The sequence below is a fragment of the Photobacterium angustum genome, from assembly GCF_003026365.1.
GTDB lineage: Bacteria > Pseudomonadota > Gammaproteobacteria > Enterobacterales > Vibrionaceae > Photobacterium > Photobacterium angustum.
Genome location: NZ_PYOM01000013.1, coordinates 115,343 through 163,864 on the forward strand (window position 1 = coordinate 115,343; position 48,522 = coordinate 163,864).

Consider the following 48,522-nt stretch of genomic DNA (forward strand, 5'->3'; position numbering starts at 1 on the left):
ATGGTTTTGATCATATTGCTGACTAGGTGCAAGAAGAAATCGACTTAAAATTTGCTGCTGTCCAACCATAAAACCTCATTAGTAAAATGAAAGTGCTTTCATCTTAAATACTTTTTATACTAAATATTTAAGATGCATTTATAAGTATCTATTGTAAGGTTGGCAGAATCTTACTCAACTTGTCGAGTGTTTCTTGATATTCGCTATCTGGATCACTATCAGCAACGATCCCGCCTCCAGCCCACGCATGAATTTTCTGTTCATTAGCCACCAATGTACGAATCGTAATACTGGTATCCATTGTGCCACAACGGCTGATATAACCTATGCTGCCACAATAAATACTACGGCGGTGCGGTTCTAACTCTTCAATAATTTCCATGGCTCGTACTTTAGGGGCACCTGTTATCGAACCTCCGGGAAAGCATGCTTTTAATAGGTCTGTCGCACTATGATCCTCAGGTAATCCCCCTGAAACGGTACTCACTAAGTGATGTACAGCGGGAAAACTTTCTATCTTAAAAAGGTGTGGTACTCGTACGGTACCGGGGGTGGCAACGCGACCAATATCGTTACGCAGTAAATCTACAATCATTAAGTTTTCTGCACGATCTTTTTCAGCACTTTGAAGAGCTACGGCATTGGCATTATCTTGAGCGGTATTTTTGCTGCGTGGCCGAGTCCCTTTAATCGGTTTAGTTTCAATTAGTCCATCACGAAGTTGTAAAAAACGCTCTGGAGATACCGATAAAATCGCACCTTGTTTTAAGCGAATAAAACCAGAGAATGGCGCTCCATTTTCTGCTTCAAGAGTTAGATATGCTTGCCATTCATCGCCTGTATAATTAGCAGAAAAACGCTGTGCCAAGTTGATTTGATAACAATCGCCAGACAACAAATAATCTTGGATTTTGTTAAATTTGTTACAGTAATCCTCTTTGGTCATATTGGATGACCAAGAAGATGTTAAAGAAAAGCTATCAGTAGGGTTTGTAACTGTTGCTGATTGTTGTTGTGAGAATGCCGTAAGGTGTTGTTCAAGCCATGTTTGACGCTCAGTCCCTTGTGGTTCTACAAGCGTTACCGTTTGTTCTTGATGATCAACAATTAATGCCCAGTCATAGATCCCTAATGCTAAGTCAGGTAGCGGAATGTCATGTTCAGCAATTGTTGAGATATTTTCAACCTGACGACCTAAATCGTAACTAAAGTAGCCTAATGCCCCACCAATAAATGGCAGTGCCATCATTGGGCTAACTGCAGGTAATAATTGCGTTTGTAATGATTGTACTAATGCAAATGGATCATCGGTATACGTTTCTTCTGTACCATTTACATAACACACTTTGCTTATCCCATTTTCTGATTCAATAGTGGCTAAAGGATCAGCAACGATAATGTCAAAACGGTTATCTGGATGATTTTCTGCCGCCGAGCGTAATAGCATTGCCCATGGCAAACCAGAGAGTGGTGCAAACCATGTTAATGCTGCATCTTTTGAGTAGGCGAGCGATGTAATGCTTAATTCTGGATGTGATTTACAAATCATTTTCTTTTTTGTGACAAAAGTTTGATTGGCGCGTAGCGCAATAATAAGTGCAAGAGTATCATATTCAGAGAACGACGCCCAAAGATGTACATGCACTTAACTTGAACATCTTCCCTACAAAAATTGAAAGTAAATTTCGGGCGCTATGGAATGATATAACTCAACGAGGGCAACTATGACTGTCATCCGCAAAGAAGACGTAATTAGTAGTGTGGCAGATGCATTACAATATATTTCTTATTACCACCCACTGGATTTTGTGCAAGCTTTAGAAAAAGCCTATAACAAAGAGCAAAGCCAAGCCGCAAAAGATGCGATTGCACAGATTTTAATAAACTCTCGTATGTCTGCCGAAGGGCATCGTCCAATCTGTCAAGACACAGGGATCGTTACCTGTTTCGTGAAGATTGGTATGAACGTACAGTGGGATAGCGATCTTACTGTACAGCAGATGATTGATGAAGGTGTGCGTCAAGGTTATACCAACCAAGATAACCCATTGCGTGCATCGGTTGTTGCGGACCCTGCTGGTCGTCGTATTAATACGAAAGATAATGCGCCTGCTGTTGTTCATATTGATATGGTGCCAGGTGATAAGGTTGAAATTCAGTTAGCAGCTAAAGGTGGCGGCTCTGAAAATAAAACTAAAATGGTGATGTTGAATCCATCTGATGATATTGCTGAGTGGGTTGAAAAAACAGTACCACTGATGGGAGCTGGCTGGTGTCCTCCTGGTATGTTGGGTATTGGTATAGGCGGAACAGCAGAGAAAGCGGCTGTGCTTGCGAAAGAATCATTAATGGAATCAATTGATATTCATGAATTGAAAGAGCGTGGAGCACAAACAACAGAAGAAGCATTACGTTTAGATATCTTCGATCGTGTCAACAAACTTGGTATTGGTGCGCAAGGCTTAGGTGGTTTAACAACAGTTCTTGATATAAAAATCAAATCTGCACCAACACATGCAGCATCGAAGCCTGTTTGTATGATCCCTAACTGTGCCGCAACACGTCACGTGCACTTTACTTTAGATGGTACTGGTCCTGCAGAATTAACACCACCTAAGTTAGAAGATTGGCCTGAAGTGACATGGGAAGTGGGCGATAGCGTTCGTCGCGTAAATTTAGATACGGTTACGAAAGCAGATGTTCAAGAGTGGAAATCAGGTGAGACTGTTTTAATGTCTGGTAAGATTTTAACTGGTCGTGATGCTGCGCATAAACGTATTCAAGAAATGTTAGCCAAAGGTGAAGGTTTACCTGAAGGCGTTGATTTCAATAATCGTTTCATTTACTACGTTGGTCCTGTTGATGCAGTGGGTGATGAAGTCGTGGGTCCTGCTGGTCCTACAACATCAACGCGTATGGATAAATTTACCGACATGATGTTAGGTGAAACGGGTCTAACGGGAATGATTGGTAAGGCTGAGCGTGGTCCCGCGGCGATCGAGTCAATCAAGCAGCATAAAGCTGTTTACTTAATGGCTGTGGGTGGCGCTGCTTATTTAGTTGCCAAAGCTATTAAAAAATCACGTGTAGTGGCGTTTGAAGATCTTGGTATGGAAGCGATTTATGAATTTGAAGTCGAAGATATGCCAGTAACAGTAGCTGTTGATTCTAATGGTACTAATGCTCATCAAACAGGCCCTGATACATGGCGTGTAAATATCGCTGAAATGGAAAAGTAAGCTATATAAGCATATGTAAGAAAAGGAGCCTTGTGCTCCTTTTTTTATTGTTTCTTTTAGCTTAAAAGGATTGTGATATTGACTCTATTTTCATATATGAAACAAGATTGTTAACTTAAAAGCCTCTACTATTCATAGATATATATTTTTTCATACATTTTTTAACAATAGTAAGATTTAGTATGAAACATCATGGAGAGTAGTATGAGATATCGCTTTTTTGCGGCATTGTTTACATGCTTAGCATTAATTGGCTGCAAGGATGATAAATCAGCGATTGCTGAGCCTGAGTCTCGACCGGTTAAATTACAATCAGTTTCAGTAGGTAATAATGAATCACAACGGGCGTTTCCTGCGATTGTTGAGGCTGGAGATAAAGCCGTTTTAGCTTTTCGCGTTTCAGGTCAACTTGCTAGTGTCGATGTTCACCCCGGCCAATTTGTGACGAAAGGACAGATACTTGCAACATTAAATAGCGATGAATTTTCACTGCTAGTGAAGCAGGCACAAGCGCAATATGATTTAGCGAATGTGCAATTTAAGCGTGATAAAGAATTACGGAAAAAAAATGTAGTATCAGAGTTAGATTACGATGCCTCTAAAGCTAACTTAAAACAGGCAAAAGCTTCATTAGATAAAGCAATATCGAATTTAAGTTATGCCAAGCTTATCGCACCTTATGACGGGCACCTTTCTTTATCCATGGTTGAAAACTATGAATATATCAGTGCTAAACAGCCTGTAATGCATATTCAAAGTGCTAAATTGATCAATATGACATTTCAGCTACCTGATTATCTTTTAGCGCGCTTTCAAGGTCATGCCGAAAATATTAATCCTACCGTAGCTTTCGATACCTTAACTAATCAAACCTTTCCAGCACAATTTAAAGAAATTGATACGGAGCCTGATAGCAAAACATCCAGTTATAAAGTAACACTCTCAATGGCACGTCCGGAAGGCAGCAATATCATGCCGGGAATGTCTGGTAGCGTGACAATTGTTCTGCCACAAGGAAATGCAGGCGCAATACCTATGCGTGCGATCATTACTGAAGACAGTAAAAACTATGTTTGGCGTGTTGATGATAATCAGCAAGTTGTAAGAACTGAAGTCAAATTAGATAACAATAATCGTGTGATATCAGGTTTAGAAGATGGTGATGTTATAGCAACTTCTGGTGTTTCTGAATTGCAATCAGGTCAGAAGGTCCGCTCATGGATCAAGGAGCGTGGATTATGATCAAACGTTATCGTTTATTGACATTGCTTATCTGTACAACATGGTTACTCCAAGGTTGTGAGAAACCAAGTGTTGAGCCGCGCGAAGCGCAACTACGAGTCAAGGTACAGCAGGTACAGTCAGGCAAACAATCACCGAAATTAACGTTTCCAGCAGTGGCATCGGCGGCTGATAAATCTATTTTATCGTTTCGTATTGCTGGAGAAATTACGCAAATATTAGTGCGTTCAGGAGACACCGTTAAAAAAGGGCAGGTATTAGCGCGATTAGATCCACGTGATTACACATTAGAGGTGGATGATGCTCAAGCTAAATACAATGTTATTGATAGCCAATACCGCCGTTCAGCAACATTATTAAAAAATGGCTATTTACCTCAGTCTCAATTTGATGAGTTAAAAGCGAAGCGAAGTATTGCGAAAGCAAATCTTGATTTAGCCAAATTAAAGTTAAGTTTTACAGTGCTAAAAGCCCCATTTAGTGGTGTGATTTCAACTATTCCCGTTGAGCAATTTGAAAATATCAAAGTAGGTCAGCAGATTATGAATATTCATAGCGCTGATTCTGTTGATATCGAGATCCAAGCGCCTGATATGATTTATTCCAAGCAAAGTATCTTGGATGTTAATAAAGCACAGGGTTCTTCCTCGAAAGTCATTTTACCCAATAATGAAAAATACGTGGTGACATTAAAAGAATTTACCACTGAACCAGATCCAGAATCGGGTTCATTTTTAGTGACCTTAACGATGCCGATGCCCAAAGATCAGTTCATTTTGGAAGGCATGCCCGTTGAAGTTGAGGCTGATGCTCAGAAGTTACAAGTTTATCAAGTTGGGCAGCAAATCGTGCCTCTTGAAGCCTTATTTAATTTAGACGGTGATGATATCGCCTCAGATCAGAAATATGTTTGGATACTGACACCAGACAATACGGTGTCGAAACGCCTTGTGGTAACAGATAAAGTTGTGCCTGAAGGGGTGCGATTAAAATCTGGTGTTAAACAAGGGGAACAGGTTGTTGTTACAGGCGTTAACCGCTTACGAGAGGGACAAAAAGTGGTGGTATTGGCTAAGGAGGGACAACAATAATGAAGCAAGATATCGCGACTTATTTCATTAAGAATAAAGTGATCAGCTGGATGCTGACGCTAATATTTCTTGTCGGTGGCACCTTTTCTTTCTTTGGTTTAGGCCAATTAGAAGATCCGGCATTTACTATTAAAGACGCTATGGTTGTTACCTCTTACCCAGGGGCGACACCACAGCAAGTTGAAGAAGAAGTGACCTATCCTATAGAAAAAGCGATTCAGCAGTTAACTTATGTTGATGAAGTGAATTCGATTTCGAGTCGAGGATTGTCACAAATCACAGTGACCATGAAAAACAATTATGGCCCTGACGATTTACCACAAATTTGGGATGAATTACGCCGTAAGGTCAATGATATATCCTCGAACTTACCTCCAGGTGTCGCAAAGCCTAAAGTCATTGATGATTTCGGTGATGTTTACGGTATTTTGTTAGCAATAACGGGGGATGGTTATAGCTATAAAGAGCTCAGTGACTATGTTGATTACTTGCGCCGAGAAATTGAACTTGTCGATGGCGTAGGAAAAGTGGGGGTTACCGGCAATCAGCAAGAGCAAGTATTCATTGAAATCTCAATGCAGCGACTCAGTAGCCTTGGCATTTCGTTAGATACAATTTACAACATTTTAGCGACACAAAATTTAGTCACGAGTGCAGGCGCAGTTCGTATTGGCGATGAATATGTTCGTGTTCATCCTACCGGTGAGTTTAAAAATGTTGATGAGTTGGGCGATTTAATCATTACCGATAAAGGCGCTAATGGGCTGATTTACCTTCGAGATGTGGCTGAGATCAAAAAAGGTTTTAAGGAAATTCCTGATAACTTAGTTAGCTTTAACGGTAAAGAAGCGCTGAACGTCGGCATTTCTTTTGTCGCTGGGGTTAATGTTGTAGACGTAGGTCAACGGGTTATGCAAAGACTGGCTGAACTGAAAGAGCAACAGCCAGTGGGTATCGATATTGATGCAGTATATAGTCAGCCGATTGAAGTTGATAAGTCAGTAAGTGGTTTCGTTGTTAGTTTAGGGCAGGCTGTTGCCATTGTTATTGTGGTGCTACTGTTCTTTATGGGGCTTCGCTCAGGCTTACTGATTGGTTTAATCTTGCTTCTGACTGTTTTAGGCACCTTTGTGTTTATGAAGTGGTTAGCGATCGATTTACAACGTATCTCGTTAGGTGCCCTAGTTATTGCACTGGGTATGCTGGTGGATAATGCCATTGTAGTGGTCGAAGGGATACTGATAGGCATGCAGAAGGGGCGAACGCGAATGCAAGCGGCTTCTGACATTGTGACTCAAACCAAGTGGCCACTGCTAGGGGCAACAGTCATTGCGGTAATGGCATTTGCGCCAATTGGTTTATCGCAAGATTCAACGGGTGAATATTGTCGAACACTGTTTACGGTGCTTCTGATCTCACTGATGTTGAGTTGGTTTACAGCGATATCGTTAACGCCCTTCTTTGCGGATCTTTTCTTTAAAAACGTCAAAGTGGATCAAGATAGTGATCAAAAAGATCCGTATGGCGGTATTTTCTTCACCGTATACCGTAAGTCATTAGAGTTTTGTATGCGTCGCGCCTGGCTAACAGTGATCACTTTGATCTTGATGTTAGGTGTTAGCTTATATGGCTTTACATTATTGAAACAATCGTTCTTTCCTGCATCTACAACGCCAATGTTCATGGTGGATGTATGGCTTCCTGAAGGTACCGATATCCGTGCAACCAATAATACGCTAAAACAGCTTGAGAAAGTGGTCGCAGCGGAAAAGGGCGTAGAATACGTTAGTTCAAGTGCGGGTAAAGGTTCGCAACGTTTTATGTTGACGTACGCACCAGAGAAAAGTTACGCCGCTTATGGTGAGTTAATTGTGCGTGTTGACTCATTTGATAGTGTTGTTCCTGTGATGAAAAATTTCCGTGAACAATTAGATAAACAATTTCCCGAAATTGAATACAAAGCCAAACTAGTCATGCTAGGGCCTTCATCCGGCGCTAAAATTGAAGCGAGAATTGTTGGATCAGATCCAACAGTACTACGTGGTATTGCGTCGCAAGTGGTGGATGTGATGAATGCAGATCCTGGTGCATTTAATATTCGCCATGACTGGCGAGAGCGTACCAAAGTTATTGAGCCTATATTTAATGAAAGCCAAGCAAGACGGTACGGTATCACTAAAAAAGATGTTGATGAATTACTGCAGATGGCATTTTCAGGGATCAATATTGGTCTCTATCGTGAGGGTACAAACCTCATGCCAATCGTGGCACGTTTGCCTGAAGATGAGCGAGTCGACATTAGTACCATAGAAGGCATGAAGATCTGGAGCCCTGCTATTCAAGGTTATATTCCACTGCAACAAGTGGTGCTAGGTGTCAATGTTCGTTGGGAAGATCCATTAGTGGTGCGTAAAAATCGTAAACGTGTGTTAACGGTAATGGCGGATCCAGATCCTATTGGTGAAGAAACGGCAGCGACAGTACAAAAACGTATTATGCCAGCAATCGCAGATATTGAACTGCCAGAGGGGTACGCCTTGGAATGGGGGGGCGAGTATGAATCATCAGCAGACGCGCAAGCCTCGTTATTTCAAACGATGCCGATGGGTTATTTGGCGATGTTCTTAATTACTATTTTGCTTTTCAATAAGGTAAAGGAAGCATTAATCGTTTGGGCAACCGTGCCATTGGCAATCATTGGTGTGACATTAGGTTTGTTGTTACTTAATACGCCATTTGGTTTCATGGCGTTACTTGGTTTCTTAAGTTTGTCCGGTATGTTAGTGAAAAACGGTATCGTATTGCTTGATCAAATCGAGATTGAGATAGCCAGTGGTAAAGAGAAATATTTAGCCGTGTTAGATGCGGCTGTCAGTCGTGTGCGTCCTGTGTGTATGGCAGCTATTACCACTGTTTTAGGTATGTTACCTCTATTACCAGATGTGTTCTTTAAGCCAATGGCAGTGACTATTATGTTTGGTTTAAGTTTCGCGACCGTATTAACCTTAATCGTTGTTCCGGTGCTATATCGTTTATTCCATAAGCTGAAAGTGCCGACAAAAGAAACTGCTTAATGCGGTATTAAATTAACAGCAATTAAAAAGGCTTCCGATTCGGAAGCCTTTATTTTTTATGAGACTATTTAGCGTTTGATTAACTGCAGTGATTAAGCATTCACTTTCCAGCTAATGGTTTCACCCGCTTTAATAGGTACTACCGTGTTGCTACCAAATTGCATTTCTTCTGCTACTGTCCACGACTCTTTTACAAGCGTAATCGTATCTGTATTGCGTGGCAGGCCGTAAAAATCAGGGCCATTGAAGCTAGCAAAACCTTCTAACTTATCTAGTGCGCCAGCTTGCTCAAAGACTTCTGCATATAGCTCGATTGCTGCGTGAGCAGTGTAAGAGCCAGCACAACCACACGCCGCTTCTTTCATGCCTTTTGCATGTGGTGCGGTATCGGTACCTAAGAAAAACTTCTTGCTACCACTGGTTGCTGCATCCACTAATGCTTGCTGGTGAGTGTTACGTTTTAAGATAGGCAAGCAGTAGAAGTGTGGGCGAATACCACCTGCTAGCATATGGTTACGGTTAAACATTAAGTGGTGAGCTGTAATGGTTGCAGCGACATTGTCACCGGCATTTTGAACAAACTTTACAGCATCTGCTGTCGTAATGTGTTCAAGTACAATTTTCATTGATGAAAATTCTTCAACAATAGGGCCTAGTACCGTATCAAGGAATGCTTTTTCACGATCGAAAATATCAACATGATTGTGTGTTACTTCACCATGAATAAGAAGTGGCATACCAACTTCTTGCATCGCTTGTAATGCGGGACGAATTTTATCAATTGAAGTGACGCCAGAATCTGAGTTAGTCGTTGCGCCTGCAGGATAGAGTTTAGCTGCATATACATGACCCGATGCTTTGGCTTTCTTAATTTCTTCAGGTGATGTGTTATCAGTTAGGTAGATAACCATAAGTGGTGAGAAAGTCGGGTTTGGTTGAGCGTCAAGAATACGTTCACGGTAAGCTAAAGCTGATTCTGTATCAGTAACAGGAGGGATTAAATTAGGCATGATGATCGCGCGCCCCATGTAACGGCTAATATCCCTTACTGTATCTTTTAATACATCGCCATCACGTAAATGTGTGTGCCAATCATCAGGACGAGTAATCGTTAATGTTGTCATTTTGTTTCCCTTCCAAAAAATTTGCCCGATTCTAAAAGTATCGTTGCGCTAAGTAAAGGTCATTAATTCAACAGTCGGTTTGATTGTTGAATTAAAAGGCAATCGTTTGCCAAAAGAGAATATGATCACAGCACTTTAGTTAGAATCTGTGTATCATTGTCCTTTTTTCTTCATGCTTATTACTGAATAAACCACGAAGAGCATGCCTATTGCATGATAAAAAGTAAAAGGTTCATTAAGTAATGTGATAGCAAAAACTGCGGTAATTGCAGGGCCAACATTACTGGTTAAACTTAGTAATGATGGATTTAATTTTTGCATCGCGGCAGCAACAAAAAACGATGGCAACACAGTACAAAAGATCCCTAGCGCGATCCCAAGCAGGATAAGCATTGGATCTAGGTCGATCACATTGACACCTTGCCACTGACTTTGAATTAAAATAATGATCCCCGCAGATCCCATTCCGATACAGGTAAATAATTGGCTGCCCATTTGGGTAATTAACTTTTTGCTCATAATTAAGTAACAAGCGAAAACGAATGCGGATGCAATGGCCAATCCACTACCTAGCAAGACATTATTTCCCATGCTCCCTAGATCATGAAAAACAATAAAAGCGACACCAATATAGCCAAGTGCAATAGCTTTAAATGTACCTTGTGCTGGTTTTTGTTTTAGGACAAGCCAACTAATTAAAACGACGAAGCTTGGAAATAGAAAAATTAGTAGTCGTTCTAGTTGTGCGCTTATGTGTGCCATGGCTGCAATATCAAGGTATGACGCAACATAGTAGCCTAAGACACCAATAGCGCTTGCCGTTAAACCATATCGTTTCAGGTTATCTCTGTGCTCTATTTTTCTTAATAGCCACATCATCATAACAATATAAATTGGCACAGAACTTATCGCTCGTAACGACATAATAGATACCGCATCTCCACCATATTGATAAGCTAGTTTGATAAAAACGGGCTTGATAGAAAATAAAGCAGTACCGATAAGGGCATAAACAATGCCTTTATTGAGTTCAGCATGAGGGGAACTGACGCTTTCGTTAACTGGGTTGTTGTTTGAGTTCGATGATGTCATGTGATTTCTCGCTTAAAGATGTAAATAAAGCTGCGAGAAATGCGGAGGTCACTGGCTGAGCATAACTCACAGCCAGATAGCAAAAACCTACCGGCCGGATGGCAGTAGTGAATTGAGGAGCCAAATGTAATAAGTGTAAATAGATGAATAAATCATAGTGTTGCCTATTTATTGAACGATAACTTCAAGTTACAAGAGATAAAAAATACTTACAAGCATTTAATTGCAATTGCTGAGTTTTTTTCTTAAATCAGATGAAAATCTTTCGGTAATAAAATCAATAAACACGCGTTGGCGATAAGGCATATTGATATTAGGCAAATATTGTAAGAACACAGTACCTTGGTAATTATCAAGTAGTGTCCAATCGCTAAGTACCTCAGTAAGGGCTTTTGATTGCAAAGCTTTTTGCGCGACGAATGCAGGCAATACCGCAATACCAAAGTGATTTAATGCTGCATCTAAACGCATCTCTGTATGATTAACAATATAACGGCCATTCACCGTCACTTTCAGCTCTTCATCTTCAGATTTAAATCGCCATTGGTTGTCGGTATTTGTTTCGCCTAGGTAGATACAATCATGCTGGGCTAATTGCTTTGGGTGCGTTGGCGTACCTTTCTTTTCGAGGTAATACGGGCTTGCGCATAATACTAGATCGTTAGTGGCTAACTGTTTGGCAACTAGGTTATTTTGAGGCTCGTTGGTTAACCTAAAGACGACATCTACGTCGTGATAGAGTGGATCGATCGGTTTGTCTGTAACTTGGATTTTAAGTTGTAGCTTTGGGTAAGTGTCAACAAATTCCAGTAATAGGGGTTGAAGCACCTGACGACAAAATGCTTTCGGTGAAGCAATGGTGAGTATCCCTTCAATATCTTGTTTTTGCTTACTGGCTATATTTACTACATCTTGGGCTTGCTGAAGGATATTTTTACCATATTGGTAAGCTTCTTGTCCTGCAATGGTGAGTGACTGGCTACGAGTACTGCGTTTGATTAGTTGTACTTGAAGCTCTTTTTCTAGGCGGCTTATTTGACGACTAACGCCAGATGGTGTCATTCCCAATTTTTTAGCGGCATGACTGAAGCTTTCTGACTCTACAACAGTGACAAAGGCTGCAATATCAGGAAGAAGTTGAATAATTTTATTTTTGTCCATCAGTCATAAATCCTTTGCTTATTGGCGGTATTATCAACATCAAGTCAAACATATACCATTCAATCTTACAAGAACAGTGACTAAAACCGTGTAAGAAAGGATGTGTGTGAATGGAACAGGTCGAGCAGAATAAAAGTGTATTTTTGAATACATCGTTAATAGCAACAATAGGCGTGCTAGCTGCCGCTGTATTTTGGGGAACTAGTTTTGGTGTGGCAAAAGAATCCATGCTTTATACTGGTGTATTGATGTTTTTGGTGATTCGTTTTTGTTGCACACTTTTAGTGATATTCCCCTTAGTCAGCAAGAAACTAAATAAACAGGTTTGGCTGCAATTAGCACCAACGGGAGGAATATTAAGTATTATTTATTTGGCCGAAACTTATGGTCTTAAACACACAACAGCTTCAAATGCTGCTTTTCTTATTAGCCTTTTTATTATCTTTACTCCTGCTGTTGATGCATTGTTTAATCGTCATAAACTTGCGGTTACAGATTTATTTGCCGGATGCATTGCGATTGCCGGTGTGTGGTTATTAGTAGGAGATAGCCTGAATACGGTAACGTTCAATATCGGTAATATTCTCATTTTGATCGCAGCACTGGGGCGTGCAGCTTTTGTGGTGACAACTAAAAAGAAAATGAATCAACAACATTGCGATCCTATGGTGGCAACATTTATCCAATTATCAGTAGTAACCGTTGTTTGTATTAGCCTATTGGTTTTCACTGTCCCTGTAGAACAATTCATCATCCCTAGCGCGCCAGAGTTTTGGTTGTATATTGGTTACCTAGTGATTTTTTGTACCTTGTTTGCTTTTTACTTTCAAAACTATGGGGTGAAGCATACAAGTCCAACCCAAGTCTCTTTTTTATTAGGATTAGAGCCTGTATTTGGTGGTTTGTTTGCACATTGGTGGTTAGGAGAACGATTTGAACAGCTTCAATGGGTGGGGGCGGGACTGATTGTACTGGCCGCCATGTTCATCTCAGTGAAACCTAAATTTTTCGCTAGAACAAAAAAGCCGATCTGATGATCGGCTTCATTTATTTGCTTAGCTTAAATTACAGTTTAAATTTATGAACCAGTTTATTTTGTTCAGTGGCTAAGCTATCTAACATTGTACTGGCTTCTGCCATTTCTTCCATTGCATTGTAGTTAGTATCAGCAATATGACTAATATCCTCTAAACTACGGGCAATGTCGGCAGTCGTCGTACGTTGCTCTTCCGCTGATTGTGCAATTTGACTACTCATTTGACTAATTTCAATGATAATCGCTTGGATCTCTTCCATTGCACTATTGGCATCTGATGCTTGATTAATACTGTTATCCATTTCTGTTACACAGCTTTGCATCATTTCCATCGCTTGACCTGAGCTACCTTGAAGGTTTTGGATCATCGCTTCAATCTCAGAGGTAGAGTCGGTGGTACGTTTAGCGAGAACACGTACTTCATCGGCAACAACGGCAAAGCCTCGTCCTTGATCGCCAGCACGAGCCGCTTCAATGGCAGCATTGAGTGCAAGTAGGTTAGTTTGGTCGGCAATATTACGAATAACATCCAAAATAGAGCCAATATTACTGCTCATTTGTTGAAGATCAGCAACGGCAGTTACAGAGTCATCTAAGCGAGTTGAAAGCTGATGCGCAATATTGATGTTTTTACTCATCACTTCACGACCTGTTGCTGATGCACGTTCTACCTCATGAACACGTTCCATTGTGTTCTGCGCACTTTGCGATACATCAGTCACTGAGTGCTCCATCTCTGTCATTGCTGTTGCTACAGAAACGGTTTGCTCTCGTTGTTCATTGAGTCGCTGTTTTGCCTGTGCTGTTGTACTTTGGTTTTCTGCTGCAACTTGAGTGAGATCTTCAGATGCTTTGCTTAATTGACTTAAAATTTGTTGAAGGTTACCAGCTAACGTATTGATGTGATGACTTAATTTATTAAACTCAATGAATTGACTGCTTTCTGTACGCTGTGTCATATCACCATCAGTTAATGATTCAAGCGTTTTAAGCATAGATACAAGTGGACGGCGTACACTTCGCGCTAAATACCAACCGATAGAAATGGCTAATAAAATAACCACAATCGCAATACCCACAGCTTTGGTGACGCCTTGATTGTAGGTGTTATCAGCTGTTGCAATCGCTTGATCCATTTGATTAGTCGCTTGCTGATTAAATTGCTCAAGGATTGATAGCGCTTGGTTAACTTCTTTAGTTAGCGTGGCAATGTTGTCGTAAAGGCGTGTTTTCGCTTCAATATATTCATAGTGTTGATCAAGCACGCCGCCTTTTTTACCGATATCTAACGTGTATTGAGTAACAGATTTACCGAATGTTTCTTTTAAGCCTGAAAGTAGGGTTGTTAAGCTACGAAATGCGTTGGCAAGATGGTTTACACTGCGTTTATTCGCCTTCATTGCAGCTTTAATCTTACTGATATCGTCAGTAGCAAGGGCGTCTGAAGTAATGGTTTCTGTTTCTTTTAACTTCACAAAGAAATTTTTAGCCATCATTTTAACAGCCATATTATCTTGCTCATTAATGTATTCTTTCATACCAATGCTGAGCTCAGCTTGCAAACGCTGGAAGCGTCGCGCTGATTGTTGGCGCTCATCACCGGCTAACATTTGCGCGCGATAGTTACCCATCGCGGTTTGAGCTTCGCTGAAGTAACGCTGTTCTAATTCGGTTAGTGCTTTAATGTAAGATGTTAATTCAGGGTTACTTTCAGCAATGGCTACAAGCTCTTTACGTGCAGAGGCGAAGTCTCTTGTTGCTTTACGAAAGTCTGCTTCATAGGTTTTCATTGCGGCTAGATCTTGACTAGTTAAGAAGTCTTTAAAAGTTTTGTCTGCGGCAAGAAGTTTAACACTGACTTTATTTGATATAGAGACTAAAGGAAGTGCGTCTGTTGTCACTGTTGTTAACTGATTATGGATGCGGTTTGTTCCATCAAGCATGAGCACAATGGTTAAAACAAACAATGCAACCATAACCACAAAACCGGAGTACATGCGACGTATGACCGAAGTTTGGCTAGATTTCTTCATAATATCCCTATATTTAGCAAAGGGTCAGTGTCATCATAATGCTGACCTATTAGTCATAAATGTAATTTGATAATGGGGTAATCCTTTATTTCGCAATCAATGCTAAATTTGCGAATCGAATTATCAAACTAACTCTAACCTATACTATCGTCAGTTTTGCTTGAGTCTTGATAGATAAATTTGTTTAGGGGTCAATTGTTTGATCGCTGCATCAAAAAAACACGAAAACGTGAAATTTTTTCTCTATTAAATCTTTAAAACAACGTTCAATATTGCGCAATAGAGTTGACTGACGCATACTCACTAGCTAAACAAATAACAATGAGTTGATGGAGTCAGAAATGGCGGAAGAAACTATCTTCAGTAAAATTATTCGTAAAGAAATTCCAACTGATATTTTGTATCAAGATGACTTAGTCACAGCATTTCGTGATATCAATCCTCGTGCGCCAAGCCATATCTTAATTATTCCAAATAAATTGATTCCAACAGTTAATGATGTGGAAGCCGATGATGAGTTGATGATGGGGCGTATGTTTACTGTTGCCCGTAAATTAGCAGAAAAGGAAGGCGTGGCAGAAGATGGTTACCGTTTGATCGTTAATTGTAACCCTTATGGTGGACAAGAAGTTTACCATATCCACATGCATCTATTAGGTGGGCGTCCTTTAGGACCAATGCTAGTTGGCTAGTCATAACGTACTAATAACGTTATGTAATGGATAATAATTATCCCCAGATAGACAGAAAGCTTGAGTATCTTTAATCTTCTCGTTGGGTATACGATAAGTGGTGTGATATTCAGGCTTTTTTATTGCGATAAATTGATTATATCAGCAGCTTTTATCTATCACTTTATTGGTAATCGTTGCTTACTAACATTAAAATCTAACGTATTGCTATGTAACGGTAAATTCCGATATTAGATTCGTTAGTAAGAACTTGTGGGTCATAGCAAAACGCACGATCATAAGTGAGTTTCTTATAATGTTACTTAGAAATTTGATTATCACTCTATTAAGAGGCATGTAATGAAGTATGTAATGGCATTATTTTTAGCATTAATTATCACTGGATGTAGCAGTGATCATGCTGGTATTAGTATCGAAAACAGTAATCAAAATGTCGTTATTGGTAACTCTGTTCTAGCACGTAGTTTAGTTTTTAAAGATGCCCATATAACGAAAGTTAATGGTTTAATGCAAGCCTCTGTTGAGGCAATAAACAAAGTTAACACAGATCTGAACTTGCAATACCGTTTTTATTGGTATGATGGCCAAGGTTTAGAGATCAGTGGTAGTGTATCACCATGGTATTCCGTTGCTTTGGCTGGCAACGGTAAAGTAATATTACAAGGTGTTGCTGATAAAGTTGAAGCTACCCAATATCGTATTTACGTTCGTCGAGCATTATACTGATTTAATACAAAATATTGTTAAGGTAAAACAATGAAAAAAAGCGTTCTTACATTATTAGCGGCATCTTTATTATTAGGTGGTTGTGCCCAAACTATCGATTCTGTGAATTCGCATTTACCTGAAACTCCATCGGTAAATTTTGGCTCTAATGATCTTGATAATACGGCATCGGACTTAACAACAAAGATGTTGTCATCACCGGCTGTATCTTCAATTACAGCAGGCGGTAAGCATCCGATTGTGATTGTTGATAATATTCAAAACAATGCCAGTGGACATGTTGATACTAAGTCGCTTACTAACACGATTAAGTCTAAAATTTCACGTTCGGGTAAATTCAACTTAGTCGATAAGTCTCGCGTTGATGCGGTGCGTAAACAAATGAACTTTAGTGAAAATGATCGTTTTGTTAATCAAGGGACTGCGATTCAATTTGCTAAAATGACAGGTGCGCAATACATGCTGTATGGTTATGTAAGCAATACTAGCAAGTCTGAAGATGGTAAAAATGTACCTTTTTATAAAATGACCATGCGTTTGATGGATACAAACTCAGGTTCAATTGAGTGGGCTGATTCAGGTTTAGCGCCTAAGAGTGAATCAGACTCTCAAGGTTGGTAATTTAGCCTAAATAATCTGGTAGCAATGTTGAAATTATAATGAAAGATAACGAGAGTTTTGATCCTACATTATTGTCTTTTTTACCAGATGCACAATTTCTAACAGCGAGCCCATTAGCGGGCGGTTTAACCAATCGCTGTTGGAAATTATTCCTGTATCATCCTTCAAATAATCAATCTTCCCATTACGTGTGGCGACCATTAACGGGCACGGCTCAAGCTTTTGGTATTAATCGAACGCATGAATATCAGTTATTACGTTTAATTGAACATTCTGAATTAGCGCCAAAACCCTATGCATTGTTAGACACTAATCTAAATAATAATGAACAAGTATTAATTGTTGATTGGCTTGAAGGTGAACAAGCAGATCAACGATTTACCAATCAGCAACTGTGCCAACTACAAGCGCGAATTCATGCTTTACCGCTTCCCATCCATCGATTAGATATTAAGCAACGTATTGATCATTACTGGCAAACAATTCCTGTTGATTTAAAATCAAAACAATTAATGTCTATTTATTATTATTTTGATAACCAGAAGATTCATCATTACTTTCCTGATACCTGCTGTCATTTTGATTTAGGGCGTTACAATATTATTGTCCCTAATGACTGTGACCAATTAGTTGTTGGGATGAGCGCTAAAGTTATCGATTGGGAATATGCCTGTGCAGGTGATCCTTCTCTTGATTTAACCATGACTATATTAGCTAATGCACTTAGCCCTGAAAAAGCAGTGAAAGATTATTGTTTGGCTAGAGAAGAGAAGACCACTTCGGAATCTACTGAGACATTAAAGTGGTTAGAGGCTGTTAATTACTGGCAGCCTTGGTGTGAGTACCTAGCATTACTGTGGTATTTAGTTGGTTACAAAGTTTGGCATGATGATGACTATTTACAGCAAGCCAAACAGCTAGAGATCAAGTTAAAAAGCATGGGTATATAGAGACGTTATATTAAGTGTGAAACGTTTGTACAAGGAGATGTACTGATGTTGAAAAGAACGATAAGCATAATCTTTATTTGTGTGATGTTATCTGGTTGCACATTTAAATTGGTATACAATTCATTAGATTTCTGGATTGATTATTACTTATCAGATTATCTTGATTTGGACTCTCAACAACAGGATGAGTTAGAGCAAGGTCTTGAAACTGCACTTGCACAACATCGACAGCAACAATTAGCTGTATTTCATAAGTTAATTTCTGCCTTACAAACGGATCTTAAAAAACCTTTAACAGCAGAACAAATTGCCAATTATCATCAGCGTTTTACGCAAGCAGGCGAAGCATCAGCTCTGGTTTTTGTATCACCGATCATTGATGTTATTAAAACAATGAGCCCTTCACAAATTACAGCCAGTATCCAAGCGATTGAAAAAGAGATGGCTGAGCGACGTGAAGAGCGTTTATCTAAAAGTCCACAGCAACGCCTTGAAAATCGCTATGATGAACTTGAAGATAAAGCTCAAGACTGGATTGGACGTCTAACTAAGCAACAAAAACAGCTCATATTAAGCTTAGCGAAACTGCAATTACAGCAATCCACAATGTTTCAAAACATAACAACAGATAACTTGTCACAATTAAAAACGATATTAAAACAACGTAATAATGAGAATTTTACATCGAGTATCGAACAACAAGTTAAAAATATTCTTTCTCTTAAAAATGCGCTTTATCAAACTCAACTCGATGAGTATTTAGCTCAGCGTTTTGCCATCATGAAACAGTTAAATGGGAGTTTAAGTCCACAGCAGTTACGCCACTTACAAGGTGAATTAACGTCACTTAGAAAAGATATCGCGACGTTAATACAAAAGAAGTAGCGCTGAACGGGTATTTTCAATGTGCGTAGTTTGCAAAGAAGATCATAGTTTTCATTATTACCCTGTTAAACCATAAAGAAAGTGGTAGATTTATAACGTCCAATTCAAGGGCACGGATGATTTTAAACTTTAGCGAGAGGGAATTGATATGATTATTTATTTACATGGCTTTGACTCAACAAGCCCTGGTAATCATGAAAAGGTATTACAGTTACAGTTTATCGATTCTGATATCCGCTTTGTAAATTACAGTACTCTACATCCAAAGCACGATATGCAGCATTTACTAAAAGAAGTTCATAAGTTAGTAGACGAGAATAAAGATACAAAGCCACTTATCTGTGGGGTTGGGTTAGGGGGCTATTGGGCTGAAAGGATTGGCTTCTTATGTGGTATTAAACAAGTCATTTTCAATCCAAATATTCATCCAGAAAATAACATGGAAGGACGCATTGATCGTCCAGAAGAATATACTGACATTATGACGAAATGCGTTAAAGATTTTCGTAAAAAAAATGCAGGTAATTGTCTTTGCATACTTTCAACTAATGACGAAGTATTAGATAATCAGACTACAAAAGATGAGCTAGATCAATTTTATGATATAGTGTGGGATGAAAATGAAACACATAAGTTTAAAAAGATCTCGCAACATCTACAAAAAATAAAAGCGTTTAAAGCGCAATAATAACGAAACATACTACCTCCTACACCATAGACGGGTCATAGATCCGTCTACCTACACATATGTTGCTTTACAGGCTTCAGATTTCTTTTTGCCTAGCGGTTTGCGTATAAAACAGACCATAACAAACAGCCTGCTATGCAATGAGGTATTTGTCGTTTTAAAAAAATTTATAAAATTAGTGAGGAAGTCATTTTGAATCGAATTATTGTTGTTGGCGGCGGTGCTGGTGGTTTAGAACTTGCGACAAAGCTTGGACGTACCCTAGGTCGTAAAGGCCGCGCAGAAGTTACTCTAGTGGATCGCCGTGCGAGTCACTTGTGGAAACCATTGCTACACGAAGTAGCAACAGGTTCATTAGATGCAGGCGTAGATGCTATTAGCTATCGCGCACATGCAAAAAACCACCACTTTGATTTTCAAATGGGCTCGTTAGAAACGATAGATCGTGAAAATAAAACGATCACACTTGCTGCATTATTTGATAAGCAAAACGAACTGTTATTACCTGAGCGTACATTGGAATACGATATTCTTGTGCTAGCGATTGGTTCTACATCGAATGACTTTAACACTCCAGGTGTACGTGACCACTGTATTTTCCTTGATAGCCCAGAGCAAGCTCACCGTTTCCGTACTGAAATGAACAACCAATTCATGAAGTTACATGGAAACAAAGATCAAAAGACAGTTGATATCGCAATTGTTGGTGCAGGTGCAACTGGTGTTGAATTATCAGCAGAGCTTCACAATGCAGTACAAGAATTACATAACTACGGTTTTGGTGACTTAGATAGCTCTCGTCTAAACGTAAACCTAGTTGAAGCTGGCGATCGTATTCTTCCTGCACTGCCTCCGCGTATTTCTCAAGCGGCGCATAACGAGTTAACTAAGCTTGGTGTAACCGTACGTACAGGTACTATGGTAACTAAGGCTGATGAAACAGGTTTAACCACAAAAGATGGTGATCATATTCCAGCACAAATCATGGTATGGGCTGCCGGTATCAAAGCACCTGATTTTATGAAAGATATTGCAGGGCTTGAAACGAACCGTATTAATCAGTTAGTAGTTAAACCAACGCTACAAACGACCCGTGATGATGATATTTATGTGATTGGTGATTTGGCATCTTGTGTGCAGGAAGATGGTTCATTTGTTCCACCTCGTGCGCAAGCGGCACACCAAATGGCAAGTCGTTGTTTCTCAAATATTGTTGCGAAAATCACAGATCGTGAACAGAAACCGTATGTGTATAGCGATCATGGCTCATTAGTATCACTAAGCCGTTTCTCAACTGTTGGCAGCCTAATGGGTAACTTATCAAAAGGTTCAATGATGGTAGAAGGGCGCATAGCACGTATGGTGTATATCTCACTATACCGTATGCACCAAATGGCGCTACATGGCATGTTTAAAACAGGACTTATTATGTTAGTAAGCCGTATTAACCGTGTACTTCGTCCAAGCTTAAAGCTGCACTAAGTTAGTGATAGTGGTTTAATTAGTGACATAAAAAACGCCAGCATTTTTGCTGGCGTTTTAGTTTATATCTGTTTTCTATTAGTTGATTTTAAATAACTCAACATCAAAAATGAGCACTGAGCCAGGTGGAATGCTACCTGCACCGTTATTACCATAAGCTAGATTAGCTGGAATGAAGAAACGCATTTTTTCACCAACAACCATATGTTGTAAGCCTTCCGTCCAACCTTTGATCACACGGTTAAGTGGAAATGAAATTTTTTCACCACGATCGACTGAGCTATCAAACACAGTGCCATTAATTAAAGTACCGTGGTAATGCACTGTTACGCTATCTGTCGCTTTAGGGTGTTCAGTCCCTGTTCCTTTTTGTAAAACAAGGTATTGCAGACCAGAAGGCGTCGTTTGTACGCCTTCTTTTAATTTATTTTCCGCAAGAAAAGCTTCACCTTGTTTGATGTTTTCAGCAGCAACTTGCTTATTGTTGTATGAACGATAAAGGAAGAAAGCGAGTAATACGGCAACAATAACGGCAATAACAATTTTGGACACAATAGTTTCCTTACAAATGAATTTCTTGCATCTTACCACTGTGTCGTTTTTCTAACAGCATGAAACTGTAAAGAATGTTGTGCTTAATCGTTTAATGGTGACACATATTGGCAATGTTAGTCGTAACGATGCCATCTGTAATTGTCACTTTGTTCTTAGTAACAAAAAATTCTAACAATTGTTCAATCGTTAAATCTTTTAACTTACAGGTGTAAAACGTCGCATCAGCGCCGTAGCTATTCGCAATTTTTTCTTTCAATGTTTCTATTGTGTACGGCTGTTGAGATTCGATCAGTAAATTAAGGATATCGTGAGCGTGATATGTATTCATCGGGGAGTTGTCCTTCAAGATTGTTTACGAATACAGCATAAGTGAAGGACATAAAGGAAATGTTGATGTGTGATAATAAAGTGTATCTTAAATGCAGCTTTTTAATTTAAGTGAATAAATCGCTTGGTACTAGCGAATAAACAAGACCATCAAGCGGTTTATTATGATAATAAATGCGATTACGCGCTTCACATTCAAATTTAGCATTGCACGCTTTTGCTGTTTTTTGGCTTGCATAATTATCGATATGCGTAATGATTTCTAAGCGCGTTAAACCCAACATTTGAAAAGCAAATTGTACGGCTGCAATATTCGCTTCAGTCGCAAACCCTTGTCGATGACAACCTGTTTTTATCCAATAGCCTAAGTTTGCACTATTGGTCATAGGAATAATCGCACTAAGAGAAACTGTCCCAATAAACGCATCATCAAAGCGACTAAAGATGGCAAATTCATAGCTAAAATCGGTTTGCCAGCTGAGTCGACTTGCACTTATCCATTCATGGGCATCATGTTGATCAAAGCTATTATCACACCATTCAAGCCATGGACTTAGTTCATTAACTGAGTCATGTACGGCTGCGAGAAAATCATTGAGATCAGCATTTTTAAATGGGCGGAGAATGAGCCGAGGAGTAGAGATTTCGAAATCAAGTTTCATAGCTATCCTGCCGAAATTGGGGAAGTATGTAAATATAAAGTACTGACCTTGCTCGGTCAGTACTTTAGAGGATGGTTTACTTACACCATGTGCTGACGAAATTGTTCAAGAAGATCTTCAAGGAACTTAATTCGCTTTTTACGATCACTTTGCTCAGCAATTATTTTCAGTTTTGTTGGGCCTTCCATTCTGAAAATATTTGGCTGGGTTTGCAGTAAACCAACAAGGAAGGTTGGATTGATTGCTGCATTTTGATCAAATTCGAAATAGCCGCCTTTTTCACCGTTCTCGATTTTCTTAATACCAAGCGTTGCTGCTTTAAGTTTGACACTGTTTACTGTCAGTAAGTTCGATGCCGCTTCTGGTAATAAGCCAAATCGGTCAATTAGCTCGACTTTAATTTCGTTTATCTCGTTGTCATCACTAGTACTTGCGATGCGCTTGTAAAGTGATAAACGCGTATTAATATCAGGGATGTAGTCATCAGGTAGTAGTGCTGGAATACGTAACTCAACTTCTGTTTGCTGTTTAAGTAGATCATCTAACGAAGGCTCTTTACCTTCTTTTAGGGCTTCAACGGCTTGTTCTAACATTTCCATAAAGAGGCTAAAGCCAACCGACTGAATTTGACCACTCTGTTCGTCACCAAGTAATTCACCAGCACCACGAATCTCTAAATCATGGGTTGCTAACGTAAAGCCTGCACCAAGATCTTCAAGAGAAGAAATGGCTTCAAGGCGTTTCACCGCATCTTTCGTCATACGCTTTGGATGTGGTGTTAATAGATAAGCATAAGCTTGGTGGTGAGAACGACCAACACGACCACGTAATTGGTGTAACTGAGCCAAGCCAAGATTATCTGCTCGATCCATAATAATGGTATTAGCGGTAGGGACATCGATACCAGTTTCAATAATTGTGGTACACACAAGTACATTAAAACGTTGGTGGTAAAAATCGCCCATGATCTTTTCTAGTTCACGCTCGCGCATTTGCCCGTGAGCAAAGGTGATACGGGCTTCAGGGATCAACTTTGCTAAATCTTCAGTGGTCTTTTCAATGCTATCGACTTCGTTATGCAGGAAGTAAACCTGACCACCACGGCTGATTTCACGTAGCACTGCTTCACGAATAACGGCATCATCGGATTGGCGAACAAATGTTTTGATTGCTAAACGACGAGCCGGTGGCGTGGCGATAATTGAAAGATCGCGCATCCCACTCATTGCCATGTTTAATGTACGAGGAATCGGTGTTGCCGTTAAGGTTAAGATATCGACATTGGCACGAATCGCTTTGATTTTCTCTTTCTGACGAACACCAAAACGGTGCTCTTCATCGACAATTAATAAGCCTAAATCATGGTAGTTCACACTGCTGTTTAGTAGCTTATGAGTACCAATTAAGATGTCGATTTTACCTTCTTCGACATCCGCTAAAATTTGTTTTTGCTCTTTTGCTGTTTTAAATCGAGATAATACCTCTACACGCACAGGAGTATTTGCAAAACGGTCACGGAAGTTTTCAAAGTGCTGTTGTGCCAATAGGGTAGTTGGCACTAACACAGTTACCTGTTTGTTATTATCAACGGCCACAAATGCAGCACGCATAGCGACTTCCGTTTTACCAAAGCCCACATCACCACAAACAAGGCGATCCATAACCTTGGTTTGGCACATATCAGACAGGACAGCGTTAATTGCTAAGGCTTGATCGTAGGTTTCTTCATAAGGAAAACCTGCGCTAAATTCAGCGTACGCCTCACGATCTAGGGTAAATTTAACGCCTGGTTTTAACTCGCGTTTAGCGTAAACATCCAGTAATTCAGCCGCGACATCACGTACTTTTTCTGCTGCTTTTCGGCGAGCCTTAGACCATGTTTCGCCACCTAATTTATGAATAGGTGCGGTATCTTCAGCACCACCTGAGTAGCTACTAATTAAATGCAGTGATGCAACAGGAACATAGAGTTTAGCGCCACCTTGATATTCCATTGTCACATACTCGGTTTTAATACCGCCCGCTTCAAGGGTTTGTAAACCTTGGTAACGTCCAATACCGTGATCAATATGAACGACAGGTTGCCCCACTTGCAGTTCAGCAAGGTTACGGATGATCGTATCGGCATTGACCGTGGTTTTTTTATCATCTCGACGGCGACGTTGAACAATACGTTCACCAAGTAAGTCACTTTCACACAAGAACGCAACAGCGGGATCATCAAGAATAAAGCCATTTTCAGCCGAGCCGATAACAAGGCTATGTTTGGTCGGGTTATCAAGGGCTTCATCTAAGGTTTTACAAACCAATGGACGGACTTTGATCCGTGCTAATAGATCTAGCAGTGCTTCTCGACGACCTTCAGAGGCAACAGAGAAAATGACTTTGCCTTGGAATTGCTCATCAAAGCGTCTTAGTTCAGCAAACGGTTCTTTAAGTTGATGATTAATCGTGATACTTGGGACGGGTTTTAATTCTGGATTAAAACGGCCAGCTTTTTGGCTATCGACAGGCTCAGACTGAATACGAACACGAGGCAGGTTTTTAAAGCCTGTGAACATTTCATCTTTTGTTAGCCATAGCTCTTTAGGTTCAAGTAAAGGACGTAATGGATCAACACGGCGTTGATCGTAACGGTATTCAGCATCGGCTAAAAAGCTATCAACGGCAGGCTCTAAATCACCTAACGTGATAAGTAAAGACGTGTCAGGTAAGTAATCAAATAAGGTTTCTGTTTTATCAAAGAACAGCGGTTGCCAATATTCAATACCTGCAGGCCATGTGCGTTTGCTGACTTGTTGATAAATAGATTCTGGTTCACGACGAGCTTCAAAACGTTCACGCCAGCGCATGCGGAAATTCTCAACTGCGATTTCATCAGTTGGGAACTCATGTGCAGGTAATAAATCGATACTATCAATTTCACCGGTAGAACGTTGGTTATCTGGATCAAATTGACGAATAGAGTCGACTTCATCGTCAAAAAAATCGATACGATAAGGAGATTGACTTCCCATTGGGAACAAATCGAGTAAAGAGCCTCGGCTGGCATACTCGCCATGCTCCATTACTTGATCGACATGACGATAACCTGATACTTCAAGTTGTAGGCGCAGTTTTTCAAGTGACATTCGATCGCCAGCTTTTACGATTAAAGCATGCTGGTGGATGAATTCTCTTGGGGTTTGACGCTGAAGCAAGGTACTGATCGGCACCAAAATAATGCCAGATTTTTGACTTGGCATTTTGTATAAACGCGCTAAACGTTCTGAAATAATATCTTGGTGTGGCGAGAAATTATCATAAGGCAGAGTTTCCCAATCAGGAAAAACGTTTACCTCAACATCACAAAATTGCGTGATTTCTGGCTGAAGTTTTAAGGCTGTTTGAGTATCAGGTACCACCGCAAGAACAGGGCCTTTGTGTGATGCTGCAACTTCTGCAAAAGACAGTGCAAGGGCTGCACCCTTGATATTACCGATATAACGGTTATCCCCAGCCTTACTAGGTAAGGGTATAGAAAGTAAGTGTTTATTATTCATCGTTATTATTTAATTGTCGTTGTTGAGCACGTTGGCGTAAAAGTTTTTGCTGGCTATATAAAGCGGCGCGGATCAGCAAATCTCGATCATCTTCAAGCAAACGGGTGTAACGCAATTTAATGATAAATTGCTCATCGCTAGCAATACTTTCGGTGACTTCAGCGTAGCAAAAAATAGCAGCGGCTGGGTAATCTAAAAACAGTTTCACTCTAACATTAGTGCCAACCTGATAGGAAGATGAACTGGTAAAACTAAGGTTACTTGCGCCAAAAGTTAAGGTAGTAAAACGATAGGTAGGATCATCTTGCTGCGATAAGACATAAGACAGTAATAGATTAATTTTACTGTTTTGTGCTGCAAGGTAATCCACTAATGCTTGGGTTTCATTTTTATTGAAACTGGCGAATAAACGATCGGCATTGTCTTCTAACGTCGAACACTCGCTGGCAATACGAAATAAAGGCGGGATTTCTGCATTGAAATCTTGTTCGTCAGGTACGCTTTCATTAGATGATAAACGTTCAACGTTAATAGTAAGCCCTAGCTGGACTGAAAAATACTCATCTTGTTGTGTCATAACGCACTCACTGTGAATAAATCCTATTTCAAACTAATAATAGGAGCGGATGTCATAACTTACAGCCACAGCATATAAAGCTTGATTTAATTGAAGTGATTATTACTTAGCAATCATGCTAGAGCAAGAAAAGCGGCGTAAGTGTTTATCATTTAGTCACTGAATTTACATTACATTTACCATGTCGGATGGTAATTGGTGATGTGAACGAGTATTCTTTACCAACCTAATAAAGGAGTGGTTTCTCAATCCTATGTTTCATCCAGTTTCTTTTTTTATTGGCTTACGTTATTTACGTGGTCGATCAGGCGATCGTTTTAGTCGCTTTGTCTCTTATATGTCTACAGCCGGTATTACTATTGGTGTAATGGCGTTAATTACCGTTATGTCTGTGATGAACGGCTTTGAAGATCAGCTAAAAGGTCGAATTTTAGGTGTTCTACCGCAAGCCGTAGTATCTAGTGCAGATGGACGAGTACCGTTATCAGAAAACGCACCAGAGGCGTTAAAACAATTACCACATGTGACAGATGTAACGGCGATCACACGTGGTGAAGCGATTATTCAAAGTGCAAACTCTATTGCCGCAGGCACGATGATTGGTATTGAACCTAATCAATATGATCCCATCTCACGTCATATGATGGTGGGGCGCTTAAGTGATCTTACTCCTGGAAGTTTTAAAATTGTTATTGGCCAAGCGTTGGCCGTTGAATTAGGTGTTCAACCTGGCGATAAAATTCGTTTAATGGTGACCAGTGCAAGTCAATTTACTCCAATTGGTCGTATGCCGAGCCAACGAAAGTTTGAAGTTTCAGGTATTTATGACACAGGATCTGATGTTGATAAACAATTGGTATACACCAATATTTCAGATGCAGGACGTTTGTTACGCTATAAACAGGATCAAATGACAGGTTGGCGTTTATACCTTGATGATCCATTCGTTGTTCCTGAATTAGCTAAATTGAAATTACCCAATGGTTGGACGTGGTCTGATTGGCGCGAGCAACGCGGTGAACTTTTCCAAGCTGTAAAAATGGAAAAGAATATGATGGGCTTGATGCTTGGTTTGATCATTGGTGTGGCGGCTTTTAACATTATTTCTGCTTTAGTGATGGTGGTGATGGAGAAACAATCTGAAGTCGCAATATTAAAAACCCAAGGTATGACTCATCGCCAAGTTTTGACGATTTTTATTGTTCAAGGTGCAAGTAGTGGTGTTATCGGTGCATTATTAGGTGGTTTGCTCGGCGCGTTAGTCGCGCATTATCTTAATACCATTATCTCTGTTTTAGGTGTTGATTTAGCATCGATCGGTGGCACATTACCAACCGTGATTGAACCGCTGCAAATTATGTTTGTTATTTTAGGCGCTATAAGCTTGAGTTTATTAGCGACTGTTTTTCCTTCTTATCGTGCGGCCGCTGTCCGTCCTGCTGAGGCTCTTCGTTATGAATAATGCGTTGTTATCTTGTCACCAACTTTGTAAAACCTATAAAGAAGGGCAGTTTGAGACAGAAGTTTTAAAGAAAGTTGATTTAGAGATTGCTGACAATGAGTTGGTCGCTATCGTGGGATCATCAGGCTCAGGGAAAAGTACACTGTTGCATATTTTAGGGGCATTAGATGCACCCACTGATGGAGAAGTGTTCTTTAAAGGGCAGCGCTTAGATATTTTAAGTGCGAACAAACAAGCTAAAATTCGTAATCAAGAAATTGGCTTTGTATACCAGTTTCACCACTTACTCGCGGACTTTACTGCCGTTGAAAATGTCGCTATGCCGTTGTTAATTGGCGGCAAAAGTGTTAGTCAAGCGCGGACATGTGCACAAGATATGCTGTCTTTAGTGGGGCTTAGTCATCGTTATGAGCACCGTCCTTCGGAATTGAGTGGTGGTGAACGTCAACGTGTCGCCATTGCGCGTGCTTTAGTTAACAATCCTTCTATTGTTTTAGCTGATGAACCTACGGGTAACCTTGATCATAAAACAGCATTAGAAATTTATGACTTAATGCGTAAATTAAATGCAGAATCAGGTACTGCATTTTTAGTCGTTACTCATGATAGTGAATTAGCGGCAAAGCTTGACCGTTGTATGCATATGCAAGATGGCGTGTTATCTCAAGTCGTTGTGGAGGCTTAATGTTTCGCCCTCTTTCTTTATATATAGGTAGTCGTTTTAATCGTTCGAAAAAACGTAACCGAATGGTGTCATTTATTTCAATGTCATCCATGTTAGGCATTGCCGTCGGTGTTGCGGTGATCATTGTTGGTTTGTCAGCAATGAATGGCTTTGAACGTGAGTTACAAACCCGTGTGTTATCTGTGATCCCACAAGGTGAATTACAGGCGGTTGAGCCTCCTTTAAATAATTGGCAACCGCTAGTTCAACAAATAGAAAAACATCCGGATGTGACAGCGGCTGCGCCTTATGTTGAATTCACAGCATTACTTGAAAAAGGCACAAAGCTAAAAGCTGTCGGTGTTCGAGGTGTTAATCCTCAAGAGCAACTTAAAGTAAGTGAATTACCGCGCTATGTTTTAAATGATGCATGGAGTAAATTTACCGCAGGTAAAAAAGAAGTCATTTTAGGTCAAGGCGTTGCTAAAAGTCTTAACGTGAAAGTGGGGGATTGGTTAACCGCAATGATCCCTAATGCTGATCCCGAAATGACCCAGCTTCGGGCTCCTCATCGTATTCGATTACAAGTGGCGGGTATTTTAGCGCTTGGAGGGGAAATCGATCATAAACTGGCGATAGTGCCATTGGCTGATGCACAAAAGTACATGGATATGGGACAAGGTGTCTCTGGTATTCAAATTAATGTGGATAAAGTACTAGAAGCGCAGCGTATTGTTAAAGAAGTGGGGAATACTCTTCCCGTCTATGTTTATCTGAAAAGTTGGACGCAACAATATGGCTACATGTACCGTGATATTCAGTTAGTTCGTACGATTATGTATTTAGTCATGGTATTGGTTATCGGTGTTGCGTGCTTCAACATCGTTTCAACTTTGATGATGGCTGTGAAAGATCGAGCTTCTGATATCGCTATATTAAGAACCATGGGGGCAAGTGATCGCTTAGTAAAATCCATCTTTATTTGGCATGGCGTATTATCTGGTGTGTTAGGTAGCGTGATGGGGTCAATATTTGGTTGTTTATTGGCTGTTAACTTAACTCATATTGTTCGAGTAATAGAAAAGATAATTGGTCACCGGTTCTTATCGGGGGATATTTATTTTATTGATTTCCTACCAACTCAGTTAGCCTATAAAGATGTGCTAATTGTATCTATAACAGCAATTATACTCAGCCTTGTAGCTACTTGGTATCCAGCTCGTCGAGCTAGTAGTTTACAACCCGCCCGAGTATTAAGCGCGAAATAGTCTTGTTACATTATCTTTATTAAACGGAGCCACATTGGCTCCGTTTTTCTATCTATAGATTAAGCTACACATATTCTTCTAGTGTTAACATTTCGCTTTTCAATGAAGTTTAATTGTGACTGTTAAATCATAATAACTGGAAGTACTGTTATTTTTGATATGTGTTTAAGCGATCTTGCTATCTTATGAATAGAGAGAAGTCGCTATTATCATATGATTAAAATCAACGTCATTATTTAATAAAAATAGTTGAAGTCTCTTACGTGATAAAAATAAAGAACAATAAATATTATAGATAAATAGCTCTCTTTTAAGTTTTATTGGTGATTATTTGGTCGATATATAAATAATATTCAAGAGATTGTGAATTTTATTTTCATTTTATTTTTCACAATGCTTTTTTATTTAGCATGTTGCTTGTTTTTTGCGCTCTCATGGGTGGGTTCAACTGAAAAATTGAACCTTTTTACTTATAAGTTGTGAATGGTGTTCATTTGAAAATTAATTAAGTTGTTTCATTTAACAGGCATGAAACTGCGTGCTAATTTTGTCGCCACTGATTTATGGATACAAGTTGTCGTATACGGATTGTTACTTCTCGATTTAAGTAACCTTACGCAGCAAAGGGATTGCACTTAAGTGGGCTACTTGTTTAAAAATTAAAAACATTTAGGAAAAATAATGAAAAAGAATGCACTAAGCCTTCTCGTGGCACTATCTGTATTAGCTCCTGTAGCAGCACAAGCAGCCGTTCAACTACCAGCTGGTACGCAAGAGATCGGTGTACAAGGTAACGCTAAACTAGGTAGTGGTTGGCATGCTGATCTTAACGGTACTTACGGTACTTTCGTTAAAGATAACTGGGAAGTAGGTGGTACTGCGACTGTTCGTGCTCAAGATGCAAATGATGAATTTAGCGGTCAGCTAGGTGTATTCACAGAGTACAACTTCGTGAACTCTACTAACTGGGTTCCTTACGTAGGTGCTGCTGCTGAAGTTGGTGGTTTATCTCTAAGCAACGAAGGTTCTGACAGCAACTGGGGCGCAAATGCTAAGTTCTCTGCTGGTGTTAAATACTTTATTAACCCTAACGTTGCTATCACTTCTGAAGTTAACTACAGCATCGCAACTGATAAGATCTTCTCTGGTGATTCTTACTCAAGCGAGCAAGCTAAGAACAGCCTAACTAATATCGTATTCGGTACTCGTTTCTACTTCTAAGCTTAAACAGCATTACGATGTAATAAAAAACCCGCTTTTAGCGGGTTTTTTTTGTATATAAAATTCGGAGTATAAGCCGTACAAAGTATCCATACTCCTATAGAGTGAAGTATGTAAGAAGAGAGGTGAGGTTGTCGCTAGCGAGGAGGAAAATTGGTATGTCACATTAAAAGAAAGTCTGCTTAACGTATTGCATTAAGCGTGAAGTATAAGCAGACTATTTTAATTCTCAAGGTAGTGCTTTAGACTTTTTAAATCGCTTTAAAAGCCAAGTACTTGATAAGCTAACAATAGCAATAGCGAGAGTAACAAATGGTGCTACCATCAATACCATTGTTGCTACTTTGGCGATTTTTTCTGGAAGCAGCGTTAATAAGTAACCTAACCCTGTTAATAGTAATACCCAAGCTGTAGCACTTAACCAAGCAAAACGGAAAAAGTGAGCCTGACTTTTAATCCTAAATCCCATCATTAAAGGTAATAAAGGGCGGACAACAGGAATAAATCGTGCGGTAAACAATGCAACAATACCATGACGAATAAGTAAATTATCCACCGTTTTCATTCGATGAGGTGGCACCATATTCACCCAACCTTTTACTTTTGGTAGATGATCCAGCCAGCGACCTTGCAAATAAGCCAACCAACTACCGATGGCAGACGCCACTATTAATAAGAATACTATCAATTTAAAATCAATGATCCCCATTGCACCTAATGTTCCAGCAAGAATAACGATGCTATCGCAAGGTAGGGGAGCTGCAGGTAAAAATGCACTTTCTAACCAAATGACAAATGTTACACAAACATAAATCATCACCATGCTTTCTGGGTTTTGTAATGCAACAAAATCTTGATGCCAGAGCGCAGAAAAAATAGATACAAATGAATCAAGCATCTATGTGTCCTTGTAATAAAAGTAGAAAATAAAATGTCGGTTGATGTTATTGAAACAGTGGCTCCCGACTATGTGTAAAACGAAATTGAAAATTGGCTAGAGGTAAAAGTTTTTTCCGTTTTAAACAAAGTTTTTCTATAGGTATCAGTATGTAAGAGAGTGAAACATTACTCTTTTGCCGTAACAAAGCAAGCAAATGATCACGTTGATGAGACAACGGAGAGATCGCCAGTTTAGGTAATGAGAGTAAAACGCGATAGCGCTGTGTTGAAGATATAAAAGTAGGGTCAACAGACGTTGTTGGTGTCGTTTGTTTAAGGTATTGGTTTGTATTAATTGCACTTGTTGTTGCAGACGCATAGTAATGAAAGAAAGCGCAACCAAGCAATAATGAGAAAACGTATAGTCGTTGAATACACGGCATTGCTATATCTTAGTTAAAGTAATCTGCAGCGTTATTAGTACTGAAATTACGATTAAATAGCAAACGTTTAGTTGTGTACAAATATTGCAAATACTTTTCGGTATCTGAATAAAAAAAGCCTCAATATCAAAAATATTGAGGCTTTATATATAGGCTCTATTTTTATGTTATTTATTTTGAATCACTTTTTTCATTTGGGTACCAATGAAAATGAAGCTGAAACCTTCAAATAGTAGTGATACACCAACAAAAATACCCAGTAATGACATAGAGAATTCTGGATTATTCATCAGAGTAAAGAAATAGACACCAATAGCGGTCGAAACCAAACCGCTAATTACAATCCAGCGCCAACCTGCAAGGTGTTTACGACTATTAAAGCCAAATAGCATACGAGTAACACCGTTGAAAATCATTGTGGCAATCATTAATACGGTAATAGTGACTAATCCAACAAAAGGCTGACTGAGAATAAATAAGCCGCCAATTAAATAGAATAGCGCACTAATAACGTACCAAATTTTAGTTTTCCAATCATGAATACTAAAGGTGTGATAGACCTGTACCAGACCGATTACAAGGAAAATAGTCCCAACTATTGTCGTGATAGTCATACCCGCAGCAATAGGTAAGCTAATTGCAAACATGCCCGCTAATGCGACAACAACACCAACAATAATAAACCATTTCCAGCCTTTGCTAAGCATTGAACTCACTGGGTTATCCATAATAAATACCTTAAAAGTAAAAATGTGTAATTTAAATGTTTTTCCTAATACTAGACGTAATTATTTGATTAGCTAGTAAAATTCTACAGATAAACAGCAATTTAAGTTTTTGAATACAACATGTGATGAAAAGAGATAGTGAGTATTAACAAAAATTGAATTGGCAGTGAAAATTGTGAGAAATGAAACAGGCGGTTAATTAAATGTGTTTTTTTGATCTAAAAAAAAGAGATAAAAGAAGAAAGCCTCTCGTAATGGAGGCTTTTGTTTCTTTATATTTGAAAGGTATTGAAATTAGTTAGCCTTACCAATTCGGAATTTACGTTTATTCCAGCTTCTAACAACAGAATATCGCCATAAACTACGGATGCCAAAATAGCCGATAAGCGCCGATACTACACTACAAATAAAGCAGCCAAGTAAAAATGGGGGACCAATTTGGCTCATTTGATTAAGTAAAAAATCCCATGAAAGCTCAAAATGAAACGCGACATGAGGACTATTCAATACCCAAGCACCTAACTTGTAAGCACCATAGAATAAAACAGGCATAGTCACAGGGTTACTTACCCAAACTAGAGCCACTGAAAGAGGCAGGTTTACACCAAATAATATAGCTAACCCAGCAGCCATAATCATTTGACTAGGAAGCGGGACGAAAGCCATGAATAAGCCAACGGCAAATGCACCTGACGCAGAACGACGGTTTAAGCACCATAAGTTCGGGTTATAAAGTACATTACCAAAGATCTTAAGTGCTTTTTGGCGCTTAATGACGTCATGGCTTGGTAAGAACTTTTTAATAAGATGTCTAGGCATAATTAATATTTATTAAAATGGCGATAACAGCATGTTACAAATAGCATTAGGTATCGCAATAGGTTTTCATTCACTGCATTGGTTATCATTTTTACCACCGTACTGGTGGTATATGACAGCAATAATAGTCAGTCTTGTTATTTTTTATTATTGTAAAAACCATTTTCTTTTCTGGTTTTCAATAAGTGCTTTTCTAGCGGTGTTATGTGCCGAACAATATCTTAAAAAAGTTGAAGACATTCCGCTAAATCGCACAAATCTTACCATAAATGTTCGTATTAGTGCTGTAATAAATAAAAATATACCAATTTCAAATATTGAAGTGGAAGTTGTTGATAACTATTTTCTACTGCGACAGGTTAGTGTAGAAAAAGCAACTTACACACATAAATAAATCTGGAAGAAACATTATCACTGACTATACTGTATGTATAGCCAGTGCTTTTCCATGAGGACTTTATGGCATTTTTAATCAATTCTAGTGATGCTTACAAAGAAACTAATCTCTCTATTAGTAATGGGCAATGCTCTGTTTCGCCTACCGCTGACAATATCGGCTCGCTGCCAACACTCTATTCTGAAAGTGGTGAATTTAATCACCAAGCAAACAGTTATCTCTTCTATCAAAAAGCCGTAAAGCAAGCGGTAGACCTGCAACCCTGCGCTCAAGCTTTAAAAGACTACTACCAATTTCTAGAGGATAAGAATCTTCAATGGAATGTATTCCCACCTGTAAAGCGTTTAAAGCCAACTTACTTATTTCGCTCTCATTTATTGAAGTTAATAAAGCAAGGAAAGTTGGCGCATTCTACCGCCAGTGTGCGTATGAATCAGGTAGTCAATTATTATAAGTGGTTGATGCATGATGGTTATCTGAAGATAAAGAACGAGAAAGAAGCGCCACTTCTGATGGAGTTCGTATCAATTAAGCGAACCGATATGCTGGCTCACACTGCTCCACGCTTCACGGTAGAAACCAGCGATTTAAGAATCAAAGTGCCAAGAGACAGTGATAGCAAAAACATTCGCCCTTTGAAACCATTAAGTCAGGACAGCTTATCGATTCTTACTAACTATCTGCCTGTTGCATCCGAAGAGCTAGGGCTTCAAATTTTGATTTCCATTGATACTGGACTTCGAATTCAAGAGGTCGCCACGCTAACACTCGATGCCCTCGATATCGCTAAACCACTTGCTGAATCTGAGCATCGTTATGAGATTACGGTTTCACCTCATCGAAATGGTGTGCAAACGAAATACGGTAAAGAGAGAACCATTGAAATATCGAAAGCTTTGCTTGATAAGCTAGGCACTTACCGCACATGTGATCGACGTTTAAAGCGAGTGAACAAACTAAATGCCAAGCTCAACAACCTAGAAAAGTCAGCAAAGGCGTTGAGCTACGAAGTGGTTGAGGCATTAGAGTTTTGTTTAAACCATGAACCCTTGTTTGTGAGTGAGCAAGGCAACCCTGTATCGCCCAAGTCCATTGAAGCCAGATGGTCGGAGTTAAGAAAGAAAATCAAACAAACTTATCCTGCCTTTGAGCATCGTTTCCATGATTTTCGTTCAACGTATGGCACGTATCGTCTTAATGACCTGCTCGAAGCTGGTTTGCCTGTTGTGGAGTCTATGGAATTACTAATGAGTTGGATGGGACATAAAAACGAATCTACTACTTGGAAGTACCTGCGTTACCTGAAACGTAAAGAAGCCTTCAAAGTTAAATTTGGCATACTTGATAGCATCATGCACGAAGTATTGGAGGCAGAGTGTGAGTGATATTACCTACCTTCACAATTGGAATCCTGACTTATGTATCCAGCTAAAAAGTCAACACAATGTTCGAGCTGACTTTAATCGATTTTTGGTTAAACACTTCCCATCCACAGAGGCGATACAACAAGGACAGGAATTTGAAGATGCCGATAGAGAAGGTTTTGTTTATCAGTTGAAATCTCGATTTGATGAAGCCATTAAAGAGAATGCAAGCCATCAAACCCTTTACGTCTTCTATAGAAGGATATCTCAATATCTTAGATGGTGCGATAAGGAAGGTGTTTGTTCTTTTACCCAATCTTCGATTGAAGACTACATGAATCACCAGAATGTGCGTGTAATGCGAGGGGAAATCAAAAGCGCATCTTATCAATCAATTCATTCCCAAACACTGACTGTTTTTACTCAATATTTAGATTTACCTCGCTCATATTTCAATAACGTTACCGTGCGTGATGTTAGTGATACAGAGTCTTATGAAGCTTACACACGAGACGATTTGAAGCAGATACTCCCTTTCTTACGGGCGTTATTTAAACAAACGCACCAACAGTTTATAGATGATCCTGAGAGGCATATCAAAGCGCCCCGTAATATACCTACCATGACTTTTCATTGGAAAGGCAGTGAGTATAAATTATGTGCTGCTATATCAAAAATGATGGCGGCTGCTACGTTTTTAATGGCGTATTACACCTACGCAAACACAAGTGAGTTATTCAAGTTAAAGCAGCCCGAGAACGCTTCAACTACGCTTGGCGAGGTATGGTATTCGATGCCAGCATTTAAGCGCAGAGCCTTTAAAACCATTCGTGTCGAAATGGGGGCGCATGAGCTAGAAATACCCAGATATTCGATGGATTTTTTCGATAAGTTACTTGAGGCTTCACGGTTGATTTCTGATGGTGAGAATGCCTTGTTGTTACAAGCCATCACCTCGAAAAAAGTACATCCGATTACACATAATAACCTACAAAATCTCCTTAAAAAATGGGTAGAAAAACACTTTACTTTCACTGACCAAACAGGTAGACGACTGCGCCCTGTCATTAGTCGCTTTCGAGAAACGGGCGCTCAATTAACCGCATACCATCAAGGTGAAATGGCGAATAACATTATGCTTGGAAATACGCCTAATGTTCGGAAGAAACATTACAGTGAGGGCAATAAGCAAAGCAATAATGGAATGCTACAAGACACTCTCGCCATTCGTGAAGAGCAAGCAAGAAGTGGTGTCAAAACGGAAGAAGCAAGAAAAAACAGCGGCATTGATGTACTTGTGATTGAAAAAGAAAATGCGATTAATTTACCCAATCTCAGTCGCACATCGAACGGTGGTAGTTGTGACGACCCTTTTGGTAGTAAGTCTCAAAAATACTCCAAAAAAGCGCATAAGCAAGGGTTAGCCAAAGAGGGAGAACGCCTCGCATGTGCTGATTTGTTGGGGTGTTTTGGCTGTCCTCATCAAGTGATTGTTCAATCCGTTGCAGATATATGGTGCTTGCTTTCGTTTAGAGCCTGTATTGAAGAGTCACTTTATCTTCATTTGGATGCTCACCATTACCGTAAGAATTTTGAGCAAGTTATGGTATTTATCGATTCTGAAATCCTTCCAAAGATTCATTCCAAAATAGTAAAACAAGCCCAAGAAAAACTGGATGACGATGGGCTTCACCCAGCATGGGATGAGCCTGAATCGATCCTTTATTTAATCCCTGAACGCCAACAGGAGAACGTGTGATGCCAATTGAGCACTTATATTTACATAACTTCCCTGAGAAGCACAAAGTAGAAGAGGTCGATGTTGTCACGCTCTATCATGAAGGGCGTTTTGATGCGTTGGATAAGGTGATTATCTGTAAAAACGATTTGGGTGAAGTGACGGCTACTTTTGGAGATAGCGATTGGTATTGCTATCCATTTTCTCGAAATAAAGTGAATAAAAGAAATTATCTACAATTTTCATCCCTTGATAACCATCCAGAGTTACAACGAGAGTTAAAGCTTTTTGTTTACGGTTGGCTTTTTAATAAAAACCCACAAGGTCGGAAGGCATCGAAATTTTCAACGGTGAATACAAAACTTACTAGCATAAATATAAGCTATCACTACCTTGCTGAGCATGGTTTTAGCTCTATCCGTGTCCTTTCAAACCCATCCGAATGGTCAACACTTGAATCCTATTTAGTCGAAAAAAACTACGCTAAAAGGACAATAGGAAATTGTTTTGCTGCTATCAACAAAGTCATTAAAGATGGCTCATGGCACAAGGTTAAGCATGGTTTTTCAGCGTTAATACAAAGCAATGTGTTATCAACAAAACTCAATTTGATAGAATCGCAACAAACACTGACTATTCCTGAGCGATTATGTGATGCCATTTATGGTAAAGCTATTGAGCTTATTGAAGGGGCGCACCCGTACAGAGATTTAATCGCTCAAATCGAAAATGATCTTCAAGAGAACTACCTTGAGGGAAAAAGAATTGTCGATGAGAAGGTTGCCAATGGTGAGACATATACTTATATGTTGGCTAATAGCAAGATAGATACCAATAAATATGGCATGGCCATTACGCGAAATCAGCCTCAAAGCGCAAGTGATATTATTGCGCGGCTTGCTAAAAAACTGCCAGATATACCACTTAACAACGGCAACGATTTTCAGCGGTATCTAGGGCAATTAATCACTTCAAGCTATATTGTCTGTGGTGGTTTTAGTGGTATGCGTGACTCAGAGCTAGATAAACTCACGCCAATAGTTATTACAAGGACACCTTTGAAGGGCGAGATTATCACATGCTCCAATCGCATACCTTTAAGCTTGGTGAAAAGCGAGAAACATGGGTGACAGCCAGTTCATCCAAGGTGGCTATTGAACTCATGATTATCCTCACTAATAGATGGCGACAAGAAGTTGATTATCCTGAGACAAAGTACGCTAACACGCTTTGGGTTAACCAGACTTATCGCTCGAAAGCACCTGTATTAATCACAGATTGGAATGCTCGCTTGAGACGATTCTGCAAGCAGTTTGGCTTTATTGTGACAGAGGAAGATTACCAAGATTGCCTTGACTCTAACCCTCAGTCACTTGAGAAAGTTAAAAATCAGGTAATAGTTGGTGAACCTTGGCCTATGACCCCACACCAATTTAGGCGCACTTTAGCATTCTATTGCATTAAGAACCGCTTTGGCACAATGGTGGCTCTCAAGCAGCAGTTTAAACACCTATATCTCGCTATGACAGAGTGGTATACCAACGGTGGTAAGCTGGCGAGTTACCGAAGCCTTGTCGTTGATGAAAAAATACAAGCCATGCTTGAAAACATAAACGCTGAGACTACGGCTAATAAGATATTCAAACAATGGCATTCGAATGAAAAACTATCAGGCTCTCATGGCAAAGCCATTGTAAAAATGCGTGGTGATGTACCAACCATTTACAGTTCTTGGGATGTGATTTACCAAGCGGTTAAAGATGGAAAACTCACACTGCATGGCTCTTTACATAGCTACTGTAAATCAGGCTATGATTGCGATATGGATGGTGTCGTTGCCCCTCAATTTTGCGTTGACTGTAGTTCTGGCAGTAGCATCATTGATGAACAACAGGCGAAATGGTGGCAGCGTAAACACAGTAGTTTAGTGGCTTATATGGGATCGGGCGAAGATATTTCTGTCAGTGAGAAAAGCCACTACATCACTCAAGTGAGAGCCGCAGAGAACGTAATGAGAGATTTTGATATGGACTTTGTGCCTTTCGAGGCTGAACTGAATATAGTTGAGGTCTAGGGTTATGGGTAAAAGTGAAAACACCTTAATTGTATTAGAAGCAGCTCTAGAGCGAATTGCTCAAGGAAAACCGAAGCGTATTCCCACCACACGAAAACTGAGCGTAAGAGCTGTGGAGGAAGAAGCTAATCTCGGTAACGGAAGTGGTTATTACTACCCTGATTTTGTTCAAAAGGTAAAGCAAACCAAAGCAGACATCGCAAAAGGTAACGGTGAGTACGTCAAGCCAGAAGTGGACGCTGTTCGTGAAAAGCTGAACGAACAAAAGCGAATCAAAGATAACTTTAAGCAAAAGTACCAAGAGGCTAATAATAAGTTGGCATTGATAGCTGCTTCTCAACACCACTTGAATGACCAATTAGTGAAAGCATTAGCTCGAATTGATGAATTGGAGCACGAAAATGCAGAGCTTAAAGAGGAACTGGTCACGTTAAAAAGAAGCCAAGTTGTGTCAATTAAGTAAGCTCAGTTTAGCCCACTAGATATTCGTCAAAGTGGGCTATTAATGCACAGCTACTAATGTTTAGTATGAGAAGCAGATAACAAGAGAAATTGATAACTTCGTAAATTGTTTCTGCCCCAAATCGAGTTAGATCAAATACTCATTTATATCGTGTTAACGTAATTTTGGATTAGTTTTTATAATGTTTTAATGTAATAGCTTGACGAATCATATAAAACTAAAACGCCTCACAGATTTCTGTGAGGCGATAGGCCAATATTAATGAAGCTGGTCAACAGTAAAATGTTTTGATGTATAAACCTTATTTACCTTGTCCCAAGGGATAGGGGTTAAGGTTGCGTTAGCATTTTCAGCTCTAATATTTAACTCGTCTTCATAGTCATGCTTGTAGGCAGTTGATGAATTTCCGTTATAGTCCGTTTCGGGTGTGCTCGTTGGTGACAGCTCTGTAATGTACGTATACTTTCCACATCCTTCTAGCCACACTTTCACTTGTCCATTTGGTAAGAAGCCAAAATCAAATGTCGTTTGGTAGCAAGCTCGTTTTATTCCATCTGGTCGAATGTAACTTTGCTTTTTATAGGCCAGCGCTTTCATTTTTGGGGTGACATCTAATTCAGTAATATAGAACTTCGCGTCAAAAAGGGACGTCCAATAAAGCACAACTTTATCGGGTAAATGATTTGTATATCTTATCTGGGAGTATTGAGCGATCCCAAAAGTTAACGATAATCCATATCCATCATAGTTCGATTGAGACTCTTTAATTCGTTCTAAATCGCTGATTGTCATAAATTGACTATGAGTGTGTAAAATAGAGGTCCAATCATCTTGGGTGTTAATACCATATGCTTTAGTGACTCTGACAGGGTAAAATGATGGCATAGCGTAACCAACCGTCCAATCAGGAACTTCATCAGGTACGCGTTCTCTATTTATCATGCTACAACCAGCCAGTAATAGGCAGAGCACCCCTGTTGATATAATATTTTTCATTTACAGTCTTTGTTTAAGGAACGCTTAATCTAGATTTTTAATTGAGCGCCTCACAGAAACCTGTGAGGCGGTAGGCCAATATTAATGAAGCTGATCTACAAAATAATTCTCTGATGTATAAACCTTATTTACCTTGTCCCAAGGGATAGGCGTTAAGGTTGCGTTAGCCTTTTTAGCTCTTTTAAGTACAGAGTTTCTTGTCTGGTTGTGATCAGAGTAAGTACTTCCGTTATAGTCCGTTTCGGGGGTGCTCGTTGGTGACAGCTCAGTAACGTACGTATACTTGCCACACCCTTCAAGCCACACTTTCACTTGCCCATTTGGTAGGAAACCAAAATCAAATTGACTTTGATAGCAAGTACGTTTTATTCCGTCAGATTCCACATGATGCTGTTGTGTATACATCAGCGCTTTCATTTTTGGGGTGACATCTAATTCAGTAATATAGAACTTCGCATTAAAAAGGGATGTCCAGTAAAGCACGACTTTATCGGGTAGATGATTGGTTTTCATAATCTGTTCATAGTAAGCAATTGTAGAATAACTTCTTAATGGCATACCATAACCATCATAATTAGGTAAAAAACCCTTTATACGCTTAAAATCACTAACCGTCATAAATTGACTATGAGTGTGTAAAATAGAGGTCCAATCTTCTTGCGTGTTAATACCATATGCTTTAGTGACTCTGACAGGGTAAAATGATGGCATAGCGTAACCAACCGTCCAATCAGGAACTTCATCAGGTACGCGTTCTCTATTTATCATGCTACAACCGGCCAGTAATAGGCAGAGCACCCCTGTTGATATAATATTTTTCATTTACTGTCCTTGTTTACATTCGAATATTTGACGACAGGCAATACTGCCATCGTTATTATAAAATGGATGATTAGCTATCCCCCCATCAGCAGAATGGTGAATCAGCTCGTTTTGCATAAAATCGTGTAAACGTTCATCGTTACACAACGATTTAATAATTTTATCTATTTCCCCATTTTTAGCGTCTTGTAAGATTGTTTCGCAATCTCGACCAAAAGGGATAGAGCCTACTGTTTGAGGAACGATATAGGTAGGAAAATCTTTGTTGTTCCATATAGTCATATCCTCGACCTTATCATCCAATGGCACCCCATAATGGCAGGCTAGGCCGTACATAAGGCGTAAATACAATCGAGAAAGGTCGCCCTGTACAACGCGGCGGTAATATAATTTGGTTGATATCTGCTTCTGATTTTTGCCCCAGTTTGTTACATAGGTGCGCATCATAAAATGACTATCTTTCCAGCCCATTGCGATTTCTTTTTCTTTGTGTTGTTGAAGATAATCTTCAAAACGTGTCTGGATTTTTCGTAATTCACTATTATCGAAACGACCTCTTTGAGTCAGCGTTTTCACACACTTATTTTCCAGTAGCGGTAATAGGTAACCTTTATCGAATGCTGTTGATGCATAATAACCACCGCCGATGTCTGAGTGACACCCCGGGACTTCAAGCTCAATAAAATTAGACGCCGAGTTAAATTTATTGAGACAGAAATTGTAACGGTATTCCGCTTTTCGATGGGCCGTTAAGTGAACGGCATGTTTAACACGAGCGGGGTCTAACCATAATTTCACGTTTCCCGTTTTGTCATTATGTGGTGAGAAATCACCTGTCATGAAGTTTGTGATTGCTGCGACAGTATCAAAAATACCCGCGAAGGTGATTTCACAATAGCGATTATCTTGCCAGTCAAAGTTAACAGCAAAGTTGATGTTATTATCTTGACAAGCTTGCGTTATTTGAGACGCAAAAATACCTTCAACGCCTTCTAACACAAGGTTGATGAAATGTCGTGCCGCCGCTGCGCCTCGACTAAATCCCCACACATCTAATTCGATTTTTTTTATACCATCATAGTTTGAAAAGTTATCGTTAATACTTGAACGAATAACTCTCAACTTTTCACATAATTGCTTAATGCCAGTTTCCGCTTTTTGAGTGACACCATAATCACCAATGCCGAACCCTTGACCAAAAAGTAAATATTCTTCAGCAGGAGCAATATCAGTGCTGTTACCAGTGCCAATTCCCGTTACATATTCACCATGATAGGCAATTCGCTCTTTTATATTTGGGGTTAATATTGTCGGATAACGTTCAAATAATTTCTGAATATTAGTATGTTCATTAGCAGCGCTACTGGTAACTTCATAAACCTCAACACACTGGTTTTCATCCGGTTTATTTTCAACAGGGATCCGAAATTTTTCATCTTGAGGAAATTGAAAGCATCGGTCATCTAAATCTTTTATCGGAACTAAGCCATTATGGCTAGCAGTTTCAAAACGCGATTGCCACAATGGGTTATAACGCTTAATTTGCTCGAGCCCCCAATCAGAGCTGTATGTGTTATTGCCTGTACCATCGAAAAACATGCCGACCCGAAGGGTTATATAATTAAATCCTTTGATTTTGATAACATAACTATTATTCGTAATTAATGTCACCTCACCTTCAGCTTCAGCGACGTGTTTAGGTGGAAGCACTTGTCCTGATTGTAGTTCAACAAAGTCTCCAGCGGTGGCTGTAATGAGCTTTTTGGCACAGCTGTCATAGCCTACAGATTCAAGGCGTTTACTGACCGTTTCCTCTTCCGCCTCTTCGAGTGATGTTCGTTGTTGTGATTCGTTTAACCATGCAACATTATCAAACATTAACGTGACTGGGCCAGGGGCCAGTGTTTTCACTAGAGTCGGCTCATCTTTGAGCTGTATCTTAATGGTGGCACCGGAAGCATCAGTCAATTGACCATGGATATTTTTAAAAGGCACGTTGTGTTCATCGACGAACAGAAATTCAATCCAATTCTCTGAACGTTCACATGGGATACAAAATGGACTTGCGCCTGTAGGACTACTCATGAGATTTTCCCTAACCAATATTGAAGCTCTTTTTGCTCATTACTGTCTAAACGTAATTTTTCTATGACCAAAGATGAGGGTGTATGGGTTGTAACTATCAATTGAGCGATGGTCCAAAACTCTAATGACTCTCTTTCTATCGATAGGCTACCTTGATGAAATAAAGCCGTTAAATCCGACTCTTTCTTACTCAATTTTTCCATTAATTCAGGTACGCTTTGCCAAAGTCTCCTTGAAACACAATAGGCGTGGTTATTAATGTTATAAAGTTCAGAAAAGTCTTCATCGTTGAGTACCCACCACGGTGCCTGTTGAAGAGAAAACTGATCTGGATAAGGATTTTCCAAACAGGTTTGTTCGCCATTGATTGTCATATGAACGCGATGTGAAGCCCCCAGAAAGAGTACACGACGCTCTAAGGTACTGTTTTGATATACCGCATTAAATATGTCTGGGTCATAAAAGCGAAACATGACACTTTCACCTTGATAGCCAGCCATTAACAGTGAACGTAAATGGGCAATCAACATTTCATACAAGGGGGCTTCAAACATGATACCTTTAGTCAATAACGCTTCATTTAGGCTCTTATGATTGTTCGTGATTTTAATGACCCATGGAGACACGTCGACCAAATTATGAAAATAGTCAGTCGTAAATAAAGGCTCTGCACTTTCCAAATAGCTGGCATTAGAGTTTAAGACTTCTTTATATGATTCATGATTAACAACCCAATATAACGGGTGAATATTTTCTATTTTGCTCAACATTCGCTTTTCTCCGCCAGAGGGCAGGCTTTTACCAATGGTACATTGGCTTTTTCTGCTTTCATAAATGCGGCAATGGGGACTGTTACTGTCGGTGCTAATGTTGTTGCAAGTTCAACTTCTCCCGGAAGTAACGGAGCAATACCGCCATATCCCGTACCACTGCCTGCACTGCCACCTGCATTGATGTTGACGGCTGCTCCTGAGAGCGATACGCCTGATGCGTCGATTTTGATGAAGCTGCCGCCGGCTTTTAAGGTCAGCTCTGCGCCGGCTTCTATCACCACTTTTGTGCCGCCTTTCAAATGCACTTCATTTCCTGCATCAACCAATAATGCTTGGCCTTGTTTCATGTGTAAGCTGCCATCAACCGCAACGGTTTGATCGGCTTTTACATGACTACGGCTTTCACCGTCGACGGTTAGGTGATCATGAGTTTTAATGTGGGTGAAACGTTCATTGTCTACATCAAGGTGTAAATCGTGTTTGATGTCGTCTTTGCGATCGTTTTCCACCAAGGTATTCACGTCTTTTTGCGCGTGAACGTAGATTTCTTCTTTGCCTGCTTGGTCTTCAAAGCGCAGTTCGTTATAGCCATCACCTTGGTGTGTTTCTGTTCGCAATACCGTGCGGGTTTTATTCGCCGGTAACGGGTAAGGGGGCTTGTTGGTCGCATGGTAAGTGCGGCCAGTGATAATCGGTTGGTCTGGGTCACCTTCTAAGAAACTAACAATGACCTCGTGTCCAATACGCGGTAATGCGACCATGCCATATTGGCTACCCGCCCAGCCTTGGGAGACACGTATCCAGCAACTCGCATTATCATCACTGTTACTGTATCGGTCCCATGGGAACTGGACTTTTACCCGACCGTATTCATCACAGTAAATCTCTTCGCCTTCAGGGCCCACTACCATCGCAATTTGTGGGCCATCAACACGAGGCTTAGCCGTGTAGGGGGCTCGCCATGGGCGATGACCGGGTATCACAATAAAGTCATTGTTATAGGTGGTTACACCTTGTCCGCCAGCTTCTTCTAATGCTTGCGGTTGCGTACCCATATGGTTAACCGCCACCACGAGCCATTCGTCATTACATTGCTCATCATCGTGCTCTTGCAAGGCAAAGTTCACCCCTGCAATTAAACCGTGGGTGTTACTTTCACCATAGGCTGTATTGGCATCACGACGTAATGATTCAAGTCGAAAAGAAGTAAACGGCTTACCGCTAGCATCATCTTTGTAACGCCCTGGGTAATCGTAATGTTCGTAATTGGCTTGCTGATAATCAGCTTCTTTCGCATTGGCCGTTTGTAAGAAGCTATAAGCTGGCTTTTTAAAGCTGTAATCTTTGAGTTGCGCAGACGATGGCCGAATTTGCGTATGGCGAGCAAAGGTGCGCACAAAAGGCACGCCACTTTGACCACCACTGCGGCTGTTATAGGGCAGTGGTTCCGTCAGTCGAGCGGCACTTTGGGTGTCATCAGAAAAACGCAGGGTATTCTTTTTATTATCATGGACAAAGCTGTAAAACAGGCCTTCTTCTGCGGCAATGCGGTCGATAAAGGCTAAATCTGTTTCACGGTACTGGACGCAATATTCACGCGGCACGTAATCTCGCGTTAAGATGAAATCAACATCGGTAATTCCTAATTCTTGTAATATCACCGAGATAATTTCAGGCACCGTTTGTGTTTGAAAGATACGGCTATTATGGCGCAACGCGAGGCGGGCTGCTGGCGGTACAAACTCTACCTGATACAAGGTGTGGTGATGGCCTGTGTCACCTTGGGTAAAACGTCGAATAATGCCATGCCATTGCTGTTGCTGTTCACCGTCTCGCCAGACCGTGAGCGTGGCCGTGTTATCGACGGTCTCTTGCGGTGTATAGGCCGGGTGACGACTGGCTAAGTCGATGGTAAAGGCGAAAGGCAGAGACAGGCTGTCAGTGCCTGAAAATTGTGTGACGGCAAAGGCATCGGCATCTAGCCCATCGACTTCAAATGTAAATTGCAAACCCGTTTTTGTTGCCATACTGACCTCGTGATTAAACCTTTGCTAACGTTGGCCTTGCGGCGTATTTAGCAAAGGCATAAACGAAAAGCAGCCTACACAGGTGTGTAGGCTGATACATAGTTGAGTGCGATTACGCTTCTAGCGGTGCACGCCAGTCATCAGCACCAGATGTGCCAGATACCGTGTGATCCCAGTTAATTGCACGGTAAGCCATTGATACTTCGATAAGCTGAGTGAAGTCTTCTTTTGATGAATCTTGGCAGTGTGGCATGTGGGTGTTGATATCAACAATCGTTGCATCGGTCAGCGTCGTAGTGAAGTAGTGCTCTTGCTTACCTTCAACCGATGTGCGGTACCACTTCAGCTCTACAGACGGTAGCATTTCACCTGATGCCAATGAGTTGTACATCAGAGGAACAGCTTTGTTCAGTGCCACGGTAAATTTAAATGGCTTGTGAACACGTTGACCTGAAGGCTGACCTGATTGTGGATCAGTAGGAACAGTAACAACGTGCTTGAATTCTTGAACAAGCATTTGGTCTTCGTGACCTTCAACATAGATGTTACCGACAGAATCAGGCGTGAACGCACCGGCTGTGATGTTACCCTGAGTTTGGCCTTGGATTGCGATATAACAAGGAGTTGGCATCTTAATATCCTATTTTATGATGGATTAAATTACACAGCCTATGCTGTGACGACGTGCTGTTAAAGCATGAAGCGTGCCAGCTTTTAAATTATTGATAAGTATAGGTTTTGCATTTTTCTGCTATTAATTATTGAGCAACATGTTGCCCGGCTGGGCAAGATCTTGCTCGGTCTGGGCCATTTCTTGCTCGGTGGCTTAATATAAAATGCTCGAAATATGAAGTTAGAGAGGGGATGGTCGTTACTGATATGAGTTTGGCTGTGTGATGTGTAAACCTGCTGTTCGAGTATGACTTATTGGAAATCTGTGACGAAGGTTTTTACGATAAACCAAAAGTTAAAATAGATTTTCCATATATTTCCTAATACGAATTGCCCCAAATAGGGTGAATATTCTAAGTAACTTTTGTCCAACTTCGAGCTAGCTTTCATAGCTGGCTCATTTTACCCCGTTATGAGTTAGACCTAATGCTCATTCATATATTATTAACGTGATTTTGGATTAGTTTTAGGTATCAGTTAAACGCCACTTTTGAGGCTCTCAGTCGCAAACACCGCCCTGATTGAATATCCTAAAACCAGTAACATCATTAACAAAGTTACAACGTCAAAATTGTACTTGTTTTATATTCTTTTTTTATAAAAATGCATGCTTTACTGTACAATCGTCTTGAGCTTCGATCAGGATGTTCGTGAAAGATGTTTATTGTTAAATAGAGTTACTTTCGGGCAAATTATTGCCAAAGTCTTTCATGATATATGATCTGTGCATAATCATTACTTAAAGTGTTCACGAATGTTAAAATATCTATTTTTGATAACTTCTTTTTTATTCATCTGTCCTCAGACTTATGCCGCTACTGAAGGGTT

Annotated in this window: 40 protein-coding genes and 1 pseudogene (1 of these 41 running past the window's edge); 21 read left to right on the forward strand and 20 right to left on the reverse strand. The window is 40.0% G+C overall.

The genetic code is table 11. The annotated features are described in order from the left end of the window. Together CTN01_RS14535 and pabB are read right to left on the reverse strand one after the other, a co-directional pair. Window positions 1–69: the 5' end (the start) of a CoA pyrophosphatase gene (locus CTN01_RS14535; protein WP_045149612.1), read on the reverse strand. 540 nt of this gene lie to the left of the window's left edge; the window shows 69 of its 609 coding nt (coding positions 1–69); the start codon lies at window positions 67–69; its stop codon lies beyond the left edge, outside the window. Between the two features lie 79 nt (window positions 70–148). Next, window positions 149–1,645, reverse strand: coding sequence for an aminodeoxychorismate synthase component I (gene pabB, locus CTN01_RS14540; protein WP_045149613.1), 1,497 nt, complete (start codon window positions 1,643–1,645; stop codon window positions 149–151). Between the two features lie 79 nt (window positions 1,646–1,724). Between pabB and CTN01_RS14545 the strand changes: the two genes are divergently transcribed. The 4 genes from CTN01_RS14545 to CTN01_RS14560 all read left to right on the forward strand — a co-directional run bounded on the left by CTN01_RS14545 (window position 1,725) and on the right by CTN01_RS14560 (window position 8,646). Then, the gene (locus tag CTN01_RS14545; RefSeq protein ID WP_045149614.1) at window positions 1,725–3,239 is read left to right on the forward strand and encodes a fumarate hydratase; all 1,515 of its coding nucleotides are present in this window, start codon (window positions 1,725–1,727) and stop codon (window positions 3,237–3,239) included. Window positions 3,240–3,443: 204 nt separating this feature from the next. Continuing rightward, window positions 3,444–4,481 carry an efflux RND transporter periplasmic adaptor subunit gene (locus CTN01_RS14550; RefSeq protein ID WP_045149616.1) on the forward strand — a complete coding sequence of 346 codons (1,038 nt, stop codon included), beginning with the start codon at window positions 3,444–3,446 and terminating at the stop codon, window positions 4,479–4,481. Then, the gene (locus CTN01_RS14555) at window positions 4,478–5,572 is read left to right on the forward strand and encodes an efflux RND transporter periplasmic adaptor subunit (protein ID WP_045149619.1); all 1,095 of its coding nucleotides are present in this window, start codon (window positions 4,478–4,480) and stop codon (window positions 5,570–5,572) included. Before CTN01_RS14550 ends, CTN01_RS14555 begins: the two co-directional genes overlap by 4 nt. Then, entirely contained in the window at window positions 5,572–8,646 is a 3,075-nt protein-coding gene (locus CTN01_RS14560; RefSeq protein WP_045149620.1) for an efflux RND transporter permease subunit, read from the forward strand. The genes CTN01_RS14555 and CTN01_RS14560 overlap by 1 nt, the downstream gene beginning before the upstream one ends. Before the next feature lie 92 nt (window positions 8,647–8,738). Here CTN01_RS14560 and pyrC read toward each other — a convergent pair whose 3' ends face one another. The 3 genes from pyrC to CTN01_RS14575 all read right to left on the reverse strand — a co-directional run bounded on the left by pyrC (window position 8,739) and on the right by CTN01_RS14575 (window position 12,023). Beyond that, complete coding sequence (gene pyrC, locus CTN01_RS14565) at window positions 8,739–9,770, reverse strand: dihydroorotase (RefSeq protein ID WP_045149622.1); 1,032 nt, start codon at window positions 9,768–9,770, stop codon at window positions 8,739–8,741. A gap of 153 nt (window positions 9,771–9,923) precedes the next feature. Continuing rightward, window positions 9,924–10,862 (reverse strand): DMT family transporter, encoded by a 939-nt coding sequence (locus CTN01_RS14570; protein WP_045149624.1) that lies wholly within the window; start codon window positions 10,860–10,862, stop codon window positions 9,924–9,926. A gap of 219 nt (window positions 10,863–11,081) precedes the next feature. Next, the gene (locus CTN01_RS14575; RefSeq protein ID WP_045083024.1) at window positions 11,082–12,023 is read right to left on the reverse strand and encodes a LysR family transcriptional regulator; all 942 of its coding nucleotides are present in this window, start codon (window positions 12,021–12,023) and stop codon (window positions 11,082–11,084) included. A gap of 110 nt (window positions 12,024–12,133) precedes the next feature. Here CTN01_RS14575 and CTN01_RS14580 point away from each other — a divergent pair, with 110 nt between their 5' ends. Further along, window positions 12,134–13,057, forward strand: coding sequence for a DMT family transporter (locus CTN01_RS14580; protein WP_045149625.1), 924 nt, complete (start codon window positions 12,134–12,136; stop codon window positions 13,055–13,057). 31 nt (window positions 13,058–13,088) lie between these two features. Here CTN01_RS14580 and CTN01_RS14585 read toward each other — a convergent pair whose 3' ends face one another. Next, window positions 13,089–15,092 (reverse strand): methyl-accepting chemotaxis protein, encoded by a 2,004-nt coding sequence (locus CTN01_RS14585; RefSeq protein ID WP_045083022.1) that lies wholly within the window; start codon window positions 15,090–15,092, stop codon window positions 13,089–13,091. A gap of 341 nt (window positions 15,093–15,433) precedes the next feature. Between CTN01_RS14585 and hinT the strand changes: the two genes are divergently transcribed. The 7 genes from hinT to CTN01_RS14620 all read left to right on the forward strand — a co-directional run bounded on the left by hinT (window position 15,434) and on the right by CTN01_RS14620 (window position 21,136). Beyond that, window positions 15,434–15,784, forward strand: a complete 351-nt coding sequence (hinT, locus tag CTN01_RS14590; RefSeq protein ID WP_005367093.1) for a purine nucleoside phosphoramidase — start codon at window positions 15,434–15,436, stop codon at window positions 15,782–15,784. A 351-nt stretch (window positions 15,785–16,135) separates the two neighbouring features. Then, window positions 16,136–16,510, forward strand: coding sequence for a YcfL family putative periplasmic lipoprotein (locus CTN01_RS14595; RefSeq protein WP_236690237.1), 375 nt, complete (start codon window positions 16,136–16,138; stop codon window positions 16,508–16,510). A gap of 30 nt (window positions 16,511–16,540) precedes the next feature. Continuing rightward, a complete protein-coding gene (lpoB, locus tag CTN01_RS14600) occupies window positions 16,541–17,131 on the forward strand; it encodes a penicillin-binding protein activator LpoB (protein ID WP_045083020.1) in 591 nt (196 codons plus the stop codon). A 38-nt stretch (window positions 17,132–17,169) separates the two neighbouring features. Further along, the gene (locus CTN01_RS14605; RefSeq protein ID WP_045083019.1) at window positions 17,170–18,081 is read left to right on the forward strand and encodes a phosphotransferase; all 912 of its coding nucleotides are present in this window, start codon (window positions 17,170–17,172) and stop codon (window positions 18,079–18,081) included. Between the two features lie 45 nt (window positions 18,082–18,126). Further along, window positions 18,127–18,966: a DUF6279 family lipoprotein gene (locus tag CTN01_RS14610; protein ID WP_045149626.1), complete on the forward strand. Its 840-nt coding sequence runs from the start codon at window positions 18,127–18,129 to the stop codon at window positions 18,964–18,966. A gap of 148 nt (window positions 18,967–19,114) precedes the next feature. Then, window positions 19,115–19,654, forward strand: coding sequence for an alpha/beta hydrolase YcfP (ycfP, locus tag CTN01_RS14615; protein WP_045131816.1), 540 nt, complete (start codon window positions 19,115–19,117; stop codon window positions 19,652–19,654). A gap of 192 nt (window positions 19,655–19,846) precedes the next feature. Next, the gene (locus tag CTN01_RS14620) at window positions 19,847–21,136 is read left to right on the forward strand and encodes an NAD(P)/FAD-dependent oxidoreductase (protein WP_045083017.1); all 1,290 of its coding nucleotides are present in this window, start codon (window positions 19,847–19,849) and stop codon (window positions 21,134–21,136) included. Between the two features lie 78 nt (window positions 21,137–21,214). On the opposite strand, the gene bamJ is transcribed toward CTN01_RS14620, so the two are convergent. From bamJ to CTN01_RS14645, 5 genes are all read right to left on the reverse strand, one after another. Beyond that, window positions 21,215–21,688, reverse strand: a complete 474-nt coding sequence (gene bamJ, locus CTN01_RS14625; protein ID WP_005367112.1) for a BamJ family beta-barrel-assembly machinery protein — start codon at window positions 21,686–21,688, stop codon at window positions 21,215–21,217. A gap of 91 nt (window positions 21,689–21,779) precedes the next feature. Next, window positions 21,780–22,019 carry a YecH family metal-binding protein gene (locus CTN01_RS14630; protein WP_045127147.1) on the reverse strand — a complete coding sequence of 80 codons (240 nt, stop codon included), beginning with the start codon at window positions 22,017–22,019 and terminating at the stop codon, window positions 21,780–21,782. 106 nt (window positions 22,020–22,125) lie between these two features. Continuing rightward, a complete protein-coding gene (locus CTN01_RS14635) occupies window positions 22,126–22,680 on the reverse strand; it encodes a GNAT family N-acetyltransferase (RefSeq protein ID WP_005367115.1) in 555 nt (184 codons plus the stop codon). A gap of 80 nt (window positions 22,681–22,760) precedes the next feature. Beyond that, window positions 22,761–26,222, reverse strand: coding sequence for a transcription-repair coupling factor (gene mfd, locus CTN01_RS14640; RefSeq protein ID WP_107342183.1), 3,462 nt, complete (start codon window positions 26,220–26,222; stop codon window positions 22,761–22,763). Further along, window positions 26,215–26,799 (reverse strand): PilZ domain-containing protein, encoded by a 585-nt coding sequence (locus CTN01_RS14645; RefSeq protein WP_045149627.1) that lies wholly within the window; start codon window positions 26,797–26,799, stop codon window positions 26,215–26,217. Before CTN01_RS14645 ends, mfd begins: the two co-directional genes overlap by 8 nt. Window positions 26,800–27,052: 253 nt before the next feature. Between CTN01_RS14645 and lolC the strand changes: the two genes are divergently transcribed. The 4 genes from lolC (at window position 27,053) to CTN01_RS14665 (ending at window position 31,414) form a co-directional block, all read left to right on the forward strand. Further along, window positions 27,053–28,261 (forward strand): lipoprotein-releasing ABC transporter permease subunit LolC, encoded by a 1,209-nt coding sequence (gene lolC, locus CTN01_RS14650; protein ID WP_045127144.1) that lies wholly within the window; start codon window positions 27,053–27,055, stop codon window positions 28,259–28,261. After that, window positions 28,254–28,946 (forward strand): lipoprotein-releasing ABC transporter ATP-binding protein LolD, encoded by a 693-nt coding sequence (gene lolD / locus CTN01_RS14655; protein ID WP_045083012.1) that lies wholly within the window; start codon window positions 28,254–28,256, stop codon window positions 28,944–28,946. The genes lolC and lolD overlap by 8 nt, the downstream gene beginning before the upstream one ends. Continuing rightward, window positions 28,946–30,193, forward strand: coding sequence for a lipoprotein-releasing ABC transporter permease subunit LolE (gene lolE, locus CTN01_RS14660; protein WP_045149628.1), 1,248 nt, complete (start codon window positions 28,946–28,948; stop codon window positions 30,191–30,193). The genes lolD and lolE overlap by 1 nt, the downstream gene beginning before the upstream one ends. 681 nt (window positions 30,194–30,874) lie before the next feature. Continuing rightward, window positions 30,875–31,414, forward strand: a complete 540-nt coding sequence (locus CTN01_RS14665; protein ID WP_045083011.1) for an outer membrane beta-barrel protein — start codon at window positions 30,875–30,877, stop codon at window positions 31,412–31,414. A gap of 229 nt (window positions 31,415–31,643) precedes the next feature. Here CTN01_RS14665 and CTN01_RS14670 read toward each other — a convergent pair whose 3' ends face one another. From CTN01_RS14670 to CTN01_RS14680, 3 genes are all read right to left on the reverse strand, one after another. After that, window positions 31,644–32,312 carry a DedA family protein gene (locus CTN01_RS14670; RefSeq protein WP_005367132.1) on the reverse strand — a complete coding sequence of 223 codons (669 nt, stop codon included), beginning with the start codon at window positions 32,310–32,312 and terminating at the stop codon, window positions 31,644–31,646. A 591-nt stretch (window positions 32,313–32,903) separates the two neighbouring features. Then, window positions 32,904–33,464 carry an HdeD family acid-resistance protein gene (locus tag CTN01_RS14675; RefSeq protein ID WP_045149630.1) on the reverse strand — a complete coding sequence of 187 codons (561 nt, stop codon included), beginning with the start codon at window positions 33,462–33,464 and terminating at the stop codon, window positions 32,904–32,906. Window positions 33,465–33,758: 294 nt separating this feature from the next. After that, complete coding sequence (locus tag CTN01_RS14680; protein ID WP_045127141.1) at window positions 33,759–34,283, reverse strand: DUF2062 domain-containing protein; 525 nt, start codon at window positions 34,281–34,283, stop codon at window positions 33,759–33,761. A gap of 31 nt (window positions 34,284–34,314) precedes the next feature. On the opposite strand from CTN01_RS14680, the gene CTN01_RS14685 reads away from it, so the two are divergent. The 5 genes and pseudogenes from CTN01_RS14685 to CTN01_RS14705 all read left to right on the forward strand — a co-directional run bounded on the left by CTN01_RS14685 (window position 34,315) and on the right by CTN01_RS14705 (window position 40,319). After that, window positions 34,315–34,677, forward strand: coding sequence for a hypothetical protein (locus tag CTN01_RS14685; RefSeq protein ID WP_249033685.1), 363 nt, complete (start codon window positions 34,315–34,317; stop codon window positions 34,675–34,677). A gap of 65 nt (window positions 34,678–34,742) precedes the next feature. After that, complete coding sequence (locus tag CTN01_RS14690) at window positions 34,743–36,065, forward strand: tyrosine-type recombinase/integrase (RefSeq protein ID WP_045149632.1); 1,323 nt, start codon at window positions 34,743–34,745, stop codon at window positions 36,063–36,065. Continuing rightward, entirely contained in the window at window positions 36,058–37,803 is a 1,746-nt protein-coding gene (locus CTN01_RS14695) for a hypothetical protein (protein WP_045149633.1), read from the forward strand. Before CTN01_RS14690 ends, CTN01_RS14695 begins: the two co-directional genes overlap by 8 nt. Continuing rightward, window positions 37,803–39,856, forward strand: a pseudogene (locus CTN01_RS23265) (site-specific integrase). Before CTN01_RS14695 ends, CTN01_RS23265 begins: the two are co-directional and overlap by 1 nt. 4 nt (window positions 39,857–39,860) lie before the next feature. Further along, complete coding sequence (locus CTN01_RS14705) at window positions 39,861–40,319, forward strand: hypothetical protein (RefSeq protein ID WP_045149635.1); 459 nt, start codon at window positions 39,861–39,863, stop codon at window positions 40,317–40,319. A gap of 258 nt (window positions 40,320–40,577) precedes the next feature. Here CTN01_RS14705 and CTN01_RS14710 read toward each other — a convergent pair whose 3' ends face one another. The 6 genes from CTN01_RS14710 to CTN01_RS14735 form a co-directional block, all read right to left on the reverse strand. Then, window positions 40,578–41,315: a DUF2931 family protein gene (locus CTN01_RS14710; protein WP_107188494.1), complete on the reverse strand. Its 738-nt coding sequence runs from the start codon at window positions 41,313–41,315 to the stop codon at window positions 40,578–40,580. 81 nt (window positions 41,316–41,396) lie between these two features. Further along, window positions 41,397–42,137, reverse strand: coding sequence for a DUF2931 family protein (locus CTN01_RS14715; protein WP_045186967.1), 741 nt, complete (start codon window positions 42,135–42,137; stop codon window positions 41,397–41,399). Then, complete coding sequence (locus CTN01_RS14720) at window positions 42,138–44,222, reverse strand: phospholipase effector Tle1 domain-containing protein (RefSeq protein ID WP_045150641.1); 2,085 nt, start codon at window positions 44,220–44,222, stop codon at window positions 42,138–42,140. Further along, complete coding sequence (locus CTN01_RS14725; RefSeq protein WP_045150640.1) at window positions 44,219–44,992, reverse strand: DUF4123 domain-containing protein; 774 nt, start codon at window positions 44,990–44,992, stop codon at window positions 44,219–44,221. The genes CTN01_RS14720 and CTN01_RS14725 overlap by 4 nt, the downstream gene beginning before the upstream one ends. Then, window positions 44,986–47,022, reverse strand: coding sequence for a type VI secretion system Vgr family protein (locus CTN01_RS14730; RefSeq protein WP_107342184.1), 2,037 nt, complete (start codon window positions 47,020–47,022; stop codon window positions 44,986–44,988). Before CTN01_RS14730 ends, CTN01_RS14725 begins: the two co-directional genes overlap by 7 nt. A 112-nt stretch (window positions 47,023–47,134) precedes the next feature. Next, window positions 47,135–47,653: an Hcp family type VI secretion system effector gene (locus tag CTN01_RS14735; protein WP_005365509.1), complete on the reverse strand. Its 519-nt coding sequence runs from the start codon at window positions 47,651–47,653 to the stop codon at window positions 47,135–47,137. Window positions 47,654–48,522: the final 869 nt, after the last annotated feature.

Coding starts and splice junctions, on each gene's coding strand:
- CTN01_RS14545 (WP_045149614.1), top strand. CDS start 1,725: ATGACTGTCATCCGCAAAGAAGACGTAATTAGTAGTGTGGCAGATGCA.
- CTN01_RS14550 (WP_045149616.1), top strand. CDS start 3,444: ATGAGATATCGCTTTTTTGCGGCATTGTTTACATGCTTAGCATTAATT.
- CTN01_RS14555 (WP_045149619.1), top strand. CDS start 4,478: ATGATCAAACGTTATCGTTTATTGACATTGCTTATCTGTACAACATGG.
- CTN01_RS14560 (WP_045149620.1), top strand. CDS start 5,572: ATGAAGCAAGATATCGCGACTTATTTCATTAAGAATAAAGTGATCAGC.
- pyrC (WP_045149622.1), bottom strand. CDS start 9,770: ATGACAACATTAACGATTACTCGTCCTGATGATTGGCACACACATTTA.
- CTN01_RS14570 (WP_045149624.1), bottom strand. CDS start 10,862: ATGACATCATCGAACTCAAACAACAACCCAGTTAACGAAAGCGTCAGT.
- CTN01_RS14575 (WP_045083024.1), bottom strand. CDS start 12,023: ATGGACAAAAATAAAATTATTCAACTTCTTCCTGATATTGCAGCCTTT.
- CTN01_RS14580 (WP_045149625.1), top strand. CDS start 12,134: ATGGAACAGGTCGAGCAGAATAAAAGTGTATTTTTGAATACATCGTTA.
- CTN01_RS14585 (WP_045083022.1), bottom strand. CDS start 15,092: ATGAAGAAATCTAGCCAAACTTCGGTCATACGTCGCATGTACTCCGGT.
- hinT (WP_005367093.1), top strand. CDS start 15,434: ATGGCGGAAGAAACTATCTTCAGTAAAATTATTCGTAAAGAAATTCCA.
- CTN01_RS14595 (WP_236690237.1), top strand. CDS start 16,136: ATGGCATTATTTTTAGCATTAATTATCACTGGATGTAGCAGTGATCAT.
- lpoB (WP_045083020.1), top strand. CDS start 16,541: ATGAAAAAAAGCGTTCTTACATTATTAGCGGCATCTTTATTATTAGGT.
- CTN01_RS14605 (WP_045083019.1), top strand. CDS start 17,170: ATGAAAGATAACGAGAGTTTTGATCCTACATTATTGTCTTTTTTACCA.
- CTN01_RS14610 (WP_045149626.1), top strand. CDS start 18,127: ATGTTGAAAAGAACGATAAGCATAATCTTTATTTGTGTGATGTTATCT.
- ycfP (WP_045131816.1), top strand. CDS start 19,115: ATGATTATTTATTTACATGGCTTTGACTCAACAAGCCCTGGTAATCAT.
- CTN01_RS14630 (WP_045127147.1), bottom strand. CDS start 22,019: ATGAATACATATCACGCTCACGATATCCTTAATTTACTGATCGAATCT.
- CTN01_RS14635 (WP_005367115.1), bottom strand. CDS start 22,680: ATGAAACTTGATTTCGAAATCTCTACTCCTCGGCTCATTCTCCGCCCA.
- mfd (WP_107342183.1), bottom strand. CDS start 26,222: ATGAATAATAAACACTTACTTTCTATACCCTTACCTAGTAAGGCTGGG.
- CTN01_RS14645 (WP_045149627.1), bottom strand. CDS start 26,799: ATGACACAACAAGATGAGTATTTTTCAGTCCAGCTAGGGCTTACTATT.
- lolC (WP_045127144.1), top strand. CDS start 27,053: ATGTTTCATCCAGTTTCTTTTTTTATTGGCTTACGTTATTTACGTGGT.
- lolD (WP_045083012.1), top strand. CDS start 28,254: ATGAATAATGCGTTGTTATCTTGTCACCAACTTTGTAAAACCTATAAA.
- lolE (WP_045149628.1), top strand. CDS start 28,946: ATGTTTCGCCCTCTTTCTTTATATATAGGTAGTCGTTTTAATCGTTCG.
- CTN01_RS14665 (WP_045083011.1), top strand. CDS start 30,875: ATGAAAAAGAATGCACTAAGCCTTCTCGTGGCACTATCTGTATTAGCT.
- CTN01_RS14670 (WP_005367132.1), bottom strand. CDS start 32,312: ATGCTTGATTCATTTGTATCTATTTTTTCTGCGCTCTGGCATCAAGAT.
- CTN01_RS14675 (WP_045149630.1), bottom strand. CDS start 33,464: ATGGATAACCCAGTGAGTTCAATGCTTAGCAAAGGCTGGAAATGGTTT.
- CTN01_RS14680 (WP_045127141.1), bottom strand. CDS start 34,283: ATGCCTAGACATCTTATTAAAAAGTTCTTACCAAGCCATGACGTCATT.
- CTN01_RS14685 (WP_249033685.1), top strand. CDS start 34,315: ATGTTACAAATAGCATTAGGTATCGCAATAGGTTTTCATTCACTGCAT.
- CTN01_RS14690 (WP_045149632.1), top strand. CDS start 34,743: ATGGCATTTTTAATCAATTCTAGTGATGCTTACAAAGAAACTAATCTC.
- CTN01_RS14705 (WP_045149635.1), top strand. CDS start 39,861: ATGGGTAAAAGTGAAAACACCTTAATTGTATTAGAAGCAGCTCTAGAG.
- CTN01_RS14710 (WP_107188494.1), bottom strand. CDS start 41,315: ATGAAAAATATTATATCAACAGGGGTGCTCTGCCTATTACTGGCTGGT.
- CTN01_RS14715 (WP_045186967.1), bottom strand. CDS start 42,137: ATGAAAAATATTATATCAACAGGGGTGCTCTGCCTATTACTGGCCGGT.
- CTN01_RS14720 (WP_045150641.1), bottom strand. CDS start 44,222: ATGAGTAGTCCTACAGGCGCAAGTCCATTTTGTATCCCATGTGAACGT.
- CTN01_RS14725 (WP_045150640.1), bottom strand. CDS start 44,992: ATGTTGAGCAAAATAGAAAATATTCACCCGTTATATTGGGTTGTTAAT.
- CTN01_RS14730 (WP_107342184.1), bottom strand. CDS start 47,022: ATGGCAACAAAAACGGGTTTGCAATTTACATTTGAAGTCGATGGGCTA.
- CTN01_RS14735 (WP_005365509.1), bottom strand. CDS start 47,653: ATGCCAACTCCTTGTTATATCGCAATCCAAGGCCAAACTCAGGGTAAC.